General features: G+C 66.2%; 45 protein-coding genes and 1 pseudogene. 30 read left to right on the top strand and 16 right to left on the bottom strand.

Annotation, left to right across the window (positions count from 1 at the left end):
- The 4 genes from MKK84_RS12940 to rpsL all read right to left on the bottom strand — a co-directional run.
- Positions 1 to 141: GTP-binding protein (locus MKK84_RS12940; RefSeq protein WP_243920259.1), on the bottom strand; the 141-nt coding region annotated here is incomplete at its 3' end.
- Between the two features lie 57 nt (positions 142 to 198).
- On the bottom strand, positions 199 to 2,274 hold the full coding sequence (gene fusA, locus MKK84_RS12935; RefSeq protein WP_243920257.1) for an elongation factor G: 2,076 nt from the start codon (positions 2,272 to 2,274) through the stop codon (positions 199 to 201).
- Between the two features lie 30 nt (positions 2,275 to 2,304).
- Positions 2,305 to 2,775 (bottom strand): 30S ribosomal protein S7, encoded by a 471-nt coding sequence (gene rpsG / locus MKK84_RS12930; RefSeq protein WP_007557567.1) that lies wholly within the window; start codon positions 2,773 to 2,775, stop codon positions 2,305 to 2,307.
- Positions 2,776 to 2,903: 128 nt separating this feature from the next.
- The gene (gene rpsL / locus MKK84_RS12925; protein WP_007557568.1) at positions 2,904 to 3,275 is read right to left on the bottom strand and encodes a 30S ribosomal protein S12; all 372 of its coding nucleotides are present in this window, start codon (positions 3,273 to 3,275) and stop codon (positions 2,904 to 2,906) included.
- 340 nt (positions 3,276 to 3,615) lie between these two features.
- On the opposite strand from rpsL, the gene MKK84_RS12920 reads away from it, so the two are divergent.
- The 17 genes from MKK84_RS12920 to MKK84_RS12840 all read left to right on the top strand — a co-directional run bounded on the left by MKK84_RS12920 (position 3,616) and on the right by MKK84_RS12840 (position 14,229).
- On the top strand, positions 3,616 to 4,818 hold the full coding sequence (locus tag MKK84_RS12920) for an ABC transporter substrate-binding protein (protein ID WP_243920256.1): 1,203 nt from the start codon (positions 3,616 to 3,618) through the stop codon (positions 4,816 to 4,818).
- Positions 4,805 to 5,566 (top strand): amino acid ABC transporter permease, encoded by a 762-nt coding sequence (locus tag MKK84_RS12915; protein WP_243920255.1) that lies wholly within the window; start codon positions 4,805 to 4,807, stop codon positions 5,564 to 5,566. The genes MKK84_RS12920 and MKK84_RS12915 overlap by 14 nt, the downstream gene beginning before the upstream one ends.
- Complete coding sequence (locus tag MKK84_RS12910) at positions 5,563 to 6,270, top strand: amino acid ABC transporter permease (protein ID WP_243920253.1); 708 nt, start codon at positions 5,563 to 5,565, stop codon at positions 6,268 to 6,270. The genes MKK84_RS12915 and MKK84_RS12910 overlap by 4 nt, the downstream gene beginning before the upstream one ends.
- A 127-nt stretch (positions 6,271 to 6,397) precedes the next feature.
- Positions 6,398 to 6,775 (top strand): hypothetical protein, encoded by a 378-nt coding sequence (locus MKK84_RS12905; RefSeq protein WP_243920251.1) that lies wholly within the window; start codon positions 6,398 to 6,400, stop codon positions 6,773 to 6,775.
- A 470-nt stretch (positions 6,776 to 7,245) separates the two neighbouring features.
- Positions 7,246 to 7,614 (top strand): 50S ribosomal protein L14, encoded by a 369-nt coding sequence (rplN, locus tag MKK84_RS12900; protein ID WP_007557579.1) that lies wholly within the window; start codon positions 7,246 to 7,248, stop codon positions 7,612 to 7,614.
- Entirely contained in the window at positions 7,614 to 7,928 is a 315-nt protein-coding gene (rplX, locus tag MKK84_RS12895) for a 50S ribosomal protein L24 (protein ID WP_243920250.1), read from the top strand. The genes rplN and rplX overlap by 1 nt, the downstream gene beginning before the upstream one ends.
- On the top strand, positions 7,921 to 8,487 hold the full coding sequence (rplE, locus tag MKK84_RS12890) for a 50S ribosomal protein L5 (protein ID WP_243920249.1): 567 nt from the start codon (positions 7,921 to 7,923) through the stop codon (positions 8,485 to 8,487). Before rplX ends, rplE begins: the two co-directional genes overlap by 8 nt.
- Positions 8,488 to 8,527: 40 nt before the next feature.
- Positions 8,528 to 8,833 carry a 30S ribosomal protein S14 gene (gene rpsN / locus MKK84_RS12885; RefSeq protein WP_243920247.1) on the top strand — a complete coding sequence of 102 codons (306 nt, stop codon included), beginning with the start codon at positions 8,528 to 8,530 and terminating at the stop codon, positions 8,831 to 8,833.
- A 10-nt stretch (positions 8,834 to 8,843) separates the two neighbouring features.
- On the top strand, positions 8,844 to 9,239 hold the full coding sequence (gene rpsH, locus MKK84_RS12880) for a 30S ribosomal protein S8 (RefSeq protein ID WP_007557585.1): 396 nt from the start codon (positions 8,844 to 8,846) through the stop codon (positions 9,237 to 9,239).
- A 23-nt stretch (positions 9,240 to 9,262) separates the two neighbouring features.
- Positions 9,263 to 9,796, top strand: coding sequence for a 50S ribosomal protein L6 (gene rplF, locus MKK84_RS12875; protein WP_243920245.1), 534 nt, complete (start codon positions 9,263 to 9,265; stop codon positions 9,794 to 9,796).
- 10 nt (positions 9,797 to 9,806) lie between these two features.
- On the top strand, positions 9,807 to 10,169 hold the full coding sequence (gene rplR / locus MKK84_RS12870; protein WP_010686176.1) for a 50S ribosomal protein L18: 363 nt from the start codon (positions 9,807 to 9,809) through the stop codon (positions 10,167 to 10,169).
- Between the two features lie 157 nt (positions 10,170 to 10,326).
- On the top strand, positions 10,327 to 10,914 hold the full coding sequence (gene rpsE, locus MKK84_RS12865; protein WP_043355033.1) for a 30S ribosomal protein S5: 588 nt from the start codon (positions 10,327 to 10,329) through the stop codon (positions 10,912 to 10,914).
- A 12-nt stretch (positions 10,915 to 10,926) separates the two neighbouring features.
- The gene (gene rpmD, locus MKK84_RS12860; RefSeq protein ID WP_020096280.1) at positions 10,927 to 11,118 is read left to right on the top strand and encodes a 50S ribosomal protein L30; all 192 of its coding nucleotides are present in this window, start codon (positions 10,927 to 10,929) and stop codon (positions 11,116 to 11,118) included.
- 10 nt (positions 11,119 to 11,128) lie between these two features.
- Entirely contained in the window at positions 11,129 to 11,632 is a 504-nt protein-coding gene (gene rplO / locus MKK84_RS12855; protein ID WP_243920243.1) for a 50S ribosomal protein L15, read from the top strand.
- Between the two features lie 154 nt (positions 11,633 to 11,786).
- On the top strand, positions 11,787 to 13,133 hold the full coding sequence (secY, locus tag MKK84_RS12850; protein ID WP_243920242.1) for a preprotein translocase subunit SecY: 1,347 nt from the start codon (positions 11,787 to 11,789) through the stop codon (positions 13,131 to 13,133).
- A gap of 169 nt (positions 13,134 to 13,302) precedes the next feature.
- A complete protein-coding gene (locus tag MKK84_RS12845; protein ID WP_243920240.1) occupies positions 13,303 to 13,905 on the top strand; it encodes an adenylate kinase in 603 nt (200 codons plus the stop codon).
- A 93-nt stretch (positions 13,906 to 13,998) separates the two neighbouring features.
- Positions 13,999 to 14,229: a hypothetical protein gene (locus MKK84_RS12840; RefSeq protein ID WP_243920238.1), complete on the top strand. Its 231-nt coding sequence runs from the start codon at positions 13,999 to 14,001 to the stop codon at positions 14,227 to 14,229.
- A gap of 15 nt (positions 14,230 to 14,244) precedes the next feature.
- Here the strand turns inward: MKK84_RS12840 and MKK84_RS12835 are convergent, their stop codons facing one another.
- Positions 14,245 to 14,601 carry a hypothetical protein gene (locus MKK84_RS12835; RefSeq protein WP_243920236.1) on the bottom strand — a complete coding sequence of 119 codons (357 nt, stop codon included), beginning with the start codon at positions 14,599 to 14,601 and terminating at the stop codon, positions 14,245 to 14,247.
- A 254-nt stretch (positions 14,602 to 14,855) separates the two neighbouring features.
- Here MKK84_RS12835 and rpsM point away from each other — a divergent pair, with 254 nt between their 5' ends.
- From rpsM to rplQ, 5 genes are all read left to right on the top strand, one after another.
- On the top strand, positions 14,856 to 15,224 hold the full coding sequence (rpsM, locus tag MKK84_RS12830; protein WP_012319166.1) for a 30S ribosomal protein S13: 369 nt from the start codon (positions 14,856 to 14,858) through the stop codon (positions 15,222 to 15,224).
- A gap of 173 nt (positions 15,225 to 15,397) precedes the next feature.
- Positions 15,398 to 15,787, top strand: a complete 390-nt coding sequence (rpsK, locus tag MKK84_RS12825; RefSeq protein ID WP_007557606.1) for a 30S ribosomal protein S11 — start codon at positions 15,398 to 15,400, stop codon at positions 15,785 to 15,787.
- A 25-nt stretch (positions 15,788 to 15,812) separates the two neighbouring features.
- On the top strand, positions 15,813 to 16,685 hold the full coding sequence (locus MKK84_RS12820) for an MBL fold metallo-hydrolase (RefSeq protein WP_243920235.1): 873 nt from the start codon (positions 15,813 to 15,815) through the stop codon (positions 16,683 to 16,685).
- Between the two features lie 109 nt (positions 16,686 to 16,794).
- Positions 16,795 to 17,814 carry a DNA-directed RNA polymerase subunit alpha gene (locus tag MKK84_RS12815; protein WP_243920233.1) on the top strand — a complete coding sequence of 340 codons (1,020 nt, stop codon included), beginning with the start codon at positions 16,795 to 16,797 and terminating at the stop codon, positions 17,812 to 17,814.
- A 200-nt stretch (positions 17,815 to 18,014) separates the two neighbouring features.
- A complete protein-coding gene (rplQ, locus tag MKK84_RS12810) occupies positions 18,015 to 18,425 on the top strand; it encodes a 50S ribosomal protein L17 (RefSeq protein WP_243920231.1) in 411 nt (136 codons plus the stop codon).
- A 482-nt stretch (positions 18,426 to 18,907) separates the two neighbouring features.
- Here rplQ and MKK84_RS12805 read toward each other — a convergent pair whose 3' ends face one another.
- The 6 genes from MKK84_RS12805 to MKK84_RS12780 all read right to left on the bottom strand — a co-directional run bounded on the left by MKK84_RS12805 (position 18,908) and on the right by MKK84_RS12780 (position 30,119).
- Entirely contained in the window at positions 18,908 to 20,794 is a 1,887-nt protein-coding gene (locus tag MKK84_RS12805) for a response regulator (RefSeq protein WP_243920229.1), read from the bottom strand.
- Positions 20,791 to 22,512 (bottom strand): response regulator, encoded by a 1,722-nt coding sequence (locus tag MKK84_RS12800; RefSeq protein WP_243920228.1) that lies wholly within the window; start codon positions 22,510 to 22,512, stop codon positions 20,791 to 20,793. The genes MKK84_RS12805 and MKK84_RS12800 overlap by 4 nt, the downstream gene beginning before the upstream one ends.
- Positions 22,509 to 23,576, bottom strand: a complete 1,068-nt coding sequence (cheB, locus tag MKK84_RS12795) for a chemotaxis-specific protein-glutamate methyltransferase CheB (protein WP_243920227.1) — start codon at positions 23,574 to 23,576, stop codon at positions 22,509 to 22,511. The genes MKK84_RS12800 and cheB overlap by 4 nt, the downstream gene beginning before the upstream one ends.
- Positions 23,573 to 25,786, bottom strand: coding sequence for a response regulator (locus MKK84_RS12790; protein ID WP_243920226.1), 2,214 nt, complete (start codon positions 25,784 to 25,786; stop codon positions 23,573 to 23,575). Before MKK84_RS12790 ends, cheB begins: the two co-directional genes overlap by 4 nt.
- 13 nt (positions 25,787 to 25,799) lie before the next feature.
- Entirely contained in the window at positions 25,800 to 27,419 is a 1,620-nt protein-coding gene (locus MKK84_RS12785) for a methyl-accepting chemotaxis protein (RefSeq protein ID WP_243920225.1), read from the bottom strand.
- A gap of 537 nt (positions 27,420 to 27,956) precedes the next feature.
- The gene (locus MKK84_RS12780) at positions 27,957 to 30,119 is read right to left on the bottom strand and encodes a TonB-dependent receptor (RefSeq protein ID WP_243920224.1); all 2,163 of its coding nucleotides are present in this window, start codon (positions 30,117 to 30,119) and stop codon (positions 27,957 to 27,959) included.
- Positions 30,120 to 31,013: 894 nt separating this feature from the next.
- On the opposite strand from MKK84_RS12780, the gene MKK84_RS12775 reads away from it, so the two are divergent.
- Positions 31,014 to 31,739, top strand: a complete 726-nt coding sequence (locus MKK84_RS12775; protein WP_243920222.1) for a MipA/OmpV family protein — start codon at positions 31,014 to 31,016, stop codon at positions 31,737 to 31,739.
- A gap of 170 nt (positions 31,740 to 31,909) precedes the next feature.
- Entirely contained in the window at positions 31,910 to 33,079 is a 1,170-nt protein-coding gene (locus MKK84_RS12770; RefSeq protein WP_243920220.1) for an SDR family oxidoreductase, read from the top strand.
- A gap of 930 nt (positions 33,080 to 34,009) precedes the next feature.
- On the opposite strand, the gene msrA is transcribed toward MKK84_RS12770, so the two are convergent.
- A complete protein-coding gene (gene msrA, locus MKK84_RS12765; protein ID WP_279599505.1) occupies positions 34,010 to 34,531 on the bottom strand; it encodes a peptide-methionine (S)-S-oxide reductase MsrA in 522 nt (173 codons plus the stop codon).
- 392 nt (positions 34,532 to 34,923) lie between these two features.
- Here msrA and MKK84_RS12760 point away from each other — a divergent pair, with 392 nt between their 5' ends.
- Positions 34,924 to 36,108, top strand: coding sequence for a cupin domain-containing protein (locus MKK84_RS12760; RefSeq protein WP_243920216.1), 1,185 nt, complete (start codon positions 34,924 to 34,926; stop codon positions 36,106 to 36,108).
- Between the two features lie 2 nt (positions 36,109 to 36,110).
- A complete protein-coding gene (locus MKK84_RS12755) occupies positions 36,111 to 36,440 on the top strand; it encodes a hypothetical protein (protein WP_243920215.1) in 330 nt (109 codons plus the stop codon).
- A 167-nt stretch (positions 36,441 to 36,607) separates the two neighbouring features.
- Here the strand turns inward: MKK84_RS12755 and MKK84_RS12750 are convergent, their stop codons facing one another.
- Positions 36,608 to 37,249, bottom strand: coding sequence for a LysE family translocator (locus MKK84_RS12750; RefSeq protein WP_243920214.1), 642 nt, complete (start codon positions 37,247 to 37,249; stop codon positions 36,608 to 36,610).
- A gap of 61 nt (positions 37,250 to 37,310) precedes the next feature.
- Entirely contained in the window at positions 37,311 to 37,514 is a 204-nt protein-coding gene (locus tag MKK84_RS12745) for a hypothetical protein (RefSeq protein ID WP_243920213.1), read from the bottom strand.
- A 335-nt stretch (positions 37,515 to 37,849) separates the two neighbouring features.
- Between MKK84_RS12745 and MKK84_RS12740 the strand changes: the two genes are divergently transcribed.
- The gene (locus MKK84_RS12740) at positions 37,850 to 38,941 is read left to right on the top strand and encodes a helix-turn-helix transcriptional regulator (RefSeq protein ID WP_243920212.1); all 1,092 of its coding nucleotides are present in this window, start codon (positions 37,850 to 37,852) and stop codon (positions 38,939 to 38,941) included.
- Position 38,942: 1 nt separating this feature from the next.
- Here MKK84_RS12740 and MKK84_RS12735 read toward each other — a convergent pair whose 3' ends face one another.
- Positions 38,943 to 39,872 (bottom strand): PfkB family carbohydrate kinase, encoded by a 930-nt coding sequence (locus MKK84_RS12735; protein ID WP_243920211.1) that lies wholly within the window; start codon positions 39,870 to 39,872, stop codon positions 38,943 to 38,945.
- A 158-nt stretch (positions 39,873 to 40,030) separates the two neighbouring features.
- Here MKK84_RS12735 and MKK84_RS12730 point away from each other — a divergent pair, with 158 nt between their 5' ends.
- From MKK84_RS12730 to MKK84_RS12720, 3 genes and pseudogenes are all read left to right on the top strand, one after another.
- Positions 40,031 to 40,735: a GntR family transcriptional regulator gene (locus MKK84_RS12730; protein WP_243920258.1), complete on the top strand. Its 705-nt coding sequence runs from the start codon at positions 40,031 to 40,033 to the stop codon at positions 40,733 to 40,735.
- 195 nt (positions 40,736 to 40,930) lie between these two features.
- Positions 40,931 to 41,017 (top strand): annotated as a pseudogene (locus tag MKK84_RS35890) (IS5/IS1182 family transposase); the annotation flags it as partial.
- A 178-nt stretch (positions 41,018 to 41,195) separates the two neighbouring features.
- Positions 41,196 to 41,474 (top strand): hypothetical protein, encoded by a 279-nt coding sequence (locus MKK84_RS12720; protein ID WP_243920210.1) that lies wholly within the window; start codon positions 41,196 to 41,198, stop codon positions 41,472 to 41,474.
- 374 nt (positions 41,475 to 41,848) lie between these two features.
- Here MKK84_RS12720 and MKK84_RS12715 read toward each other — a convergent pair whose 3' ends face one another.
- Positions 41,849 to 42,055, bottom strand: a complete 207-nt coding sequence (locus tag MKK84_RS12715) for a hypothetical protein (RefSeq protein ID WP_243920208.1) — start codon at positions 42,053 to 42,055, stop codon at positions 41,849 to 41,851.
- Between the last annotated feature and the right edge of the window lie 146 nt (positions 42,056 to 42,201).

The following is a 42,201-nucleotide window of genomic DNA, read 5'->3' as shown; positions in this document are numbered from 1 at the left end:
GTAGGCCGTGAACGTCGCCCCGCCCGTCTCAGCCAGCACCTTCGTGATCGCCGCCGTCAGTGACGTCTTGCCGTGATCGACGTGCCCGATCGTCCCGATGTTGCAGTGCGGCTTGGTGCGAGCGAACTTTTCCTTGCCCATCAGAGCCTCCTAAATTCGAAATCGTGTTGCGGATGAAGAGGTGGTTCAGGCGTAACCTTAGGCGTACTTGGCGATGACCTTGTCGGCCTCGCCGCGCGGCACCTCTTCGTAGTGATCGAACTGCATCGTGAAGTTGGCGCGGCCCTGCGAGAAGGAACGCAGCTGGTTCACGTAACCGAACATGTTGGCCAGCGGCACCATCGCGTTGATGACGTTGGCGTTGCCCCGCATGTCCTGACCCTGGATCTGGCCGCGGCGCGCGTTCAGATCGCCGATGACCGAACCGGTATACTCTTCCGGCGAGACGACCTCGACCTTCATCACCGGCTCGAGCAAGACCGAGCCGCCCTTCTGAAGGGCCTCACGGAGCGCCGCCCGGGAGGCGATCTCGAAGGCCAGCGCCGACGAGTCGACGTCGTGGTAGGCGCCGTCGATCAGTTCGACCTTGACGTCGACCACCGGGAAGCCGGCGAGCACGCCAGCGCCCAGCACCGAGTTCAAACCCTTCTCGACGCCCGGGATGTACTCCTTGGGCACCGAACCACCGACGACCTTCGACTCGAACGAGAAACCGGCGCCCGGCTCGTTCGGCTCGACGATGAACTTCACGCGGGCAAACTGGCCGGTACCACCGGTCTGCTTCTTGTGCGTGTAGTCGATCTCCTGACGACGGGTCAGCTTCTCACGGTAGGCAACCTGCGGCTGGCCGATATTTGCATCGACCTTGTAGGTGCGCCGCAGGATGTCGACCTTGATGTCCAGGTGCAGCTCGCCCATCCCGCGCAGGATGGTCTGGCCGGATTCCTGATCGGTCGAGACCCGGAAGGACGGATCCTCCGCGGCGAGCTTCGCCAGCGCGATGCCGAGCTTCTCCTGATCGGCCTTCGACTTCGGCTCGACGGCGATCTCGATCACCGGCTCGGGAAATTCCATCTTCTCGAGGATGACGACCTTCTGCGGATCGCTGAGGGTGTCGCCCGTGCGGGTGTCCTTGAGGCCGGCCAGGGCGACGATGTCGCCGGCGAAGGCCTCCTTGACGTCCTCGCGGTTGTTGGCGTGCATCAGCAGCATGCGGCCGACGCGCTCTTTCTTGTCGCGCGAGGAATTGAGCACGTTGGCGCCCGACTCGACCTTGCCGGAGTACACGCGGCAGAACGTGATCGTGCCGACGTGGGGATCGTCCATGATCTTGAAGGCGAGCATGGAGAAGGGATCCGAATCCGTCGGGTGACGAACGATCTCTTCCTCGGTCTTGAAGTCGATGCCCTTGATCTCGCCGCGGTCGGCCGGGGAGGGCAGGTAATCTACGACGGCGTCGAGGAGCGGCTGCACGCCCTTGTTCTTGAACGCCGAGCCGCACAGCACCGGGTGGAAGGCGCGCAGCTGCACGGCCTTCCGCACCAGAGCGCGCATCGCATCCTGGGTCGGCTCAGTGCCGTCGAGGTAGGCGGCCATGGCTTCGTCGTCGAGCTCGACGCAGGCCTCGACCAGCTTGGTGCGGTACTCGACCGCCTGATCCTTCAGGTCGGCCGGGATCTCGACCTCGTCGTAGTTGGCGCCGAGCGCCTCACCCGACCAGACGATCGCCTTCATCTTGATGAGGTCAATCACGCCCTGGAAGTTCGACTCGGCGCCGATCGGCAGCTGCAGGCACACCGGCTTGCCGGCGACGCGGCTGATGATGTCGGCCACGCACTTGAAGAAGTCGGCGCCGATCTTGTCCATCTTGTTGACGAACACGACACGCGGCACGTCGTACTTGTCGGCCTGACGCCACACGGTCTCGGTCTGCGGCTCGACACCCTGGTTGCCGTCGAGCACGCAAACGGCGCCGTCGAGCACGCGGAGCGAACGCTCCACCTCGATGGTGAAGTCCACGTGGCCGGGAGTGTCGATGATGTTCAGGCGCTTGTCGCGCCAGAAGCACGTCGTCGCGGCGGACGTGATCGTGATGCCGCGCTCCTGCTCCTGCTCCATCCAGTCCATCGTGGCGGCGCCCTCATGGACTTCGCCGATCTTATGGGACTTTCCGGTGTAGTAGAGGATCCGCTCCGTGGTCGTGGTCTTGCCGGCATCGATGTGGGCCATGATGCCGAAGTTGCGGTAGTCCTCGATCGCGTGCGTGCGGGGCATCGGATTGCTCCTGAGAGACGGCGGAACCGCTTACCAGCGGTAGTGCGAGAAGGCGCGGTTGGCTTCCGCCATCCGGTGCGTGTCTTCCCGCTTCTTAACGGCGTTGCCGCGATTGTTGGCGGCGTCGAGCAACTCGGCTGAGAGGCGCTCGATCATGGTCCGGTCGTTGCGCGAGCGGGCTGCCTGGATGAGCCAGCGGATCGCCAGCGCCTGACGACGCTCGGTGCGCACCTCGACGGGGACCTGGTAGGTCGCACCGCCGACGCGGCGGGAACGGACCTCGATCATCGGGGCAACGTTGTCGAGCGCGGCGCGGAACACCTCGATTGGGTTCGCGCGGGCGCGATTCTCGACGATGTCGAAGGCACCGTAGACGATCCGCTCGGCGGTCGACTTCTTGCCCTCGTACATGATGGAGTTCATGAACTTCGTCAGCACCACATCCCCGTACTTCGGGTCCGGGATGATCTCGCGCTTCTCTGCTGAGTGACGACGGGACATTGGCTTCAGCTCTCGAACAATATGGTCTTAAGCACCCCGCGCAGGCCACCTGAGCCCGAGGGCCGGCGACATCCTTACGAGGCTGTGGAAATCGTGGTCCGAAGCGAAACCTGCTTCGGACGCAAACCTTACTTCGGCCGCTTGGCGCCGTACTTCGACCGGCGCTGCTTCCGGTTCTTTACGCCCTGCGTGTCGAGCACGCCGCGCAGGATGTGGTAGCGCACGCCCGGAAGATCCTTCACGCGGCCGCCGCGGATCATCACCACGGAGTGCTCCTGAAGATTGTGGCCCTCACCCGGGATATAGCCGATCACCTCGAAGCCGTTGGTGAGCCGCACCTTGGCGACCTTACGAAGCGCCGAGTTCGGCTTCTTCGGGGTCGTCGTGTAAACGCGGGTGCAGACGCCGCGCTTCTGCGGGCAAGCGTCAAGCGCCGGAACCTTATTGCGGCTCCGCTGGATCTTCCGCGGCTGGGCGATCAGCTGGTTGATCGTCGGCATCCTGTGCCCTCTTCCTCGGTCACCTAGGTCCGGACCGCGAAGAGCAGTCCGCAATACGAATATGCGCCGGAGGGCTGGTCAGAGCCCCTCGGCGCGGTGTGGGCAGAGGAGCACGCCCGAAAACGAACGCGCTCGTACCTACGGATCTGACTTAGAGCGTCAGGCGATTTGATTCCTCGGAGCGCGGAGCGATGGCGGCGGCATCCGGAAGCAAATCCGAAGAGCCGTCGGCAGCCGATGGCCATCCGAAGTGGCGCGCTTCTAGCCGCCGTTGCGCGGCAGGTCAATGCATTGGCTGGAGAAATCTGCGCCGCGTAGGAGGTTAAAGTTCGGTCAAGGCGTGGTCGCGACCGCGCGAAACGGGCCTTCGGGCGGCATCATCCTTCGCGGGCGTCGCCGAGGTCAATCCCAACCGCTGGGTCCGCCCGGTGTGCAGGCCAAGTGTGGTGAAGCGCGTCTGCCGTCGGCGAAGAAGATCCGCAGCATCGGTGGCTGTTCACATGGCAGTCCATTCTCCCATGCCCCTGAAGAACGGAAAGCTCGACGGTTGATTCCCATAGGCTTCCTGGAGAACCATACAGGCGTTCGCTTGGACAAGGCACGGAGTTCTTCGATAGATCCGCGCGCAACTCGTTTCACGCGATCGATCGTCTTCATTCCGCGCGTTCGAGCTGGGTGCTGCACGCCGAAATCTCGAGCGTGGATCTGGCTCGACACCGAATCGGTTTTGGATTTTCGTGTGCGCCGCCTCTTCGCTTTCGCCTTCGCAACCCTCCTGTCGGTGGGCGCGGCCCAGGCCGACCGGCTCGATGACATCAAGAAAGACGGCGTGCTGCGCGTCGCATCCTTCGACAGCAACCCGCCCTTCGGCTTCGTCGAACCGGCCACCAAACAGATTGCCGGGCTCGACGTCGATTTCGCACAGGCCATCGCCGACAGGATCGGCGTAAAACTGGACGTGCGCCCCACCAACCCTGCGAGTCGCATCCCGCTCTTGACCTCCGGCAAGGTCGATCTCGTGCTGGCGAACTTCACCATCACCGAGGAGCGGGCCAAGCAGCTTGACTTCAGCATCCCGTACTTCGCCTCCGGCCAGCAGTTCCTGGCCAAGAAAGGCACGCTGTCGTCGCCCGATCAGCTGAACGGCCTGCGCATCGGCGCCGATAAGGGCACCGTCAACGAGATCGTTCTGCGCCGAGATTTCCCGAAGGCCACGGTGGTCGCTTACGACGACACGCCCTTCGCGTTCACGGCCCTGCGGAATGGCAACGTCCAGGCGATCACCCAGGACGGGCCGAAGCTCGTCGGGCTGCTGGCAAAGGTGCCGGACCGTCAGAACTACGAGATCCCGCCCTTCAGCATATCCAGCGACTATATCGGCGTCGGCATTCCAAAGGGTGAGACACGCCTGCGCAACCTCGTGAACGAGACCCTGCGGGATCTTGGGAAGAGCGGCAAGGCGGCGGTGATCTACGACCGCTGGTTCGGCCCGAACACCGAGCAGCCGCTGCCGCGCCTATTCCGAATCGGTGAGCACGACTGACCGGATCGGCGCCGTGAGCCTGTTCGGCGATCTTTTGGCGCCGCGCTACCTTCTCTGGCTGCTGCAGGGCTTCGAAGTCACCCTAGCCCTGTCGGCGGCCGTAAGCGGCGCGGGCACGGTGCTGGGGCTCGCGGCCTGTTGCCTGCGGGAGGTGGGCGGGCCGGCGCCGCGGCGTGCGGTGGCGGTCTTCGTCGGCTTGGTGCGCAACACGCCGCTGCTGGTCCAGCTCTTCGTCTGGTACTTCGCGGTCGCGGCTCTGCTGCCGAGCGGGATGACGGCGTGGCTCAACGCGCCCCGCATCCTCGACCTTGGACCTGCAACCCTCAGCTGGCCCGCCTACGAGACGCTTGCGGGCTTCGTAGGCCTGACCGTCTATGCAGGCGCCTACATCGCCGAGGAGGGACGTGCCGGAATCAACGGCGTGCGGTCGACTCAGCGCGAGGCGGCCCTGGCCCTCGGCCTCACGCCGGTCCAGGCCTTCCGGCACATCGTGCTGCCGCAGGCGCTACGGATCGCGTGGCTGCCGATCGTCGGCCAGTACCTCAACACGATCAAGAACACTGCGCTGACGATGACAATCGGCCTCGCGGAACTGTCCTACGCCTCTCGTCAGGCGGAGACCGAGACCTTCAAGACCTTCCAGGCCTTCGGCATCGCGACGCTCCTCTATATCGGCGCCGTCGCGCTGGTGGAGGCGGCCGGGCAGGCCCTGGTCCGCCGTGCGGCGGCGCAGGCGTCGCGCGCATGAACCTCGCGGTCGTCACCGACAATCTCGGCTACCTGCTGGTCGGGGCCTGGCCCGACGGGCCGATCGGCGGCCTTGCGCTGACGCTGATTCTCTCCGGCCTGTCCGGTCTCGTCTCGGCAGTGCTCGGACTGTTACTCGGCATCGGGCTCGCGATGAGCGCGGGCGCGGGGCGGCGGACATTGGTCCTCGGTCTGGGCTTCTTCCGGGCCATTCCGATCCTGATGCTGATCTTCTGGAGCTACTTCCTGTTGCCGATCCTGTTCGGCGTGTCGGTTCCGGAGATCGGCACCGTGGTGACGGCGCTCGCGCTCGTCGGCGGTGCCTACCTCGCCTATGGAGTCGCGGCCGGGATCGAGAGCATCGGCAGCGGCCAGTGGGCAGCCGGTCTCGCGCTCGGCCTCGGCCGCTGGCAGGTGCTGCGCGTCATCGTCCTGCCGCAGGCCCTGCGCGCCATGGCGCCGTCCTTCCTCAATCAATGGACCGCGCTGATCAAGGATACGTCGCTTGCCTACGTGATCGACGTGCCGGAACTGTCCTTCGTGGCCGCGCAGGTGAACAACCGCGCCATGGTCTACCCAGCCGAGATCTTCCTGTTCGTCGGGGCGGTCTACGGCGCACTCTGCCTCGCCCTCGACCGACTGGTGGCGGTGCTGGCTTGGGGGGCCCGGCGGACCTCCTGGCTGAGCCGCGGCACGCGTGCATGACGCCCCGGCGTGCCGGATCGGGGCAGCGGCGCCTCCCCATGGTCTACGGAAGTTTAAAGCAAACCGTCGAAGTGTCGCGATCAACGGGTGGCCGGGCCGCCCCAAGTTCGCGTCGAGGGTCTTGCGTATGGGTTGCGTCGCGGTCAGCAACGTCGTTCCGTTCCGGCGGCCCCTTCCTGCCCAAGCACCGGGCGAGCGGGAGGCGCGCGATCGGCGCCGCAGCGAGCAGCGTTCCCTGTTGGACGCCCTCTACGCCACCGGCAGCATGGTCTTGGCCGCCGAGGATCGGGCGACCAAGCTCACGGCGTCCCGCCTTCAGGTCTACGGCTTCCTGGGGATCGAGGAGATGCGGGAGGATGGCACCATGCGCCGCCTTCGCCCCTCCGAGGCGATCCGCGCACGGGGCGAGCGGCCGTGGCGCCTGTCGAAGCCCGCCAGCGGGGCAGCGGTCACGATCCCCAGCCTGGACGGCTTCCTATTCGAATCGGCAGGCCAGCCCGCCTGATCGGACTGCGTTTGTGCCATAGGGGCCGGTGTGCAGATCTGCGCACCGGCCCTTTTCGTTGCATCGCGTGATCTCCGCGACCGGTCCCTAAGCGCGGACCGGAATCAGACTCGCTTGTCGTGTCGCCGGCCGGGCATAAGGTCGGTTGCAGGCTCGACCTTCACACCCCGCCCCAGGCGCACCAAGCGCCAGTAGAATGCGACTGGGGGGAGGGCGCGCGTCGTGAGCCGCCGCGCCGAAATTCTTGCCGTTCGGCTTGCCTTCCCGGCCCGCCCGTAGTATCCGCCCGGCCTTCGCGACAATTTCGATGGGTGCTCGCACCCTGTGAACGCGGTGACCGCGCCGGTGTCGTCAGACACCGCCAGCGCGGTCGAACACATGAGCCGGGGACATCAGATCCCCATCAGGCGTCGTCCGCCGGGCAATACCGTCCGCGTGCGGAAACCCGCCTGAAACAAGGAGTCACGCACGTGATCCAGATGCAGACGAATCTGGACGTTGCCGACAACTCGGGTGCACGCCGTGTGATGTGCATCAAGGTCCTCGGCGGGTCGAAGCGTAAATATGCCGGCGTGGGCGACGTCATCGTCGTCTCGGTCAAGGAGGCGATCCCGCGCGGTCGCGTCAAGAAGGGCGACGTCATGAAGGCGGTCGTCGTTCGGACGGCCAAGGCCGTGAAGCGCGTCGACGGATCGGTGATCCGCTTCGACAAGAACGCCGCGGTCCTGATCAACAATCAGAAGGAGCCGATCGGCACCCGTATCTTCGGACCGGTTCCGCGCGAGCTGCGCGCACGCAACCACATGAAGATCATCTCCCTGGCTCCGGAGGTGCTGTAATGGCTGCCAAGATCAAGAAGGGCGACAAGGTCGTCGTGCTCACCGGCCGCGACTCGGGTCGCTCGGGCGAGGTGATCCAGGTTCTGCCGAAGGAAGGCCGGGCCTTCGTGCGCGGCATCAACCTGATCAAGAAGCATCAGAAGCAGACCCAGAACCAGGAAGGCGGCATCATCTCCAAGGAGGCCGCCATCCAGCTCTCGAACATCGCGGTCGCGGATGCCAACGGCAAGCCGACCCGCGTGGGTTTCCGCATCCTCGAAGACGGGCGCAAGGTCCGGTTCGCCAAGACCACGGGGGATCAGATCGATGGCTGAGGCCGACAAGAACGCCTACACCCCGCGTATGCGCAAGCACTACGACGAGGTGGTGCGCCAGAAGCTGATCGAGCAGTTCGGCTACAAGAACCCGATGGAAGTGCCGCAGATCACGAAGATCGTGATCAACATGGGCGTCGGCGAGTCCACCGCGGACTCGAAGAAGGCTTCCGTGGCTGCGGGCGACCTCGCCCTGATCGCCGGCCAGAAGCCGGTCATCACCAAGGCCCGCAAGGCCATCGCGACCTTCAAGGTCCGCGAGGGCATGCCGATCGGCTGCAAGGTGACCCTGCGCAAGCAGCGCATGTACGAGTTCATGGATCGGCTGATCACCATCGCGCTGCCGCGCGTGCGTGACTTCCGCGGCCTGAACCCGCGTTCGTTCGACGGCCGCGGCAACTACGCGCTCGGTCTCAAGGAGCACCTCGTGTTCCCGGAGATCTCCTACGACAAGGCCGAGCAGACCTGGGGCATGGACATCGTCGTGGCGACCACCGCCAAGACCGATGCCGAGGCCAAGGCCCTGCTCGCCGCCTTCCAGTTCCCGTTCCGGCAGTGAAGCCCTCGGGCTTCAGACGCGGACACCGGAGATAGACCACATGTCGAAGAAAAGCTCAGTTGAGAAGAATGAGGCCCGCAAGGCGCTGGTGAAGCGCTTTGCGGCCAAGCGGAAGGCACTCCTCGAGATCGCCAACAACGACGGTCTCGAGATGGAGGAGCGCTTCGAGGCGCGCCTCAAGCTCGCGGAACTGCCGCGCAATTCGTCGGCCACTCGCATCCGCAATCGGTGCGGCATGACCGGCCGGCCGCGCGCCTATTACCGTAAGATGGGCGTCTCGCGCATCGCCCTGCGGGAGCTTGGCAACCGAGGCCTGATCCCCGGCCTGGTCAAGTCGAGCTGGTAAGGAGGTCCCCATGGTCAACGATCCCGTGGGCGACATGCTCACCCGCATCCGCAACGGCCAGCTGCGCCGTCGCAACGTCGTTCAGACACCCGGCTCGCGCCTGCGCGCCAACGTCCTGAACGTGCTGAAGTCCGAGGGTTACATCCGCGACTATGCGGCGACCGACCTCGGCAACGGCCGCACCGAGTTCGCCATCGAGCTCAAGTATTACGACGGGCGCCCGGTGATCCGTGAGATCAAGCGCGTCTCGAAGCCGGGCCGCCGGGTCTATTCGTCGGTCGGTGATCTTCCGCACGTGGCCGACGGCCTCGGCGTGACCATCGTCTCCACCCCGCAGGGCGTCATGGCCGACCACGAGGCGCGCGAGCGCAACGTCGGCGGTGAAGTGCTCTGCACCGTGTTCTGATCGGGACATAAGGAGGTCATCCCATGTCTCGCGTAGGCAAGAAGCCGGTCCCCGTGCCGGCAGGCGTTACCGCCACCGTCACCGGTCAGACGGTGAAGATGAAGGGTTCGAAGGGTGAACTCTCGTTCGTCGTTCCTTCGCTCGTCAATGTGGCGATGAAGGACGGCGCCATCGAGGTGCAGCCCGTCAACCAGTCCAAGCCGGCGCGCTCCCTGTGGGGCACGTCGCGGGCGCAGATCGCTAACATCGTCGAGGGTGTATCGAAGGGCTTCGAGAAGAAGCTTGAGATCACCGGCGTCGGTTACCGCGCTGCCATGGCCGGCAAGGCCCTCAAGCTGTCGCTCGGCTACAGCCACGACATCGAGTACGAGATCCCCGCCGGGATCACGATCGTTACCCCGAAGCCCACCGAGATCACGATCACCGGGATCAACCGCCAGCAGGTCGGTCAGGTCGCCGCTGAGATCCGCGATTACCGCGGACCCGAGCCCTACAAGGGCAAGGGCGTGAGGTACGCGGGCGAGTTCATCTTCCGCAAGGAAGGCAAGAAGAAGTAAGGAGGGCATCATGTCTCGCAAGCTCGAAGCCCTCGATCGCCGCAAGGCGCGCGTCCGTCGCGCGCTGCGGGCGGCCGCCAATGGCCGTCCGCGGCTCTCGGTGTTCCGCTCGTCGAAGCAGATCTACGTGCAGGTCATCGACGACGTCGCCGGCAAGACGCTGGCCGCCGCCTCGTCGATCGACAAGGCACTCAAGGGCGAACTCAAGACCGGCGCCGATGTCGCCGCCGCCAAGGCGGTGGGCAAGCTGGTGGCCGAGCGCGCCAAGGCCGCGGGCGTCACGAAGGTGATCTTCGACCGCTCCGGCTATATCTATCATGGCCGCGTCGCGGCCGTGGCCGAGGCTGCCCGCGAGGGTGGCCTGGAGTTCTGATCTTTTGGGACTCGCCGACGGCGCCTCTGCCATCTGTGAGTCCCGATCGGAACCGTTGAACGACGGCGGGCCGGACATGCTCTGCGTGTCCGGCATTCGACACTCAATCGAGCGAGCGGCTACGCCGGCCGCGCCAGTGAGATGAACAGGTAAAACCATGGCACGTGAACGGGAAGGCGGAGGCCGCGGCCGCCGCGATGATCGCGAGGAGCGCGACAGCGAGTTCGTGGACAAGCTCGTCCACATCAACCGCGTCGCCAAGGTGGTGAAGGGTGGCCGTCGCTTCGGCTTCGCAGCCCTCGTCGTCGTCGGCGACCAGAAAGGCCGCGTCGGCTTCGGCCACGGTAAGGCCCGTGAGGTGCCGGAGGCCATCCGCAAGGCGACGGAAGCCGCCAAGCGCGGTCTGATCCGCGTCTCGCTCCGCGAGGGCCGGACCCTGCACCACGACGTCAATGGTCGTCACGGCGCCGGCAAGGTGATCCTCCGCGCGGCCCCGCAGGGTACCGGCATCATCGCCGGCGGCCCGATGCGCGCCGTGTTCGAGACGCTCGGCATGCAGGATGTTGTTGCCAAGTCGCTGGGTTCGTCGAACCCCTACAACCTCGTCCGCGCCACCTTCGAGGCGCTGAAGAACGAGGACAGCCCGCGCTCCGTGGCGGCCCGCCGCGGCATCAAGGTCTCGACGCTCCAGTCGCGTCGCCGCGATGCCGATCCGGCCGACCAGTCCGAAGCCGCGGTCGCGTAAGGGGAGGGTCCGATGGCACAGAAGACCGTCCGTATCGAACAGATCGGTTCGCCGATCCGCCGCGAGGCCAGCCAGCGCCAGACGCTGATCGGCCTGAAGCTCAACAAGCTCCACCGCGTGTCCGAGCTGGAGGATACTCCCTCCGTGCGCGGCATGATCCGCAAGGTTGCGCACCTCGTGCGCGTCCACGGCGACGTGGCGTGAGGAGGTCCCGATGAAACTTAACGAGATCAGCGACAATCCCGGCGCCACCAAGGACCGGATGCGTGTCGGCCGGGGCATCGGCTCCGGCAAGGGCAAGACTGCGGGTCGCGGCGTGAAGGGTCAGAAGGCCCGGACCGGCGTGTCCATCAAGGGCTTCGAGGGCGGTCAGATGCCGCTGCATCGTCGCCTGCCGAAGCGCGGCTTTAACAACCTCTACGCTCAGGACCTGAACGAGGTGAACCTCGGTCGGATCCAGGAGGCGGTTGACGCTGGCAAGCTCGACAAGGCCGCGACCGTCACGGTCGAGACCATGGTCGCCGCTGGCATCATCGCCCGTCCCCGTGACGGCGTGAAGCTGCTCGGCGTTGGCGAACTGACTGAGAAGCTCAGCTTCGAGGTCACCCGCGCCTCCAAGTCCGCCGTCGAGGCGGTCGAGAAGGCCGGCGGCTCGGTCACCACCGTCTACGCTCAGGGTGCCTCCACCCGCGGCAGCCGCGAGGCGGCCACGGCCTGACGGAGGCGATGGGGCGACTCCGGGACCCGTTGCACGGGCCCGGCGCACCCTTTAAGCCGATCCTTCGAGCGGCGGCCCTGCGACCACGCGGGCCGCCGTTTTTCGTTTCATCCGGGCATCTTTCGCCCGGCGACATGTCCAGGACGCGACGCTTATGGCCTCAGCCGCCGAGCAGCTTGCCGCCAATCTCAACTTCGGTGCGATCGCCAAGGCCGATGAGCTTAAGAAGCGCATCTGGTTCACGCTGGGCGCCCTCGTGGTGTTCCGGCTGGGCACGTACATCCCGATCCCCGGCATCGATCCGGAGCAGTTCGCCCGCAACTTCCAGCAGCAGGCGGGCGGCGTGCTGGGCCTGTTCAACATGTTCTCCGGCGGTGCGGTCGAGCGCATGGCGATCTTCGCCCTCAACATCATGCCATACATCTCGGCCTCGATCATCGTGCAGCTCCTGACATCGGTCATTCCGAGCCTGGAGGCTTTGAAGAAAGAGGGCGAGTCCGGCCGCAAGGTCATCAACCAGTACACCCGCTACCTGACGGTGGTTCTGGCACTGGTACAGTCCTGGGGCATCGCCATCGGCCTTCAGGGCTCCTCGGCGGCAATCGACCCCGGCCCGTTCTTCCTGGCCTCGACGGTGATCACGCTGACCGGCGGCACGCTGTTCCTGATGTGGCTGGGTGAGCAAATCACCTCGCGCGGCATCGGCAACGGCTCCTCGCTGATCATCTTCGCGGGCATCGTCGCCCATCTGCCGGTGGCGATCGCGGGCGCCCTCGAACTGGGCCGTACTGGCGCGCTCTCTCCGATCATCATCCTGGGTGTCGGCGTCGCCGCAGTGGCACTGGTCTACTTCATCGTGTTCATGGAGCGGGCCCAGCGCCGTCTGCTGATCAACTATCCGAAGCGGCAGGTCGGCAACCGCATGTACGAGGGCCAGACCTCGTTCCTGCCGCTCAAGCTCAACACCGCGGGCGTGATCCCGCCGATCTTCGCCTCGTCGCTGCTCCTGCTTCCGGCCACCGCCGCCAGCTTCTCGGCGAATGGCGGTGCCACCGGCTGGCTCGGCACGATCACGGCCTATCTCGGTCACGGCACGCCGCTGTTCCTGGTGCTCTATGCGGCCCTGATCATCTTCTTCACATTCTTCTACACCGCGGTGGTCTTCAATCCGCAGGAGACGGCCGACAACCTGAAGAAGCATGGCGGCTTCATCCCCGGCATCCGCCCGGGTGAGCGGACCGCCGCCTTCATCGACAAGGTACTGACCCGCATCACCGTGATCGGCGCGCTGTACCTGACGCTGGTGTGTCTGTGCCCGGAAATCCTGTCGTCCTACGCGGCGGCGAGCCTCGGCTTCGGCGGCACCTCGCTGCTCATCGTCGTGTCGGTAACGATGGACACGGTGGCGCAGATCCACGGGCACCTCATGGCGCATCAGTACGAGGGTCTGGTGAAGAAGGCTAAGCTGCGTGGCGCCTCGACCACGCAACGCCGGCGCTGAGGCTGATACAGAGGCGCGGCGGAGCCAAGTCTTCTCCCGCCTCTGGCCCAAAGGTCTGGGTGCCAGCGTACCCGCGACCCGTTAGACCATTCCCAAATCCGGCGATGCCAGGGAGGCTTCGCCACGGCGGATAGAGCTCACTGAGCGTGGGCCGAACGAGGACAACGCCATGCGCATCATTCTGCTCGGACCGCCCGGTGCGGGGAAGGGTACGCAATCCGAGCGAATCGTACAGCGCTTCGGCATTCCGCAGCTGTCCACCGGCGACATGCTCCGCGCAGCGGTCGCCGCCGGCACGCCGGTCGGCCTGGAGGCCAAGGCCGTGATGGAATCGGGTGGCCTCGTCTCCGACCGGATCGTGGTCGGGATCGTCGCCGATCGGATCGAGGAGCCGGATGCCCGCCGCGGCTTCATCCTCGATGGTTTCCCCCGCACCGTCGCGCAGGCCGAGGCGCTGAGCGCCATGCTGGCCAGCAAGGGCATGAGCCTATCCGCCGTCATCGAGCTGAAGGTGGACGAGAACGCGCTCGTCGGCCGGATCGAGCGGCGCGCCGCGGAGACTCTGGCCAAGGGCCAAGCCGTCCGGAAGGACGACACGCCGGAGGTGTTCAAGCAGCGCCTGGAGGCCTATCGCGCCCAGACGGCACCACTTTCGGCCTATTACGCCGAGAAGGGCATGCTGGAGACGATCGACGGCATGCAGCCGATCGACAAGGTCACAGCTGACCTGATGGCGGTGCTCGAGCCCCACGAGGAGCCGGTGGCGTCCTGACAGCCGCCGGCCGTCGACCGCTTGGTGGAACGAAGGACCTGAAACCTCCGCTTTGCCGGAGGGTTTGAAGGCGCATCCTCGATCGGAAACGCCATGACGCTCCGTCATCTCGCCAGCGCAATCCTCCTCATCGCGGTGGCGGTTTCTCCCCGACTGGCCCTGGCACAAAGCCCGGCCCAGTCCTTCGTGTACGGCGAGAAGCGCTTCCGCCACGCCTGCAGGCCGCCGCTCAAATTCGCGGCGGGGGCATGCGTACGTCGCTGCCCGGCGGGCTACCAGGATATGGGTGGCTCTTGCCGGCTGCGGAATCAGGGCTTCCGCTGAAGTTCCAGGCGCGCGTCAGATCCGCCCCTCCCGGCGTAGGCTTCCGAAGAAGTTGACGATGTCCATTGGAAGCGCGCGGTGGCCGAACAGACGGTACGGGTTGCCCTCGGCGGTGCCTTCACGCAGCTCGATCATGGCCGTCATCGGGTTGTAGCGGAACACCATGCGGCGACCGGCGAAGGTCCCCCAAAGAAGGGGCAACCCGTCCTCTGCATCCTGAAGCGCTACGGAGCCGGGCTCGGCTTCGGCGAGCACCCCACCGATCACCGCGAGGGTCACGGGCAGGATCTCCTCCAGAACTTCCTCCGCGGTGCGCAGCACCGAATCAGCGAAGGCCCGCAGGGTTGCGCCGTCGCTGGTCAAAACCGCCATTGTCGATCCTCTAAATTATTTGGTCTCAGGTCCCGCGTTCGACGCATGGCGGGCCCAAGCCGCGCCGACACATCGTTGACATCCGAACGCCCGCGCGCTAGCAGGCCGTCCTTCGTCCAACCGACCGATGGTCCGAGGTACCCTGTCCAGGGTCGCCCGCGGGCCACGTTGTCGTTTCACGTGCGCAGGGGCCGGCCTCCACCGGACGCGCATGACACCCGCCCGGCATGCCGGGCTCGACATGGAGTGTGATTGTGGCCCGTATTGCAGGCGTTAACATCCCGACCAACAAGCGCGTTGTCATCGCGCTCCAGTACATCCACGGCATCGGCGCCAAGAAGGCCGAGGAGATCACCCAGAAGGTGAACATCCCAGCCGAGCGTCGGGTCAACCAGCTGACCGATGCTGAGGTTCTTCAGATCCGCGAGACGATCGACCGCGACTATCTCGTCGAAGGCGATCTGCGCCGCGAAGTCTCGATGAACATCAAGCGCCTGATGGATCTGGGCGCCTATCGCGGCCTGCGTCACCGCAAGCAGCTGCCGGTCCGCGGCCAGCGCACGCACACCAACGCCCGCACCCGCAAGGGCAAGGCGAAGCCGATCGCCGGCAAGAAGAAGTAGTTTTTGGGGTTGGGAGGCGGTGCTTCGCGCGGCCTCCTGATCGCCGCGCCGGGTGTCCCACAGGGGTGCCCGGTTTTGGCTCGACGGGCCCGCAGGGGTGGATCAGCTAAGTCCCAAAAAGAATCCCGAGCGCCTGGCATTACGGGCGCGCTTGAAGGAAGAGTGAGACCAGAATGGCTAAAGAACCGCAACGCGTCCGTCGTCGCGAACGCAAGAACATCGTGTCGGGCGTCGCTCACGTGAACGCCTCGTTCAACAACACGATGATCACCATCACGGACGCGCAGGGCAACACCATCTCGTGGTCGTCTGCCGGCGCCATGGGCTTCAAGGGCTCGCGCAAGTCGACCCCGTACGCTGCCCAGGTTGCTGCCGAAGATGCCGCCCGCAAGGCGTCTGAGCATGGCATGCGCACCCTCGAGGTCGAAGTGTCGGGTCCGGGTTCGGGCCGCGAATCGGCTCTGCGCGCCCTCCAGGCCGCGGGCTTCACGGTGACCTCGATCCGCGACGTCACCTCGATCCCGCACAACGGCTGCCGGCCGCGCAAGCGCCGTCGCGTCTGATCGAAGCCGCGTGGTGGAGAAGCACATGACGGGATCGAAGCCGCTTCCGGGCGTGCTGCGTTGGACTCTCGGCGACCTCACGGTCACCGTGCTCAACGACGGCTGGTTTCAAGCCAGCCTCGATCTCGTCACGGGCATCTCCAAGGAAGAGGCTGGGCGCCTCCAACTGGCGGGCTTCCGGACAGAGCAGCCCAAGATCACGCTGAACGCCTTCCTGATCACGGGTCCCGGCCTCAAGCCGACCCTGATCGACACGGGATACGGCGATCTCGCACCGGCTCCGACCCTCGGGCGGGCAGGAGCGGCCTTGGCGCTCACCGGCGTCAAGCCGGAGGAGATCGGCACGGTGCTGGTCACCCACCTGCATCCCGACCATGTTGGCGGGCTCGTGACGGGTGACGCGGCGCGGTACCCAAATGCCGAGATCGTGCTGCATGCCGACGAGGCGGCCCATTGGCTGCCCGACGCGGCCATGGCCAAGGCACCGGACGAGGCAAAGCCTTATTTCGAGGGCGCCCGCAAGGCGCTGTCGCCTTATGCCGGCCGGGTGCGCGAGCACCGGGGCGGCGAGGTTCTTCCGGGGATCACGGCGATCCATCTGCCCGGCCACACACCGGGCCATTGCGGTTTTCGCATCGTCTCCGGTGGACAGTCGCTGCTGATGTGGACCGACCTGGTGCACTTGCCGTCGATCCAGTTCAAGAACCCGGAGGCCGGCGTCGGGTTCGATGTCGACGGCGACGAAGCGCGGGAGACGCGTAAGCGGATCCTGAACGAGGTGGCCAGCGAGCGTACGCTCATCGCCGGCGGCCATCTCGAATTCCCGGCGCTGGGCTACGTGGATCGGGACGGGGCTGGCTACAGCTTCGTGCCGGTGCTGTGGGTCGGCGGCGAGTAACGACGAATACGGATTTCAGGGACCGTTCGGGGCGCCAGGGGGCGGCGCCGGACGGCCGAAGCGCGGGGACGGGCGTCGCGATTCCCCGGCATGGACGAAAGGTAGGATCGTGGTCATTCAGAAGAATTGGCAGGAACTGATCAAGCCGAACAAGCTGCAGGTCACGACCGGCGACGACCCCAAGCGGGTCGCCACGGTCGTCGCCGAGCCGCTCGAGCGCGGCTTCGGCACGACGCTGGGCAATGCCCTCCGCCGGGTGCTCCTGTCGTCGCTCCAGGGCGCGGCCGTGACCTCGGTGCAGATCGACGGCGTCCTGCACGAGTTCTCGTCGATCCCGGGTGTGCGCGAGGACGTCACCGACATCGTCCTCAACATCAAGACCATCGCGATCCGCTCGCAGACCGATGCGCCCAAGCGCATGACCCTGCGCAAGACCGGCCCGGGCCTCGTCACCGCGGGTGACATCGGCACGGTCGGCGACATTCAGATCCTGAACCCCGAACTCGTGATCTGTACGCTGGACGACGGCGCCGAGATCCGGATGGAGTTCACGGTCGCCACCGGCAAGGGCTACGTCCCGGCCGAGCGCAACCGCCCCGAGGACGCCCCGATCGGTCTGATCCCGGTGGATGCGCTGTTCTCCCCGGTGACCAAGGTCAGCTACCGCGTCGAGACCACCCGCGAGGGCCAGGATCTCGACAAGGACAAGCTGACCATGACGGTCGAGACCAACGGCGCGGTCTCGCCGGAGGATTCGCTGGCCTACGCCGCGCGCATCATCCAGGACCAGCTGCAGGTCTTCGTGAACTTCGAGGATCCGCGCAAGGAAGAGGCCGCGCCGCTCGCGCCGCAGCTGCCCTTCAACCCGGCGCTGCTCAAGAAGGTCGATGAGCTGGAACTGTCGGTCCGTTCGGCGAACTGCCTGAAGAACGACAACATCGTCTACATCGGCGATCTGATCCAGAAGTCCGAGGGCGAGATGCTGCGGACCCCGAACTTCGGCCGCAAGTCGCTCAACGAGATCAAGGAAGTGCTGGCCGGCATGGGCTTGCACCTCGGCATGGACATCCCTGGCTGGCCGCCGGAGAACATCGAAGATCTCGCCAAGCGCTTCGAGGAGCACTACTGAGGCGATGCCGCTTCGAGCTGAACGAGGGCAGCGCTGCACGGCGCTGCTTGTTTGGCCGTTCCAATTCAGGGACTTCGCGGAGCTGACGCGAAGTCCCGAATAAACCCGCCGCGGGGTCAAGCGGACTACAACCAACAGCCTCAATGAGGCACCCGGCCGTACCGTGGCACGGCGGCCGAGATGAAAAGGAAGCCCGCACCATGCGTCACGGTTATCGCGGCCGTCGTTTCAACCGCACCGCCGAGCATCGTAAGGCGATGTTCGCCAACATGTCGGTCGCCCTGCTCAAGCATGAGCAGATCATCACGACCCTGCCGAAGGCGAAGGACCTGCGTCCCGTCGTCGAGAAGCTCGTCACCCTCGGCCGCATCGACAGCGTGCACACCCGCCGTCTCGCGATGGCCCAGTTGCGCGACAGCGACATGGTCAAGAAGCTCTTCACCGTGATCGGCCCGCGCTACCAGGGTCGTCCGGGTGGCTATCTCCGCATCATGAAGGCCGGCTTCCGCAAGGGCGACAACGCTCCGCTCGCGGTAATCGAGTTCGTGGATCGCGACGTCGAGGCCCGCGGCAAGGATTCCGGTCCGAGCCAGGTTGCCGAGGCCGCCTGATCCAATCTGGAGCGTCCCTGACGCCCAAGCTGTTCGAGACGCCGTCCCGGAACCTCCGGGGCGGCGTCTTTCGTTTCAGCGCTTCAGCGTTGGAATCGGCGTCAGGCAGGCCGCGATTTACTCCGTCTTGAGCGATCCCGCGGTCGTCGGTCGCGGCACTCGTGATGACGGCGCCGCGACGAAAAAAAACCCGCCGGCTTGCGCCGACGGGTCTGAAGCAGGGTCCATGTTCTGGAAGGTCAGCGGGAGTTCAAACTGGCAGTCTCTTACGCCTGAGACTGGGAACTCGACCGCGCCGCGTTCCGAAAACTCCTATCCCTGCCGGATCTCGTCCGGTGGACCATCCTGGTCCGGGTCGTTATCGCGACGGCGGCGCGGGAAGATGCCGTGATTGCTCATGGTCCACCTCCTCTTCGATAGTCGGGAGCATCCGGCTCCCACGAAGAGATAATGAGCCGGCATTCGGCTGGTTCCCGACCGTGTCAGCGGGTTCCCCGATCCGCCGCGTCGAGGAGCGTCGCGACCCTCTCGGCGAGGTCGGCCGAGCGGAACGGCTTCGACAGGACCGGCAGATCCTCGGGGATCTGCATCGCGTCGGCATGGCCCGTCAGGATCAGGACGGGCAGGCCCGGGTAGCGGTCGCGGATCGCAGCGGCGAGTTCGACGCCGCTCATGCCGGGCATCGCGAGGTCCGCCACGACGATGTCGCAGCGGTCCCGCTGGAGATGTTGCAGGGCCGACTCACCATCGCCCACCTCTGTGGTGCTGTGGCCGAACCCGGTGAGGAACGAGGCCGTCACGTGCCGCACCTGCGGGTCATCGTCGACGATGAGGACGCGGGCACGCCGTCCGGCAGCCGGAGCCACCCCGGTTACCTCGGTGGCCTGCTGGGGCGCCTCGGCCGCGAAGGGGAGGGCCAATTCGACCCGTGTCCCCTGGCCGACCTCGCTGTCGATCGCCAGGCGACCCTTCGATTGCTGCGCGAGGCCGAACACCATGGCGAGCCCGAGCCCGGTGCCCTGGCCGACCGCCTTGGTGGTGAAGAACGGCTCGCAGACCCGACGTAGGATCTCCTCCGGGATGCCGGTGCCCTCGTCGGTGACACTGAGGCCGAGATAGGCGCCATCGGCGATCTCGGGGTCTGCGATGATGTCGAGCCGCCGGGTCGCCACTGTAATTGCACCGCCCTCGGGCATTGCGTCCCGGGCGTTGATGCACAGGTTGAGGACCGCCAATTCGAGCTGCTCGGGATCGACCTGCACCGCCGGCAGACCGTCCTCCAGATCGGTCCGCACGGTGACGAGGCCCCCGAGACTACGGCCGAACAGGTCGCTCATCCCGACGATCAGGGCGTTCACGTCCACCGCCCGGGCCTGAAGATCGTGGGCGCGGCTAAAGCTGAGGAGCCGCTTCGTCAGCGAGGCACCGCGCTCGGCTGCCCCCCGGGCATTCTCGATCAGCCGCTGGACCCGGGGCAGGTCGACGACCTTCGGGGCGGCGAGTTCCAAGCTGCCGAGGATCGCGGTCAGAAGGTTGTTGAAGTCGTGGGCGATCCCGCCCGCCAGCGTGCCGAGCGCCTGCATCTTGTCGGACTGTCGCAGCCGCGCCTCCAGGGTCCGCTGCTCGGTGACGTCTCGCTCGATCACCGCGAGGTGGCTGATCGAACCGCCCACGTCGCGGATCGGGACCCGGGTCACGTGGCTCCACTGCTCGGCCCCGGTCGGTCCGTCGCTGACCAGCGTCTCGGCCACCGTGCCAGCCCGGATCGCCGCCGCGTCGGCCTCGATCACCGCCGCGCCCCGGGAGCCGGCGAGTTCCTCCTCGCGTCGGCCGAGGCAGGCCGCGATGTCGTGGCCCAGCAGGGCCGCCTTGCGGGCGTTGAGCCGCACGAAGCGGCGTTGGGCATCCTTGAAGCTGATCGCGTCCTGGGCATGGTCCAGCAGGCCCCGCAGCAGCGCTCGCTCGGTGGCGAGGTCCCGGCCGAGGTGGTGCCGCTCGAAGGCCTGCCGGACCGTGGAGCGCAGCAGGCTCGCATCCCAGGGCTTCGTCACGTAGCCGACGATTCCGCCGCGGTTGAGGGCGGCGATCACCGCCGTGATGTCGGCATAGCCGGTGAGGAGGATCGCCTGTGCGTCGTGGAAGGTGCGGGCCTCAGCAAGCATCGCGTCGCCGGTCAGTCCCGGCATGCGCTGATCCGACAGGACCACGGCGATGTCGGGCTCCGCGCGCAGGATCTCCAGCGCCTCGGCGGGACGCGCGGTCGTCAGCACCCGGTAGGAATCCTCGAACAGGTCCTCCAGGGCGATCAGGATGTCCGGCTCGTCATCGACGGCCAGGATCGTCCCCACACCTGCCGTACCGTCACTCATGCACAAGCCGCCTGCCGCGGGATCCCGATCACAAAGCAGGCTCCCCCACCCGGGGCCGTCTCCACGGTCAGCGAGCCGCTATGCGCTTGAACGACACTGTAAGCAATCGCAAGACCGAGCCCGGTACCGGCTCCGACCGGCTTTGTCGTGAAGAAGGGCTCGAAGATTTTTTCACGTAGGGATTCCGGTATTCCCGGACCCGTATCGCTGATTCGGATCTCGTCGAACTCCGGGGTCGACAAGGTGTCGATCCAGATCGTGCCGCTCTCCGGCATGGCGTCGGCGGCGTTGCCGAGGATGTTCATCACGACCTGATTGAGCAAAGCCGGGGTGCATTGAATTTCGGCCCGGCCGCGAAACGTCCGCTCGATGACGATCCGGTCGCCGAGCTTGTGCTGGATCAGAGCCAGCACGGTCTCAATCGCCTCCGGGACATTCACGAGGGCGCGCTCGCCCTCGTCGAGGCGGGAGAATTTTCGCAGGTTCAGGACGAGGTCTTGAATGCGCGTCAATCCCATCCGCATCGAGCCGACACGCTGATGGGCCTTCTCGATGAGGCGGCCGGCGGATTCGGGGGCAGCCTCCGGCAATTCGCCGAGGAGGCGCTCCACCGTGCCCTGATGGGCTAGGATGAAGGCCAACGGGTTGTTGATCTCGTGGGCGATGCCGGCCACCAGCTCGCCGAGCGAGGCCATCTTGGCGGCCTGGACCAGCTTGGCCTGCGCATCAGTGAGCTGCCGGTTGGCGGTGGCGAGATCGCGGTTGGCCCGCTCCAGGGCGTCGGCGAGACGCGCCCGGGCCTCGGAGGCCTCGGCCTCCGCGCGGGCCCGCTCCACGGCCCGCTCACGCTCGCCAAACTGGCCGGCGATGCGCCGGTCGTCTTCCTCGAGCAGGCGGCGCCGAACGAAGCCGCGCACCCGGAGCGCCAACACCTCCGCATCGGTCTTGGCGATCACGTCGTCGGCGCCGGCCGCGAAGGCCTCGACCAGGAAGTCCTTGGCCGGGTCGCTGCCCGCGATCCCGACGAGGTGGAAGCCGGCTCCGGCCGCCCGTCCCGCCCGGCGCTGGCTGATCGCCCGGCACAAGGCGAGACCGTCATAGGCATGGCCGAGGAGGTCGACCGTCACACAGTCGAACGGCTCGCCCTCGGCAGCGTCCAGGGCAGCGAGCGCGGCATCAGGCCCGTTGGCGCTCGCCACATGGTGCCCGTCCTGTCCCATCAGGCCGGCCAGGAAGGTCCGATAGGTGGCGCTGCCGTCGATCACGAGGATCCGCCCCCGCCGGAAGGCGGCAGCGCCTGGGCCCTCACTGTCGCCGGCCGCACGGCGCTCACGCAGCAGAGCGCGGATGCGCAGGATCAGCAGATCGCGGTCGGCGGATTTCGGCAGGTAGGCGTCGGCGCCGCTCTCGAGCCCCTGACGCTCGCCGCCATTTCCACCGGTCAGCATCAGAACCGGCAATGCCCGGGTGCGCAGGGACAGGCGCATCTGCCGGATCAGCTCGTCGCCATTCATGCCCGGCAGGTGGTAATCCGCCACCACGAGGTCGGGCTGCTGGCGGTTGAGATGGTCGAGAGCGGTCTCGGCCGTGGCACAGCGCTCCACCGAGAAGCCATGCGTCTCCAGGAGCAGGCGGAACTCCAGGGCCTGCGTCTCCGAATCCTCCACCAGCAGGATCCGGGCGGGTCCCTCGGGCGGGCCGGTCTCGGGTCCGATCACGGCCGCGCCCCCGGCTCCACGATGCGCAGGACGTGGTCGCCGATGCGATCCAGGGGCAGGACCGAGCGGGCAACCCCCAGGCGTACCGCCGCCGCCGGCATGCCATACACGACCGCGGTGCTCTCATGCTCGGCGACCGTCTGGGCGCCGGCCTTGTGCATGTCGGCGAGGCCGACCGCCCCATCCTCGCCCATGCCGGTGAGCAGCACGCCGATGCCCGACGCCCCGGCCTGCCGCGCCATCGAGCGGAACAACACGGTGGCGGCCGGGCGCTGGCCCGAGACCGGCGGCGCGTCGATCACCCGCAGGATTCGGCCGGACCCGAGTTCCAAGTGCCGGTCACCGGGGGCGACGTAGACCCGCCCGGGCTCGGCGCGCTCCCCGTCCCGGGCGATGCCGACCGGAAGGGCCACGACGCTGTCGAGCCAGGTCGCGAACCCGTCCATGAAGGCGGGGCCCATATGCTGCACGACCAGCACCGGCAGCGAGAAGTCCCGCGGCAGCGCCCCGATCACCCGAGCAAGTGCCGGGGGGCCGCCCGTGGAGGCGGCGATTCCAAGAATGCTCGGCGCCAGGCCCGGCAGCTCGAACGGTGGCGCGTAGGAAGCCGCAGCGGTGCGGCCCGCCCATTCGGTGCCGATCGGCCGGCGTCGGATCACCGGTACCTGGGCCATGATCCGCAACTGCGTGCAGATCTCGCCCGCCACAGCCTCGTAGCCCGCATGGGTCGTGGCCACAGGCTTCTCGACCACCGACAGCGCGCCGGCGCGCAGCGCATTCATCGAGATGCGCAACGACGAATCCTCGACCGAATCCGCCACTACGACGATCGGGGTCGGATGCTCGGCCATGATCCGGCGGGTGGTCTCCAGCCCGTCGATGCCGGGCAGGCGGATATCCATGGAGATCACGTCCGGCCGCACGCTCTGGAGCTTGGCCAACGCCTCCTCGCCGGAGGCGACTGCGGCCACGATCTCCAGCCGGGGATCGCGGGAGACGATGTGGCGCAACAGCTCGCGCACCACGAGGCTGTCCTCCACCAGCATGACGCGGACCGGGGTCATAGGAACTGCCCGATCGTGTCGAGCAGCTGACGCTGGTCGAATTTCTGCTTGGTCAGGTAGGCATCGGCGCCGAGATCGAGGCCGCGGGCCACGTCGGCGGCGTCGCCGCGGGAGGTCATCAGGATCGTCGGCAACCGGGCGAAGCGCGGATCGGCTCGCAGGGCCTGAAGCAGGCCGAACCCGTCGAGACGCGGCATCTCCACGTCCGCGAGGACGAGATCCACGGGCTCGACCTCGGCGCGCAGCCGGTCGAGGGCGTCCTGACCGTCGACGCAGACGACCACGCGGTAGCCGGCCGCTTCCAAGATGCCCTTCTCCAACGTCCGGGTGGTGATCGAATCATCGACGACCAGGATAGTCGCCCGCGCGGCGGCCCGCGGTGCGGGATCACGTGTCGTCGAACGTTGAGCCTGCCCCATCGTTCCGGACGATGGTGCGACAGCCGCGCGCGCCGCGAGACCGTCGGGGTCGAGGACCAGCACCGGGATGTCGCCGGGTAGAACCGCCGTGCCGGCGATCAGGCCCGGATCGGCACCGAAGGCGGGGGCGGGCAGGACCACGAGCGCGCGGACATCGTGCAGGCGGTCGACGGTGATCGCGAAGCGGCCGGCCTCTGTTCGAAGCACCACGGCGTGCAAGGCTTCGAGATCGTCCGAAACCGAAGCCTCGCCCAGGATCGCGGCGAGGTCGGTCACCGGGTGGCTCGTGGCCGCATCGCCCGTGCCGAGCCGCAGGATCGGTCGGCCCATCGCCACCGGCATCTCGGTCCGCTTCACGCGCAACAGGCGCTCCACGGCATTGCCCGGCAGCGCGTAGGTGCGTCCGCCCGCCTCGACCAGCAGCAGGCTGCGCCGGGCCGCCGAGAGCGGCAGGCTGAAGATCAGAGCGGTGCCGAAGGGGGTGCGCGACTCCAGCCGGACGCTGCCCAGAAGCTGGCGCGCCGCATCGGCCGCCACCGAGAGGCCGTAGCCGCGGCCCGACAGGGTATCTACAGCCTCCGCGGTGGAGAAGCCGGGCTCGAAGACGAGGCGCAGCAGGGTCTCGGGATCGGCGACCGCCTCCGGGGCGAGGAGACCGCGTGCCCGGGCTGTGGCCTCGATCCGGGCCAGATCCGGCCCAGGCCCATCGTCGAACACCGTGACGGAAAGTCGGGCGCCGCGCACCGCCACCTCCAGGCCGAGCCCCAAAGCCTCGGGCTTGCCGGCGGCGCGGCGCTGTTCCGGGCTCTGCCAGCCATGGCTCAAGGCGTTGCGCAGGGCGTGGAGCAGCGGGTCCTTGAGCGCCTGGAGCGTACCGCGCTCGACCGGCAGGTCGAGGCCGCGCAGGTCCAGATCGACTTCGCGGCCCTGTTCCCGGGCGGTCTCCCGCAGGGAGCGCGCCAGCGGGGCCAGGACCGTCTCGGCGGGCACCAACGCAAGGCGCTCGGCGGCGGCGCGGACCTGGGCGGCGGCCCCGTCGATGGCGCTGCTCGCAACCGCGTGGCGCCGGGACAGGTCCGACGCCTCCCGGGCGAAGGCGCCGATCTCGGCCGCGAAGGCGCGCAGCGCGGTTCCGTCGCTATCCGCCCCGACGGCGAGCGCCTCCGCGTTGGCGCGCAGGCCCCGGGCGAGCCTGGCCAGCCGGGCCAGGCTGTCGGCCGCCCAGGTGCGGCTGGCCAGCGTGCTGGTGAGATCGTGGCTTGCCCGAGCCATCGCCTCCACGGCCTCCACGGGAACCCGCAGCAGCGCGGCACCGGGATCGGCCGGCTCGGCCGCCGGCTTCGGGGCGGGCTCCGAAGTCGGCGCGGCGGACGGAGGCGGAGCGTCGGGTGGCACAGCGACCGATTCGGCGGAAGCCGCTTCGCCCTGCCGTCCCAGAACTTGCCCCAGGGCCGAGAGGGCGTCCGCCGGCATGTCGGGCCCCGCGCCGTCCTGCAGACCGGCGACGTAACTCTCGATCCGGTCGAGGGCGAGGTGGACCGCGTTGGCCGCTTCCCGGTCGAGGGCGGCACCAGTCCGGACCTTCTCGAACAGCGTCTCCAGGCGATGCGCGACCGCCTCGACGGCGGGCAGATCGACGGCGCGCGACGCCCCCTTCAGGCTGTGGGCCCGGCGAAACACGTCGTTCCAGTCCGGCGTGGCGCTGCCGAGCGCCACGCGGATCGCCGCGACGTGTTCCCGGTGCTCGACATCGAAGGCGGCGAGCAGGAGCTGGCGGATGTCCTGGGTCAAGGCGCGGCCGGCCTCAGTGCCGGTAGCGTTCGGCGAGGGCCATCAGCGCCTGGGCCAGCTCCGTGAGGTTGGCCGAGGCGGACTCGACCTGCCTCGTGCCGGCCGCGGTCTGCTGGCTCGCCTGCCGGATGTTCTGTAGCGCCCCCATCACCTGCTCGATCCCAAGCTGCTGCTGGTTCGTCGAGGCGACGATCTGCTGGAAGGTCTGGACGTTCTCCTCCACCCGGGCGGTGATCTCCTCGATGGTCCGCTGCGTCGTGTCCGAGCGGGTCTTGCCAGCGGCGGCGCGCTTGAGCGCCTCCTCGGTGAGCATCACCGAGGTGTTGATGCCCCGCTGGATCTCGCCCAGGATCCCGCGCACCTGACAGGTCGCCGCCTTCGCCTGATCGGCCAGCAGCTTCATCTCCGAGGCGACCACCGCGAAGCTGCGCCCGCTCTCGCCGGCCGCGGCCGCCTCGATCGCGGCGTTGAGGGCGAGGAGATGCGTGCGCTCCGAGATGTCGTTGACCGTCTCGATGATGTCGCCGATCGTCTGGGTCTTCTCGGACAGGCTGACGATGTTGCCGGCCACCGCCTCGGCCTGCTCGCGGATCGCGTCCATGGCCTTGGCGGTGTCGGAGACGGCGCGCAGGCCTTGCCGGGAGGTCTGGGCGGTGGCCTGCGCGGTGGCGATCACTTCGGTGGCGCGTTTGGCCGTTTGAGCGCCTGATTGGGTGATCTCATCCATGGTAGCGGCGGTCTGCTGCACGGCCGCGAATTGCTGTTCCACCGACGCCGCCTGCTCCTGGGCCGAGGCGCGGATCTCGGCCGCCGCGGCGTTCAGGTCGGCGGTGGCGGCCCGGTTGGTCTTGGCGAGGTCCGAGAGGCCGGCCACCATCGCATTCAGCGTCGTGCCAAGGCGACCGACTTCGCCGCCCGCGCCGGTCTCCAGCCTTCCCGACAGGTCGCCGTCTCCAACCTGCGCGATAAACGCAATGACGCGCACGAGCGGGCGGACGATCAGACGATTGATTGCGATCCATATGCCCGCGCAGATCAGGAGCGTGAGCAGGGTGCCGCCCCACAAGGCTACGCTTTCGTCACGTTGGGCCTGCGCGACACGCCCCACCAAGGTCACACGGACGGCATCCTCAAGGGTTTCGATAGCCGCCAGCCGCTCGCGCAATGTGTCGAAGAACTGCTTGCCTTTCCCGTCAGCCTCGACGCGCACCGCTTCAGCTCGCGTCGTCGGATCGGCTGCCTTTTGGACCACAGCCTCGCCGATATCGGTCTGCCAGCTGCGAGCCGCCGACACGGCGTCGGCCAGGAGTCGTGTGCGCTCCGCATCGTTGCCGATCATACCTCTGAGGCTGCTGATGGCCTCGTCCAAAGCCGAGCGTCCAGCCCGGTACGGTTCTAGACTAGCCTCTCGCCCGGTCAGCAGGTAGCCGCGCAACCCGGTCTCCTGATTGAGCATGGCCGTCCGGAAATTATCGAGCCCGCGGATCAGCTGACTGGAGCGATTTCGGGCGTCGGTTGCATCCCGAAGCTGGTTGCCCGTGATGAGAACAGCGCCGCTGCTCAGGACCGACACCAGTGCGATGACACCGATCGCGCTGCCCAAAGTTCGATTTAGGCCAGACGTATTCGGCATGCTCGCTCTTCCCGGCTCAAATCTGCGGATGGCCTCGAGCGACAGCCGCACCCATGCCGGCATCGCCCATAGCGCTCAAACTGATCTGACGCGAGCAGCAGGCAGTCGGATGAGGAGAGGGCGATGGCGGCTAGGAGCGCGGCGATCGGCGGGATCGCGCGGCGGCACGACGGCAACGTGGTCGTAGTTTGCGAGCAGCTTGGACTGTGCAGCAGGTTCAGCGGCCGAGTCGGCGTCCCTCAGGTGCAGCATCCCATCTCCGCACCGCAACTTGCGCTACGCCTTCCAGCTCGGCCCGGCTCACCCCGTCACGGGCCAGCATCGAGATGCAGCTCTGGACGGTCTGCACCAAGCGGGCGAGCGCGCCAATGCCCGTCCCACCCGAAAAGCTCGTCCGCGGATGCGGCCTCAGCCAGACAGGTCTCACGGCGTGCCAACGTCATGGCGCGTGCGGACCGCACCAAGACGCCGAGACTTATCACACGTTTGAAGAGTCCACACCCTTGCTGCCGGAACAATTCAGATCATCTGCTGCTTTCAAAACCGAGCGATGATCTGCGCCCTGATCGTCCGGGGAGCGCCGGGCGTGATGTTGTTGTTGTTGTCCGCCGTGGAAATGTACCGCCGATCGAACAGGTTTTCGATGTTGACCTGTGCCCGGACGGATTCGCTGATGTTATAGAACAAACCCAAGTCGATCCGGGTGTATCCTGGAAGCCGAACCGTGTTGTCGGAGGCGGCGAAGGTGTGTGAGTAATTGAGGATGCCGACGCCGACGGCAAATTCGCGCGTCAGGTCGAATTTGTTCCATAGCGTGAAGGCGTTGAACGGGACCAAGCCGACCGTGTTGCCGGTCACGATCGTCGCCGAGGTCGCGCTGGCGATGCGCGCATCGGTGAAGGCGTAGCCGCCCGCGATCTGCCACCAATCGGTGACATACCCGTTGGCGCCGATCTCGAAGCCCTGGGTGTTGGTCTTCCCAGAAAGGATGAAGAAGCCGGGATTGTTGGGATCGGTAAGACGCTGGTTGTACCGGTCCAGGTTGTAGGCCGCGGCCGTGAGCTGGAAGCGCGGGTTGACGTCGTACTTGATGCCGACTTCGGTGTTTTCAAACTGCTCCGGCTTGGCGATGACCAAGCCCGGTGTGAAGTTCCCGATCTGGTCGCCCGACGAGGGCAGGTAAGACACGCTGTAGCTCGTGTAGAGGGCGAGGTTCGGCAGCGGCTTCAGCACGAGACCGGCGCGCGGTGAGATCGGATCGTCTACGCGGTTGTTGGTCAGCAGGGTGCGCCGGTCGGTGGAGGCGAAGTCGAAATGATCGTAGCGCAGGCCGCCGACGAGCTGCAGCCAGTCGGTGATATCGATCTGGTCCTGGGCGTACACGGCCGCGAGGCCGAGGCTGTACCGCGCGTTCGAGTCCGTTGTACCGTTGTTGCGTAGGGAGGTCGGCGCGAAGGTCAGCGGGCGGAGCGGATTGACCACGACGCTGCTCGCAAGGCTGTTCCCGAAGAACAGGGACTGCCTGTAGGCCAGTCCCTCTTGATAGCCGAGCTCGAACCCACCGAGGAGGGTGTGCTTGATGTCGCCAGTGAGGAATTTGTAGGTGAAATCGTTCTGGCTGAAGTAGTTCGTCCGCGGCGTTTCGTTGCGGTAGCCGGTGATCGTCACGGCGGTCCCGGCGGCGTTCACGGCGCTGCCTGGAAGCGTGTTGACGTAGTATCGGTCGTAGTCCGCGAACCGTAACTGGCTGTGCATCTCGACACCCGAGTCGAACTGGTGGTCCAGCTGAACGGTGGCGATGTTCGCATCGACCTTCGTGAAGTTTACGTTCGGATTGCCGAAGAAGGTCCGAATGTTGTCACGGTACCGGTAGGGGCGGCCAAACTGCGAGGGGATGCCTCGGTCGGGAAAGCGCTGATCGTGGAAGTACTCGTATGAGAGCTTCAACGTCGTCTGCGGGTCGATGAGGAAGGTGGCAGTCGGATTGACGCCGTAGCGCGTCAGGTCGCCGAACTGGCGGTAGGTCCCCGAATCTTCGAACACGCCGTTCAGGCGGAAGAAGGCGCTGTCACTGATCCGATCGCCGACATCGACGGCGACACGTTTGTCGCCGAATTGGCCTCCGCCAGCGACGATCTCCCGGACGCGATAGCCATCCGCTTCCTTGAGGACGCGGTTGATGACGCCACCTCCGCCGCCGCGGCCGAAGATGAGCGAGTCCGGCCCCTTCAGGACCTCGATGCGCTGAATGTTGTACAAGTCACGGAAATACTGAACGTCGTCACGGATGCCGTTGATATAGAAATCAGCGCTCGTGTTTTGACCGCGGATCAGGACCTGGTCGCGGTTGCTCTCGCCCTGCGCGGGTATCAGGCCCGGTACGAACCGCAGCTGCTCAGTCAAATTCTGGTAATTCTGATCCAGGAACTGCTCCCGTGGAACGATGGTGATGGATTGTGGGATGTCGATGACCGGCGTGTTGGTCTTGGTCGCGCTGCGTGTCTGCGTGGTCAGATAACCCACGGTGACGCCACCCTGAGGCTCAGGACGGTTGCCCGCATTCTCGACCGTGAGCTGGTCGAGGGTGACGACCTCGGCAAGTTCGGTCGGAGCTACCCCTCGTTGCGCATGCGCGGCCGTGGCAGATAGGGTGCTCGTCAGCAGAAGCCCAAGGCAACGACACGTGAAAGTCCAGTCCATCGTTCACTCCGCGGCCTCTTGCGGAAGCCGGTCCGTACTGAAATCTATTCGATCCCCGATCATGAGTTACGAGCGAGATACAATGCGGATCAAGATCTAATCCGATGCCAATAAGGCAATCATTCTACAGTGATTCTTAGAATAATTCTTATATCAAACACATCTCACTGAGACGCATCACTATCGCGTCCAGAGATTGAGTTAGATCAGTTATAATCTGGAAATATCCGGTGACAGGCGTTGCGGATTAGCAACATACTCGATGCGAGGAGTTGCACCCTCAGTACCCGCCGCAGTTCCGATGTTCGGCTAAATCAAGCTGATCATGCTGGTATACGGTGGCAATCGACGGAACGGCGAAGACGAGTTGGCATAATTGTTCAGCCGCGCGAATGCGATAAGAAAGTGTTGCGAGCGACTGGTTTTTGTGTGCCCAGGTCTACGCTCCTCCCCGAGTGGCGGTGAATTGTCGATCGACCATGAGCTGCCTTTGTGACGTGTCCGACAGCCACCTGCACGCCCGGCATAGGTACAAACGACACACTGTCCGCTTTCGCGCTTGGCCGATCCCGAAGCAGCCATTCCGCTTGCGGGCAGGAGCGGTCGGCCAGTTCGCGCCCGCGACCGCCATTCAGTTGGCAATGACGGTTCGTCGAAAACGGATCTCGACCCTTGCAAGGAAAGCGCTGCAAGGCGGTGCCAAGGGTAGAGTGACGCAGCGAGACGTTTGGCCTGCCTTTAGGATTGGCGTGTCACGGTCGCCATCTGTATGGCCAAGGTGACCGGAGGACCTCGACGGTGAGCGGCCAGCAGCGTTCCACGTGCCTGGGCTTATGCGTGGCGACAGCTCTAGTGGCTCTCCCAGCACCGGCGCAGGCTGATGACCTCCGCGCATTGTTCGAGCCCAACACCATTGTCTCCGCCGGAGGCTTCGTTGGGGCCGGCCCCCGTTTCCAGGGCGGAAAACAGGTCGGGCTCTGGGGATTGCCTTACCTGTCGTTCCGCAAAGCCGACGAACCCCGCGAGTGGTGGTCACCGGATGACGGCCTCGATGTCACGCTCGTTGGAGAGGGACGGCTGCAGGCCGGTGCCGTACTGGACTTTCGCGAGGGCCGCTTCCGCAACGACGACCATCGGCTTGCTGGCCTGCCCAGACTGCCGGTGACCGTGGGGCTCGGTGTGTTCGGTGAATTTTGGCCGATCGCTGAAACCGTCAGGTTGCGGGCGGAAGTGACTCAAGGGATCCGTGCGCATGATGGGATCATCGCCAAATTGGGTGCCGATCTCGTGAGCCACGTCGGGCAATTCACGCTCAGCATGGGCCCGCGGTTCGTCCTCGGTGACGAGGCCGCGCTGCGTCTTGATTTCGATGTTCCCGTGGGAACGACCCTCGTGAATCCGATGCTTGCGCCGTATCGTGCCGCGGCCGGACCACGCTCGGCCGGAGCGACAGCGAGTCTCGGCTATGATTGGTCGGAAGCTTGGCAGACGCTCGGCTACATCCGTTACGACCGGCTCATCGCATCGGCGTCCAGAAGTCCGATCGTACGGCGCATTGGTACGCCCAACGAACTCACGGTTGCGATCGGCGCAATCTATTCCTTTCGGGTTAGCCCTTGATCCGACTGTGTTGACTAGCCAAAGGTGTGTAGCACGGATTCGCCATCACGAGATTGTGATTACTGTTGCGCTTTAGGCACACGTGTAACGCTTCTGCGTCTTAAGCTCTTTTGGCCGAAATGTTTCCAGGGTTTTCTGCTTATGACTCTCCCACAGGAGTGGAGAGTACCGTGGCACGCATTCTTCTGACGGGCGCGACCGGGCTGATCGGCGGCGCCGTGCTACATCACGCGCTCGGGCGCGACGATGACACGACTTGGGTCTGCCTCGTGCGCTGCGCGGGGGTCGAGCAGGGGCGCCAACGCATCGCCGCGCGCCTGGAGCGCTTCACCGATCCGTTCACAGCCCAACGCCTTGCCCGCAAGATCGAGATCGTGCCCGGCGACTTCACCAGCGCCGACCGCGATATGGATCCGCGGCTCGACGGATGCACCCACATCCTGCACCTCGCCGCTGATACGTCCTGGTGGGGCGGGGAGCGCGTCTTCAAGACCAACCACGACGGCACTCTTGCGCTGGCGCGTCGTGCTCAGTCCATGCCGGACTTGCAGCGCTTCCTGCACGTGGGCACGGCGATGATCTGCGGCGCCGACGCGCCGAGTCTCGTGGAAGAGACAGCCTATCCGGCAGCGGACGCTCGGCACATCGTCGGCTACACGGAGTCGAAAGCTGCCACGGAGACCTCGCTTTCAGAACAGTTTCCTGACCTCCCGATCATCGTCGCTCGGCCGTCTATCGTCGTCGGGCACTCGACGCTCGGTGCCGCGCCGAGTTCGAGCATCCTCTGGGTGCTGCGAGCCGCGGACGCATTGCGCATGCTGCCATGCAGCCCCGAAAGTTGCGTCGATATCGTCCCGGCCGACTGGGTCGCCGAGACGCTCGCCGGTCTTCTGATGAAACCGGACCTCAAGCACCGGCTCTATCACCTCTCCTCCGGTGCAACCGGCCGCACGCGCTGGGCCGACGTCATCGCCGCGTTCGAGAAGGCGGAACCCACTGACGGCATCCGCGCCTTCAGACAATTCGATCTTGATCGCGATCGCGCGCACTTGCGCAAGCGCTTTGCAGAAGTATTTGGCTTGAAGGACGCGTCCACGAGGGCGATGCTTTTGGCAACCAGAGCCTATTATGCGTTCTGCGCTCTTGATCTCTCGTTCGCCAACGAGAGGCTTATTGCCGAAGGCTTCGCGCCGGCACCGTCCATCGCTTCCTACCTGCAGGTGTGTCTCGCAAACTCGGCTTCGATCGTCGAGCAGTTCGTTGACGATATTGAGATGTTCGCGCCAGCGCCGGTGACCACTTCATCGCCAGCGGACCTTCCCCTGGCGGCGATCGCATGATCCAGTCGTAAACCGCGTTCCAGCGATCGGAGCCGAGATCTCGGCGATCCGCGCGCCGAAGGCTGCGGATGGACTGACGCGTCCATTTCCGACCCTGATCGTCGTGTCCGGCTCCGAGACGGTCTTGAGGCTGATGTCGACCAGCATGGATCCTGCCGATCGACGTCGTTTCCGCGATCTCGGCAAGCGTCGGTATGATCGGAGTTGCTTTGGGCGGCGCACGCTTGGTTGGGGAGCCGATGAGTGCTGTGATGATCGCCTGCGGATTCACATTCCTCGCCGCAGCGTGGGGGCGCGTTTGCTCGTGCGCGGCCGCTTCGAACGGCTGGTGCGCGACTGGTCGCCGAACCGGATCATACCCCTTCATGGTCTCGCAGCGCGCGTGCTCAGGCGGCTCGTATCCGGCGACCAGATTAGTGCAGAGCTGCGCGCCCTCGTTATAGCCTCTACCGGAGACCCGGCAGCTGACGACCTCTCGTGCAGCCGGGAGGGGCTCCTGACGGGCGCCGCCGCGTACGCTTGCGTGTTCAGGATACGCGGCCGGCGCCGGATCTTTCGCATAGGCGCGGACGACAGCCGAGGCCATCGGCTATCCGATTGTCCTGAACCGAGAAGAGGCGTGCGGTAGCGGTGGCGTCACGCTGGTTTACGGCCCCGAGCAGCTTGAGCCCGCTTACGCGGGCGCCCTGCAGCGGGCACGATCGAAGCGGATCAGCGGTTGGCGCGCAGCGCTCATGGGCGGCGAGGGTGGCCAGGATCGGCCGATCGAGGTTGGATCGGCGCGATGTCGAAGCCGGCGCGGGCACGTCGCAGCCTCGGATGATCGGTAGCCATGCTGACAGAGACCAGTCCTCGGCCGAACGCCGTCCGGGCGGTCGACACAGCTCCGCGGGATCATCTATGCGACGCGACGATGAGAGTTGTGCCCGCTCAAGCGTCCTGCGGGGCCGAGGATCGGGTGGGCAGGTTCCAGCCGGGCCTGAGGAAGTGGCAGGTATACCCGTCGGGCCGGCGCTGCAGGTAATCCTGGTGCTCTGGTTCTGCTTCCCAGAATGTGCCTGCCGGTGCCACCTCGGTCACGACCTTACCGGGCCACAGGCCCGACGCCTCGACATCGGCAATCGTCTCCTCGGCCACGCGGCGCTGCGCATCATCTGTGTAGTAGATGGCGGAGCGATAGCTCAGGCCGCGGTCGTTGCCCTGGCGGTTCGGGGTCGTCGGGTCGTGAATCTGAAAAAAGAACTCCAACACGCGCCGAAAGCTCGTCTGAGCCGGATCGAACGTGATCTCGATCGCTTCGGCATGGGTGCCGTGGTTGCGGTAAGTCGCGTTTGGTACGTCACCGCCGGTATAGCCGACCCGCGTCGAAACCACGCCGCTCTCGCGCCGGATCAGCTCCTGCATCCCCCAGAAGCACCTGCCTGCCAGGATCGCCTTCTCATTGCCAACCATCGCCGCCCCGCAGATCAAAATTGCACATGGCCTACCTCATATGGGACTTCGACGCGCGCCTTGCCTGCGGCGTGATGGCGGCTTCGTGGAGCCGTGCTCACCCGAGGCCTCCTCAGGCGTATAGTGCCTCGCCGCCATCGTTCGGCAGCCGAGACCAAGGCGCTTCCATCCGGAACAGCATCCGTCAGTGATTGCGGGAGAAAGACGGCTGTTGCCGCCAATCATCAATCTTTCTCGTTTCGAAGACAGTCTATCATCCATTCGGTGGAGGACGCACGCAGCCTGAACCGTAACGATGCCCCACCGTAACGGCGGCACTTCCGCGTGCTCAGATTGCGCGGGCGCACAACACCTCCGATCGGCGAAAGCCGCACGGGGGCGGAGGAGGGCACGTGGAGACAGAGCGGCGCTATTTTCTCGGCGGCCTTGCCTTCGGTATCGGCGCCGTCGCGTCCGGCCGGGCGCTCGGGGCCGATGGCGATGGTCGCGCAGCCGGCAAGGAGGCCTCGTCTTCCGCGAGCTTCGTCCGGACGATCCCGCGCAAGACCGGTGCGGCCCAGGCTTTCACCGGGCATCTCGACGGCGGGACGATCAAGGCGACGGCGGGCGGTTGGGCCCGCGACCTCACCGCCCGCCAGCTGCCCATCGCGACCGGCCTCGCGGGCGCACACCTGTTCCTCAACCCGGGCGGTGTGCGCGAGATGCACTGGCACTCCTCAGCGGAGTGGGCCTACGTCGTTGCCGGCCAGTGCCAAGTGACGATCGTCGATCCTGACGGCGGCCTTGAGGTCGTGAACTTTGGTCCCGGTGACACGTGGTCGTTTCCGGCCGGTCATGCCCATGCGATCCAGACGTTGGGCGAGGCGCCCTGCCACGCGATCCTCGCCTTCGATGACGGCCTCTACGGGGATCACGGCACCTTCGGCCTGAGTGACTGGCTCAGCCGCCTCGATCCTGGGCCCCTGCAGGCCGCCTTCAACCTGTCGGATGCGGTCAGCCGCAATCTGCCCGAGGGCGAGGTTTACATCGCGCAGGGCCCGGTCATCCCGTTGGACGGCGCCGTCGCGCGCGACGAGCGCCGCTTGAACGCCGCGGCCTCCCACCGGTTCGCCCTCGCCCAGGCCCAGCCTGTCATCGCGTGTGCGGCCGGGACGCTGCGCGTTGCGCCCGCCCGAACGTTCCCGATATCGACCACCATGACGGGCTTCAGCGAGACGCTGCTTCCGGGCGCCCTGCACGCGCCGCACTGGCACCCGGGTGCGAACGAGTGGCATTTCCTGCTCGAAGGCCGCACGCGTGTAACGGTGTTCGAGCCCGAGAAGCGGCTCGCCACGGCGGAGTTGATGCCGGGCGATTGTGCCTACGTCCCGAAGGCCGCTGCGCACATGATCGAGAATATCGGGACCGAACCCTGCACCTTCGTGGGCGTGCACGACAGTCCTGCGCACCAGGAGTGTTCGCTCTCGCAGTGGCTGGCGCTGGCCCCTCGGCAGATCATCGCCGCGAACCTTGGCCTGCGCGAGGATGAGCTGGCGGGCCTGCCGAAGGAGCCGATCGCCTTCGCGCGATCCGCCTGACCATGATGGTCTCGCACCGCGCGGTCTTGCTCGGGTCTCTGATCCTGTGCGCAACGGTGATCCGGTCCATCGCCGGGATCGGAACCGATCAGCCGCTATCGGCGGTAAATCTTCAATCGGCCGATGCTTTGCTGGTTGTGCACCCTGTCGACCTTGCTCTGGCCGACGATTGGGGGATGGTCGGCATCGATCCGGACTTGGTGATTTCCGTGGATCCTGTTGAGAGCGGGGCAATCGAGGTGTGCCGCGTCGTCTGGCGCGACGGACAAGCCCTCGTCTTGGGAAGCGTCAGCCAGACACGGACTCGACTTGGCTTGGACCCAACGCGCTGAAAGGGGCGCAGGTGGCCGTCGAACGTGTCAGTCGCCTCGCGTCCGTGTCGAAGCCCAGAACGCCCGAAAGCGGACCGGCGGCGTTCGGAATGCTCACCGCAGAGAGGGACCATCCTACATCCGCCACTGCCGTTGCGAGCGCGCTGCGGGAGTTCTGCGACAGGCTCTTATAAGTGGCTCGGCGGATGGCCGACCGCGCCGATTGCCCCGCTCCGACTCGGGTTGCCCAAACCGCCCGCCGATCTACCGTCCAGACCGCGAACCAGTAGGCTCAACGCCATAAGGGCAAGGAGGAGGCCGGCGGCCTTGTTCATCTGGTTCAGAACCTGACTGGTGACACAGCGCCGGGACAGGGACACGGCGGTATTCAGCACGACCCACCAGCCGAAGGAGCCGAGGAATACGCCAGCCGCCAGCACGGGCAGCGGCGTGGCCCCGCGCGCGACGAGTGCCGGCGTAGCGGCGAGGAACAGCACGGGGGTAATCGGATTCGCCACGGCCAGCGCAACCGCGCTGCCGTAGCTCGCCGCCAGGGTGTCGCGGCGCTCGCTGCTCACATGCAGCACCGAGACGCTGCGAAGCACCCGGACCGCGAGGGCGAGGAGCACTGCGCCCGAGACCAGGGAGAACAGGCCCCCGTTCGACCACGCCGGAGCGAGGTCCGCGCCCCAGCACATGATCACGGTCCCGTACGTCAGATGGACGGTCGCGACGCCGAGCCCGGTAGCAAGGCCGGTGGATAGACCCGCCGACAGCGTTCGCTGAATGCAAAGCAAGCTCGCTGGCCCGATCGGCGCCGCGATGGACATGCCAAGACTCGCGCTGGCGAGCAGAGCTGTAACGATGACACCCATGACGCCGGGAATGCGCCTAGTCGTCTTCCACGCGGTCGAGGGGTGAAACGGCCGCTCGCGGCAGAGTTGCCGCGCCGTCAACGTCCGGGCACCCGATTTGATCACGCTCCAGGGCCGAGGAAGCTTGGGCGCAGGCGAGGTCCGGCAGGTCGTTCAGCTCGTCGGCCCAGGACCCGGTGCAGGACAAGATGACGAGGAGGGTGGCGACAATTGTTTTCATGGCTGATCCTTCCGTGCGCCGGCAGTCTAAGGATGGCTGAAGGCTGAGCATCCTCCGTCTGGCGGATGGCGCCCGCTGCGCCCTCACAGACTCGCGGCCGACATCCCAGCCGAGCGGGAAAGCATCGTACCTGTAGGTGTTTGCAGGGCCGCCCCTGGTTTCCGGAGGCTCTGTCGCCGCCGCGTCCGGTGCGGCGGACGGACAGCGGACCGACCGGAAAGGTGCTCGGCGCGCCGTCCCTAGCCAGCGGCATCATCCGTTTGTGGGATGCCAATGCTGGTTTTGGACTGATATTGGTCTTACCGAGACCAGCAAGATCATCGTGGTGCGTGCCGATGCAGGAAGCGCTTATCGACCGGATCTACGAGGCTGCGGGCACTCCCGAGCTCTGGCCGGAAGTCCTCCAATCGCTTGGCGATACGGCGAACTCAGATGGCGCCGTGCTCACGGTGCTGCCCCCCGTCGGAATGCCCCGCTGGATTGCCTCGCCGGCTTTGAAGCCGCGCGTCAGTCACCTGACGGCCGCGAACTCCTGGCGCAGCAGCGGGCACACGGCGCAATGGCGCGCCGAAGCCCATGCGGGCTTCATGCGCGATGTCGACCTCGTGCCGGGCTCCTGTGCAGGCTGGCCCTGTAATGTCGAGAAGCCGTTCTGGCAGGCGGGGACAACGATTCCCCTGCCGACTGGCGAGGTGGCGATCATTACCGCCGAACGTCGGGCCCAAACCGGCCCCCATGAAGCCTCCATCCTGCCCAGACTCGATGCCTTGCGACCTCACCTCGTGCGCGCCTGCCAGCTCAGCGCCCGATTCAGCTGTGAGCGCTCCCGTCTCACCGGCATGACGCTCAACCAGATCGGACTCCCCGCCGCTGTCCTGTCGGCTTCGGGCCGGGTGCTCACCATGAATGCTCATCTGCAGCAGCGGGAGGAAGTCCTGCCCCCGGGCCAGCACGGCGGCTTGCTTTTCAAGAATTTGATCAACAGCAAGCTGCTGCAGGACGCGATCAGCAACGTCGTTGGCGGCCGGCACGCAGCGCAGACCATGCCGGTGCGCAGCTATTCCGACCATCGTCCTCAGATCGCCCACGTCATGCGCTTGGAGCCTCACCCCGGCGACGTCTTCGCTGCCTCAGCGGTGCTGCTCATCCTTGTGCACGTCGGCGCGCGGGCAGTTCCGGCCGACGGCCTCCTGAACATGCTCTTCGACCTCACCCCGGCGGAGGCCCGGCTGCTCCAGGCGCTGGCTGGGGGCTTGCGCCTGCAAAGCTACGCGGAGAGCGTCGGCGTCCAGGCAAGCACGGTCCGCACCCAACTCAACTCGATCTTCAACAAGACCGGGACCAAGAGGCAAGCGGAGTTGCTGAGCATCGTCGCCTCGCTCGCGCTGTTCAGTGGGCAGACGACGAAGTGCTTAGGCGCGGCATAAATCAAACTGCGGCGCCGTCTAGGAAGGCGGCCAACGTCTGCGCGGTTGGAAAGGCATCGAAGGCCCCGAACCGGCAGGTGGTGAGCGCACCGCAGGCCGCAGCCTTTCGCAGGGTCGCGGCGAGAGCCTCGTCCGCGAGCAGGCCCGCCATCAGCCCGGCCGTGAAGGCGTCCCCGGCGCCGACCGTATCGACTGCCGCCACCGCGAAGGCCGGCTGGTGTAGAGGCGGCAATCCGGGGCGGAACGCCATGGCGCCGCGCTCCCCGAGGGTCACCACCAACAGTTCGAGCCCACCGTCGAGCAGCGCGGCAATGGCCGGCGTCGCGCCCTGGGCGTCGGCGATGGCATCGGGAGTTCCCAGGCCAAGGTCGGCGGCCTCGATCGCATTGACGACGAGGATCGCGGTATCGGCTAGGATCGCCGGGTCGATGGGGCGCACGGGTGACGGGTTCAGCAGCGTGAGATGGCCCAGCGTCCGAGCCACGGCGAAGGCCTCGCGGATGGGGGCGTCCGGCGATTCGAAGGTCGCCGCCACGAGGTCCGCTTGTCCAACACGGGTGGCGACGGCTCGGACGTCCTCCGCACCGAGAGCCAGGTTGGCGCCGAGGCAGACCGCCAGGCAATTCTCGCCGGATGCATCGACGAAGGCGACGCCGGCGCCCGTCGAGCCAGCATGCGGCACCAGCATCGTCTCGGAGAACCCGACTTGCGCGAAGGTCGAGCGGACCATCGGGGACAACACGTCCGTGCCGACTGCAAAGAGTCCGTCCACCGTGATGCCGAGCTGATGCGTAGCAAGCGCGAGGTTGAAGCCCTTGCCGCCAGGCTCGGCCAGGAAGGCCAAGCCGGTGAGGGACTCACCCGCCTGCGGCAGCCGCGCGACCTTGACCGAGCAGGCCATCACGAAGCTGCCAATGACGAAGACACGCATGGAGCGCCCCGAGCCTGTCCGATATAAGCATCTGTACCGGAGGTCGATCGGACGTGCGCCCCAAAAATCGGACCCCAAACAATGATGTTGAGCCGAACTTCGCGGGAGACGAGCGTCCCTCGGTGCTCTCTCTCCTGCGCCTGCGCGGCGACACGGCGATGCCGCTGTACCGGCAGATCGAAGGCCAGCTGCGCGAGCTCATCCTGTCGGGTTCGCTGCCGCCAGGCGTGATCCTGCCGGCAGAGCGACAACTCGCCGAGAGCCTCGGGGTCAGCCGCGTCACGGTCCAGCGCGCCTATGCCGAACTCAGCGACAACGAATTTCTTGTGCCACGCGGGCGCTCCGGCTTCCTCGTGCGTGGTCCGCCTGAGCCCGTGCGCCCGGGCATGGACCGGCTCAAGGGCTTCACGGAGGAGATGCGGGAGTTGGGCAAGATCCCATCATCCCGCATTCTCGATCGGGCAGTCACCGAGGACCGCTCGATCGCGTCGATCTTCGGCCTGCCCTCGACGGCCCCGTTCCTGCGCCTGACGCGCGTTCGCTCCGGCGACGGCGTGCCGATGTCACGCGAGGTCGCCTGGTACAACATCCGCGCGGTGCCAGCCCTCGAGACCGGCGATCTCTCCGGCTCCGTCTACGCCTTCCTCAGCAGTCACCCGAGCGGCCGCCTCGTGCGCTGCGAGCAGACGGTGGAAGCGACGATGCCGACGGCGGACGAGTGCAAGATCTTCGCCTTCGACCGGCCGCTCCCGTGCCTGCTGATCAAGCGCCACAGCTACAATCAAGACTCGGTTATGATCGAGTACGTAGAGGGCCTGTTCCGCGGAGATGCCTATCGCTATCGACTTAATTTGAGCGCGTAGCGAATGTACCTGACGTCTGAGGTGGAAAATTCATACACCCATTCGCTGTGGCTCGCGTTTTATTTCGGGGACTGTGACTTCGAACCCCGGAGGATCGCGATGGAACGGCTGTTTTGGCTCTCGGATGAGGCTTAGGCGCGGATCGAGTCGCACCTGCCTCACGGTCAACCGGGCACACCTCGGGTCGGTGTCAGACGGCGCGTCGCGACAGGCTACGACCGCCTGTCCTGCAACGATCTCGCCGCTGTCGCGCTCGTGTTCTGTGTCGTTGCATCGACCTGAACGAGTTTCCCGACCTCGTGTAGGTCCCGATCCGTCGTGGCTAGTGGGTCGATAACCGCCGAGACGCGCGCATCCAAAAACGTTGCCCGATGACCACGTTACAGGCGGTCCCGTTGGCAGTTCCCGGGTGTTGTCCTAAGGACCGGTGAGAAGAAATTATCGGACACCAGAAGACAGCATGTCATCGACGCCGCCGCGCCTCCCCTTTTCACACGCCGGGCAGGACTTCATCGTCAAGGCGCGTCCGGTCCCGGACGGCATCGAGGTCCGTGGCTTTTGGCATGCTCGATCAAAGGGGCGGACGCGGTTCTTCGTGGTCGTTCCGGCTGAGGCCATTCAGAAGGCTCAGCGGCCTGATTGGGCCGATCCGGTGCAGGCGGCGCTGAAGCTCGTGCGGAAACAGATTGTCCAGGCGATCGACGAGGGCGAACCACTCGCCGAGGATACTCAGCCTTGAGCAGGGAATTCACCCTGCCGCCACCGGTGGGCCTGCAGGGTTTTTCCGGTTGCGCCAGCGAGTGGGCCGAGTAGGCGCGGTCCGAGAACACCCGCCGGGCCTACGCCCCGGCCGGTCCCACCTCAGACACCGCGTTGGCGGCCTTCCGCGATGCGTGGGCTCAAATGGGTGCACGGTCGACCGGCCGCCGAGAGACGGCCGCTGATCGCGGTGGATCCCCGACGCGCCGTTGCAACCCTGTCCGACATCCTGGCCGGGGGGCGCGACCGAGCGCTGATCGTCGTAGGCTTCGCGGCAGCGCTTCGGCGATCCGAGCTCGCGGGTCTGGAGGTCACGCGCAGATCATGGACGCGTTGGGCCACCGTGATCCAACATCAGTCGAGTGATACGAGCGTGAGTTCGCCCTCCCGGGCAGCCCGCTCGCAGGCCGCCGACCTGATCCGGTAGCAAGGCTCACCGGATCGATCGTCTGGCATGAGGCGAACCACCTCGAAGAGGCCGTCGACGACGCTATTCTTGTTGCCGGCGTAGGTGGTCCCGAGCTGGCGGACACTCTGACCGATCTTGAACTTGTGAGACATCTCTCGTCCTTCCATCATCACGCGTTGCGGGCCGGGCTGGCCTATCGGCGTGCTTTGGCTTTCCGGGCCGCGAAGCGTGCATCGCGCGCGGCCTTCTGCTCGGCGGCCAGCGCGACTTGCTGCGCTGCCTTCTCGGCCGCCTGGCG

Origin of the sequence: Methylobacterium sp. E-065 (assembly GCF_022829605.1) — a bacterium.
Classification (GTDB): Bacteria; Pseudomonadota; Alphaproteobacteria; order Rhizobiales; family Beijerinckiaceae; genus Methylobacterium.
The sequence above is the reverse complement of the archived record's forward strand: the minus strand, read 5'-3'. Positions and strand labels throughout refer to the sequence as shown.

Coding starts and splice junctions, on each gene's coding strand:
- rplX (WP_243920250.1), top strand. CDS start 7,614: ATGGCTGCCAAGATCAAGAAGGGCGACAAGGTCGTCGTGCTCACCGGC.
- fusA (WP_243920257.1), bottom strand. CDS start 2,274: ATGCCCCGCACGCACGCGATCGAGGACTACCGCAACTTCGGCATCATG.
- rpsE (WP_043355033.1), top strand. CDS start 10,327: ATGGCACGTGAACGGGAAGGCGGAGGCCGCGGCCGCCGCGATGATCGC.
- MKK84_RS12785 (WP_243920225.1), bottom strand. CDS start 27,419: ATGCCGAATACGTCTGGCCTAAATCGAACTTTGGGCAGCGCGATCGGT.
- MKK84_RS12805 (WP_243920229.1), bottom strand. CDS start 20,794: ATGAGTGACGGTACGGCAGGTGTGGGGACGATCCTGGCCGTCGATGAC.
- rpsK (WP_007557606.1), top strand. CDS start 15,398: ATGGCTAAAGAACCGCAACGCGTCCGTCGTCGCGAACGCAAGAACATC.
- rpsH (WP_007557585.1), top strand. CDS start 8,844: ATGGTCAACGATCCCGTGGGCGACATGCTCACCCGCATCCGCAACGGC.
- rplO (WP_243920243.1), top strand. CDS start 11,129: ATGAAACTTAACGAGATCAGCGACAATCCCGGCGCCACCAAGGACCGG.
- rplE (WP_243920249.1), top strand. CDS start 7,921: ATGGCTGAGGCCGACAAGAACGCCTACACCCCGCGTATGCGCAAGCAC.
- MKK84_RS12910 (WP_243920253.1), top strand. CDS start 5,563: ATGAACCTCGCGGTCGTCACCGACAATCTCGGCTACCTGCTGGTCGGG.
- MKK84_RS12750 (WP_243920214.1), bottom strand. CDS start 37,249: ATGTCCATCGCGGCGCCGATCGGGCCAGCGAGCTTGCTTTGCATTCAG.
- msrA (WP_279599505.1), bottom strand. CDS start 34,531: ATGGTTGGCAATGAGAAGGCGATCCTGGCAGGCAGGTGCTTCTGGGGG.
- MKK84_RS12715 (WP_243920208.1), bottom strand. CDS start 42,055: ATGTCTCACAAGTTCAAGATCGGTCAGAGTGTCCGCCAGCTCGGGACC.
- MKK84_RS12820 (WP_243920235.1), top strand. CDS start 15,813: ATGACGGGATCGAAGCCGCTTCCGGGCGTGCTGCGTTGGACTCTCGGC.
- MKK84_RS12740 (WP_243920212.1), top strand. CDS start 37,850: ATGCAGGAAGCGCTTATCGACCGGATCTACGAGGCTGCGGGCACTCCC.
- MKK84_RS12730 (WP_243920258.1), top strand. CDS start 40,031: ATGCCGCTGTACCGGCAGATCGAAGGCCAGCTGCGCGAGCTCATCCTG.
- rpmD (WP_020096280.1), top strand. CDS start 10,927: ATGGCACAGAAGACCGTCCGTATCGAACAGATCGGTTCGCCGATCCGC.
- MKK84_RS12735 (WP_243920211.1), bottom strand. CDS start 39,872: ATGCGTGTCTTCGTCATTGGCAGCTTCGTGATGGCCTGCTCGGTCAAG.
- secY (WP_243920242.1), top strand. CDS start 11,787: ATGGCCTCAGCCGCCGAGCAGCTTGCCGCCAATCTCAACTTCGGTGCG.
- rplQ (WP_243920231.1), top strand. CDS start 18,015: ATGCGTCACGGTTATCGCGGCCGTCGTTTCAACCGCACCGCCGAGCAT.
- MKK84_RS12835 (WP_243920236.1), bottom strand. CDS start 14,601: ATGGCGGTTTTGACCAGCGACGGCGCAACCCTGCGGGCCTTCGCTGAT.
- MKK84_RS12720 (WP_243920210.1), top strand. CDS start 41,196: ATGTCATCGACGCCGCCGCGCCTCCCCTTTTCACACGCCGGGCAGGAC.
- MKK84_RS12780 (WP_243920224.1), bottom strand. CDS start 30,119: ATGGACTGGACTTTCACGTGTCGTTGCCTTGGGCTTCTGCTGACGAGC.
- MKK84_RS12840 (WP_243920238.1), top strand. CDS start 13,999: ATGACGCTCCGTCATCTCGCCAGCGCAATCCTCCTCATCGCGGTGGCG.
- MKK84_RS12845 (WP_243920240.1), top strand. CDS start 13,303: ATGCGCATCATTCTGCTCGGACCGCCCGGTGCGGGGAAGGGTACGCAA.
- rpsL (WP_007557568.1), bottom strand. CDS start 3,275: ATGCCGACGATCAACCAGCTGATCGCCCAGCCGCGGAAGATCCAGCGG.
- cheB (WP_243920227.1), bottom strand. CDS start 23,576: ATGACCCCGGTCCGCGTCATGCTGGTGGAGGACAGCCTCGTGGTGCGC.
- rpsN (WP_243920247.1), top strand. CDS start 8,528: ATGTCGAAGAAAAGCTCAGTTGAGAAGAATGAGGCCCGCAAGGCGCTG.
- MKK84_RS12745 (WP_243920213.1), bottom strand. CDS start 37,514: ATGAAAACAATTGTCGCCACCCTCCTCGTCATCTTGTCCTGCACCGGG.
- rplR (WP_010686176.1), top strand. CDS start 9,807: ATGTCTCGCAAGCTCGAAGCCCTCGATCGCCGCAAGGCGCGCGTCCGT.
- rplF (WP_243920245.1), top strand. CDS start 9,263: ATGTCTCGCGTAGGCAAGAAGCCGGTCCCCGTGCCGGCAGGCGTTACC.
- MKK84_RS12905 (WP_243920251.1), top strand. CDS start 6,398: ATGGGTTGCGTCGCGGTCAGCAACGTCGTTCCGTTCCGGCGGCCCCTT.
- MKK84_RS12755 (WP_243920215.1), top strand. CDS start 36,111: ATGATGGTCTCGCACCGCGCGGTCTTGCTCGGGTCTCTGATCCTGTGC.
- rpsG (WP_007557567.1), bottom strand. CDS start 2,775: ATGTCCCGTCGTCACTCAGCAGAGAAGCGCGAGATCATCCCGGACCCG.